At 68.6% G+C, this 54,626-nt stretch carries 56 protein-coding genes and 1 riboswitch (1 of these 57 cut by a window edge); of the genes, 32 read left to right on the top strand and 24 right to left on the bottom strand.

The features are described from left to right. Positions 1 to 110 precede the first annotated feature (110 nt). The 4 genes from ACX80U_RS07545 (at position 111) to ACX80U_RS07530 (ending at position 2,016) form a co-directional block, all read left to right on the top strand. Positions 111 to 671 carry a DUF1801 domain-containing protein gene (locus ACX80U_RS07545; protein WP_459267974.1) on the top strand — a complete coding sequence of 187 codons (561 nt, stop codon included), beginning with the start codon at positions 111 to 113 and terminating at the stop codon, positions 669 to 671. Positions 672 to 723: 52 nt separating this feature from the next. Further along, positions 724 to 1,194 carry a MarR family winged helix-turn-helix transcriptional regulator gene (locus tag ACX80U_RS07540; RefSeq protein WP_459267973.1) on the top strand — a complete coding sequence of 157 codons (471 nt, stop codon included), beginning with the start codon at positions 724 to 726 and terminating at the stop codon, positions 1,192 to 1,194. Positions 1,195 to 1,237: 43 nt separating this feature from the next. After that, complete coding sequence (locus ACX80U_RS07535) at positions 1,238 to 1,450, top strand: hypothetical protein (protein ID WP_133081376.1); 213 nt, start codon at positions 1,238 to 1,240, stop codon at positions 1,448 to 1,450. A 212-nt stretch (positions 1,451 to 1,662) separates the two neighbouring features. Beyond that, positions 1,663 to 2,016 (top strand): hypothetical protein, encoded by a 354-nt coding sequence (locus tag ACX80U_RS07530; RefSeq protein ID WP_459267972.1) that lies wholly within the window; start codon positions 1,663 to 1,665, stop codon positions 2,014 to 2,016. Between the two features lie 58 nt (positions 2,017 to 2,074). Here the strand turns inward: ACX80U_RS07530 and ACX80U_RS07525 are convergent, their stop codons facing one another. From ACX80U_RS07525 to ACX80U_RS07515, 3 genes are all read right to left on the bottom strand, one after another. Next, complete coding sequence (locus ACX80U_RS07525; protein WP_133081378.1) at positions 2,075 to 2,707, bottom strand: uracil-DNA glycosylase family protein; 633 nt, start codon at positions 2,705 to 2,707, stop codon at positions 2,075 to 2,077. 107 nt (positions 2,708 to 2,814) lie between these two features. Next, positions 2,815 to 3,921: a Gfo/Idh/MocA family protein gene (locus ACX80U_RS07520; RefSeq protein WP_459267971.1), complete on the bottom strand. Its 1,107-nt coding sequence runs from the start codon at positions 3,919 to 3,921 to the stop codon at positions 2,815 to 2,817. Continuing rightward, on the bottom strand, positions 3,918 to 4,652 hold the full coding sequence (locus tag ACX80U_RS07515) for a sugar phosphate isomerase/epimerase family protein (protein ID WP_459267970.1): 735 nt from the start codon (positions 4,650 to 4,652) through the stop codon (positions 3,918 to 3,920). Before ACX80U_RS07515 ends, ACX80U_RS07520 begins: the two co-directional genes overlap by 4 nt. Before the next feature lie 111 nt (positions 4,653 to 4,763). On the opposite strand from ACX80U_RS07515, the gene ACX80U_RS07510 reads away from it, so the two are divergent. Together ACX80U_RS07510 and ACX80U_RS07505 are read left to right on the top strand one after the other, a co-directional pair. Continuing rightward, complete coding sequence (locus ACX80U_RS07510; protein ID WP_459267969.1) at positions 4,764 to 5,798, top strand: LacI family DNA-binding transcriptional regulator; 1,035 nt, start codon at positions 4,764 to 4,766, stop codon at positions 5,796 to 5,798. A 23-nt stretch (positions 5,799 to 5,821) separates the two neighbouring features. Further along, entirely contained in the window at positions 5,822 to 6,310 is a 489-nt protein-coding gene (locus tag ACX80U_RS07505; protein WP_459267968.1) for an aminoacyl-tRNA deacylase, read from the top strand. A 12-nt stretch (positions 6,311 to 6,322) separates the two neighbouring features. Here ACX80U_RS07505 and ACX80U_RS07500 read toward each other — a convergent pair whose 3' ends face one another. Together ACX80U_RS07500 and ACX80U_RS07495 are read right to left on the bottom strand one after the other, a co-directional pair. Beyond that, positions 6,323 to 6,781 carry a GNAT family N-acetyltransferase gene (locus ACX80U_RS07500; RefSeq protein ID WP_459267967.1) on the bottom strand — a complete coding sequence of 153 codons (459 nt, stop codon included), beginning with the start codon at positions 6,779 to 6,781 and terminating at the stop codon, positions 6,323 to 6,325. A 111-nt stretch (positions 6,782 to 6,892) separates the two neighbouring features. Continuing rightward, a complete protein-coding gene (locus tag ACX80U_RS07495; RefSeq protein ID WP_208740246.1) occupies positions 6,893 to 7,564 on the bottom strand; it encodes a peroxiredoxin-like family protein in 672 nt (223 codons plus the stop codon). A gap of 327 nt (positions 7,565 to 7,891) precedes the next feature. Next, positions 7,892 to 7,966, top strand: a riboswitch (cyclic di-GMP riboswitch). Positions 7,967 to 7,983: 17 nt separating this feature from the next. Between ACX80U_RS07495 and ACX80U_RS07490 the strand changes: the two genes are divergently transcribed. Next, the gene (locus tag ACX80U_RS07490) at positions 7,984 to 9,255 is read left to right on the top strand and encodes a glycoside hydrolase family 26 protein (protein ID WP_459267966.1); all 1,272 of its coding nucleotides are present in this window, start codon (positions 7,984 to 7,986) and stop codon (positions 9,253 to 9,255) included. Here the strand turns inward: ACX80U_RS07490 and ACX80U_RS07485 are convergent. Beyond that, entirely contained in the window at positions 9,214 to 10,053 is an 840-nt protein-coding gene (locus ACX80U_RS07485) for a DNA-formamidopyrimidine glycosylase family protein (RefSeq protein ID WP_459267965.1), read from the bottom strand. The two genes, ACX80U_RS07490 and ACX80U_RS07485, sit on opposite strands and share 42 nt — an antisense overlap. Before the next feature lie 121 nt (positions 10,054 to 10,174). On the opposite strand from ACX80U_RS07485, the gene ACX80U_RS07480 reads away from it, so the two are divergent. From ACX80U_RS07480 to ACX80U_RS07470, 3 genes are all read left to right on the top strand, one after another. Beyond that, positions 10,175 to 10,300: a hypothetical protein gene (locus ACX80U_RS07480; RefSeq protein ID WP_459267964.1), complete on the top strand. Its 126-nt coding sequence runs from the start codon at positions 10,175 to 10,177 to the stop codon at positions 10,298 to 10,300. 132 nt (positions 10,301 to 10,432) lie between these two features. After that, entirely contained in the window at positions 10,433 to 10,684 is a 252-nt protein-coding gene (locus ACX80U_RS07475) for a hypothetical protein (RefSeq protein ID WP_208740206.1), read from the top strand. 146 nt (positions 10,685 to 10,830) lie between these two features. Further along, positions 10,831 to 12,042 carry an alcohol dehydrogenase catalytic domain-containing protein gene (locus ACX80U_RS07470; protein WP_459267963.1) on the top strand — a complete coding sequence of 404 codons (1,212 nt, stop codon included), beginning with the start codon at positions 10,831 to 10,833 and terminating at the stop codon, positions 12,040 to 12,042. On the opposite strand, the gene ACX80U_RS07465 is transcribed toward ACX80U_RS07470, so the two are convergent. Next, entirely contained in the window at positions 12,017 to 13,285 is a 1,269-nt protein-coding gene (locus tag ACX80U_RS07465) for a multidrug effflux MFS transporter (RefSeq protein ID WP_459267962.1), read from the bottom strand. The genes ACX80U_RS07470 and ACX80U_RS07465 overlap by 26 nt on opposite strands. A 184-nt stretch (positions 13,286 to 13,469) precedes the next feature. On the opposite strand from ACX80U_RS07465, the gene ACX80U_RS07460 reads away from it, so the two are divergent. Beyond that, positions 13,470 to 13,898 (top strand): YtxH domain-containing protein, encoded by a 429-nt coding sequence (locus tag ACX80U_RS07460; protein WP_133081390.1) that lies wholly within the window; start codon positions 13,470 to 13,472, stop codon positions 13,896 to 13,898. A gap of 78 nt (positions 13,899 to 13,976) precedes the next feature. Here ACX80U_RS07460 and ACX80U_RS07455 read toward each other — a convergent pair whose 3' ends face one another. Continuing rightward, positions 13,977 to 14,945 carry an NAD(P)/FAD-dependent oxidoreductase gene (locus ACX80U_RS07455; RefSeq protein ID WP_459267961.1) on the bottom strand — a complete coding sequence of 323 codons (969 nt, stop codon included), beginning with the start codon at positions 14,943 to 14,945 and terminating at the stop codon, positions 13,977 to 13,979. Between the two features lie 55 nt (positions 14,946 to 15,000). Next, positions 15,001 to 17,172: a 4-alpha-glucanotransferase gene (gene malQ, locus ACX80U_RS07450; RefSeq protein WP_459267960.1), complete on the bottom strand. Its 2,172-nt coding sequence runs from the start codon at positions 17,170 to 17,172 to the stop codon at positions 15,001 to 15,003. Positions 17,173 to 17,354: 182 nt separating this feature from the next. Between malQ and ACX80U_RS07445 the strand changes: the two genes are divergently transcribed. Continuing rightward, a complete protein-coding gene (locus ACX80U_RS07445; RefSeq protein WP_459267959.1) occupies positions 17,355 to 17,669 on the top strand; it encodes a hypothetical protein in 315 nt (104 codons plus the stop codon). 4 nt (positions 17,670 to 17,673) lie between these two features. Here ACX80U_RS07445 and ACX80U_RS07440 read toward each other — a convergent pair whose 3' ends face one another. After that, positions 17,674 to 18,147, bottom strand: a complete 474-nt coding sequence (locus ACX80U_RS07440) for a MarR family winged helix-turn-helix transcriptional regulator (RefSeq protein WP_133081394.1) — start codon at positions 18,145 to 18,147, stop codon at positions 17,674 to 17,676. Between the two features lie 103 nt (positions 18,148 to 18,250). Further along, positions 18,251 to 19,273: an MBL fold metallo-hydrolase gene (locus tag ACX80U_RS07435; protein WP_459267958.1), complete on the bottom strand. Its 1,023-nt coding sequence runs from the start codon at positions 19,271 to 19,273 to the stop codon at positions 18,251 to 18,253. Between the two features lie 110 nt (positions 19,274 to 19,383). On the opposite strand from ACX80U_RS07435, the gene ACX80U_RS07430 reads away from it, so the two are divergent. Continuing rightward, on the top strand, positions 19,384 to 20,472 hold the full coding sequence (locus ACX80U_RS07430; RefSeq protein ID WP_459267957.1) for a hypothetical protein: 1,089 nt from the start codon (positions 19,384 to 19,386) through the stop codon (positions 20,470 to 20,472). A 21-nt stretch (positions 20,473 to 20,493) separates the two neighbouring features. On the opposite strand, the gene ACX80U_RS07425 is transcribed toward ACX80U_RS07430, so the two are convergent. Together ACX80U_RS07425 and ACX80U_RS07420 are read right to left on the bottom strand one after the other, a co-directional pair. After that, on the bottom strand, positions 20,494 to 20,598 hold the full coding sequence (locus tag ACX80U_RS07425) for an MFS transporter small subunit (protein ID WP_420808225.1): 105 nt from the start codon (positions 20,596 to 20,598) through the stop codon (positions 20,494 to 20,496). A 1-nt stretch (position 20,599) separates the two neighbouring features. After that, complete coding sequence (locus ACX80U_RS07420; RefSeq protein WP_133081396.1) at positions 20,600 to 21,988, bottom strand: OFA family MFS transporter; 1,389 nt, start codon at positions 21,986 to 21,988, stop codon at positions 20,600 to 20,602. A gap of 180 nt (positions 21,989 to 22,168) precedes the next feature. Here ACX80U_RS07420 and ACX80U_RS07415 point away from each other — a divergent pair, with 180 nt between their 5' ends. Continuing rightward, positions 22,169 to 23,491 (top strand): APC family permease, encoded by a 1,323-nt coding sequence (locus tag ACX80U_RS07415; RefSeq protein WP_459267956.1) that lies wholly within the window; start codon positions 22,169 to 22,171, stop codon positions 23,489 to 23,491. 23 nt (positions 23,492 to 23,514) lie between these two features. On the opposite strand, the gene ACX80U_RS07410 is transcribed toward ACX80U_RS07415, so the two are convergent. From ACX80U_RS07410 to ACX80U_RS07400, 3 genes are all read right to left on the bottom strand, one after another. Then, positions 23,515 to 24,630, bottom strand: a complete 1,116-nt coding sequence (locus tag ACX80U_RS07410) for a Gfo/Idh/MocA family protein (protein ID WP_459267955.1) — start codon at positions 24,628 to 24,630, stop codon at positions 23,515 to 23,517. Positions 24,631 to 24,680: 50 nt separating this feature from the next. Beyond that, positions 24,681 to 25,943 carry an alpha-hydroxy acid oxidase gene (locus tag ACX80U_RS07405; protein WP_459267954.1) on the bottom strand — a complete coding sequence of 421 codons (1,263 nt, stop codon included), beginning with the start codon at positions 25,941 to 25,943 and terminating at the stop codon, positions 24,681 to 24,683. A 230-nt stretch (positions 25,944 to 26,173) separates the two neighbouring features. Continuing rightward, positions 26,174 to 28,474 carry a beta-galactosidase gene (locus ACX80U_RS07400; RefSeq protein WP_459267953.1) on the bottom strand — a complete coding sequence of 767 codons (2,301 nt, stop codon included), beginning with the start codon at positions 28,472 to 28,474 and terminating at the stop codon, positions 26,174 to 26,176. 394 nt (positions 28,475 to 28,868) lie between these two features. Between ACX80U_RS07400 and ACX80U_RS07395 the strand changes: the two genes are divergently transcribed. From ACX80U_RS07395 to ACX80U_RS07385, 3 genes are all read left to right on the top strand, one after another. Further along, positions 28,869 to 30,200: an ABC transporter substrate-binding protein gene (locus tag ACX80U_RS07395; protein ID WP_459267952.1), complete on the top strand. Its 1,332-nt coding sequence runs from the start codon at positions 28,869 to 28,871 to the stop codon at positions 30,198 to 30,200. A 202-nt stretch (positions 30,201 to 30,402) separates the two neighbouring features. Next, on the top strand, positions 30,403 to 31,260 hold the full coding sequence (locus ACX80U_RS07390; RefSeq protein ID WP_133081599.1) for a carbohydrate ABC transporter permease: 858 nt from the start codon (positions 30,403 to 30,405) through the stop codon (positions 31,258 to 31,260). Continuing rightward, on the top strand, positions 31,254 to 32,120 hold the full coding sequence (locus tag ACX80U_RS07385) for an ABC transporter permease subunit (protein WP_133081402.1): 867 nt from the start codon (positions 31,254 to 31,256) through the stop codon (positions 32,118 to 32,120). The genes ACX80U_RS07390 and ACX80U_RS07385 overlap by 7 nt, the downstream gene beginning before the upstream one ends. 20 nt (positions 32,121 to 32,140) lie before the next feature. Here ACX80U_RS07385 and ACX80U_RS07380 read toward each other — a convergent pair whose 3' ends face one another. Continuing rightward, a complete protein-coding gene (locus ACX80U_RS07380; RefSeq protein WP_459267951.1) occupies positions 32,141 to 32,917 on the bottom strand; it encodes a helix-turn-helix domain-containing protein in 777 nt (258 codons plus the stop codon). 178 nt (positions 32,918 to 33,095) lie between these two features. On the opposite strand from ACX80U_RS07380, the gene ACX80U_RS07375 reads away from it, so the two are divergent. Continuing rightward, positions 33,096 to 36,392, top strand: a complete 3,297-nt coding sequence (locus ACX80U_RS07375; protein WP_459267950.1) for a DUF5107 domain-containing protein — start codon at positions 33,096 to 33,098, stop codon at positions 36,390 to 36,392. Next, positions 36,389 to 37,696, top strand: coding sequence for a cellulase-like family protein (locus ACX80U_RS07370; RefSeq protein WP_459267949.1), 1,308 nt, complete (start codon positions 36,389 to 36,391; stop codon positions 37,694 to 37,696). Before ACX80U_RS07375 ends, ACX80U_RS07370 begins: the two co-directional genes overlap by 4 nt. 46 nt (positions 37,697 to 37,742) lie before the next feature. On the opposite strand, the gene ACX80U_RS07365 is transcribed toward ACX80U_RS07370, so the two are convergent. The 3 genes from ACX80U_RS07365 to ACX80U_RS07355 are packed head-to-tail and all read right to left on the bottom strand — an operon-like array spanning position 37,743 to position 39,377. After that, on the bottom strand, positions 37,743 to 38,141 hold the full coding sequence (locus ACX80U_RS07365) for a hypothetical protein (RefSeq protein ID WP_459267948.1): 399 nt from the start codon (positions 38,139 to 38,141) through the stop codon (positions 37,743 to 37,745). Continuing rightward, positions 38,131 to 38,718 carry an Asp23/Gls24 family envelope stress response protein gene (locus ACX80U_RS07360; RefSeq protein ID WP_208739476.1) on the bottom strand — a complete coding sequence of 196 codons (588 nt, stop codon included), beginning with the start codon at positions 38,716 to 38,718 and terminating at the stop codon, positions 38,131 to 38,133. The genes ACX80U_RS07365 and ACX80U_RS07360 overlap by 11 nt, the downstream gene beginning before the upstream one ends. Further along, positions 38,709 to 39,377, bottom strand: a complete 669-nt coding sequence (locus ACX80U_RS07355; protein WP_459267947.1) for an RNA polymerase sigma factor — start codon at positions 39,375 to 39,377, stop codon at positions 38,709 to 38,711. The genes ACX80U_RS07360 and ACX80U_RS07355 overlap by 10 nt, the downstream gene beginning before the upstream one ends. A 315-nt stretch (positions 39,378 to 39,692) precedes the next feature. Here ACX80U_RS07355 and ACX80U_RS07350 point away from each other — a divergent pair, with 315 nt between their 5' ends. The 6 genes from ACX80U_RS07350 to ACX80U_RS07325 all read left to right on the top strand — a co-directional run bounded on the left by ACX80U_RS07350 (position 39,693) and on the right by ACX80U_RS07325 (position 42,344). Beyond that, a complete protein-coding gene (locus tag ACX80U_RS07350) occupies positions 39,693 to 40,232 on the top strand; it encodes an Asp23/Gls24 family envelope stress response protein (protein WP_133081409.1) in 540 nt (179 codons plus the stop codon). A gap of 89 nt (positions 40,233 to 40,321) precedes the next feature. After that, positions 40,322 to 40,504, top strand: coding sequence for a DUF2273 domain-containing protein (locus ACX80U_RS07345; protein ID WP_133081410.1), 183 nt, complete (start codon positions 40,322 to 40,324; stop codon positions 40,502 to 40,504). Between the two features lie 3 nt (positions 40,505 to 40,507). Next, positions 40,508 to 40,951, top strand: coding sequence for an Asp23/Gls24 family envelope stress response protein (locus tag ACX80U_RS07340; protein WP_459267946.1), 444 nt, complete (start codon positions 40,508 to 40,510; stop codon positions 40,949 to 40,951). Beyond that, a complete protein-coding gene (locus ACX80U_RS07335; protein ID WP_459267945.1) occupies positions 40,948 to 41,481 on the top strand; it encodes a DUF6286 domain-containing protein in 534 nt (177 codons plus the stop codon). Before ACX80U_RS07340 ends, ACX80U_RS07335 begins: the two co-directional genes overlap by 4 nt. 8 nt (positions 41,482 to 41,489) lie before the next feature. Next, entirely contained in the window at positions 41,490 to 42,107 is a 618-nt protein-coding gene (gene amaP / locus ACX80U_RS07330) for an alkaline shock response membrane anchor protein AmaP (RefSeq protein ID WP_459267944.1), read from the top strand. Positions 42,108 to 42,170: 63 nt separating this feature from the next. Next, positions 42,171 to 42,344, top strand: coding sequence for a CsbD family protein (locus tag ACX80U_RS07325; protein ID WP_133081414.1), 174 nt, complete (start codon positions 42,171 to 42,173; stop codon positions 42,342 to 42,344). A 612-nt stretch (positions 42,345 to 42,956) separates the two neighbouring features. On the opposite strand, the gene ACX80U_RS07320 is transcribed toward ACX80U_RS07325, so the two are convergent. The 4 genes from ACX80U_RS07320 to ACX80U_RS07305 form a co-directional block, all read right to left on the bottom strand. Continuing rightward, a complete protein-coding gene (locus tag ACX80U_RS07320; RefSeq protein WP_459267943.1) occupies positions 42,957 to 43,265 on the bottom strand; it encodes a putative quinol monooxygenase in 309 nt (102 codons plus the stop codon). Further along, entirely contained in the window at positions 43,262 to 44,068 is an 807-nt protein-coding gene (locus ACX80U_RS07315) for an ATP-binding cassette domain-containing protein (RefSeq protein ID WP_133081416.1), read from the bottom strand. The genes ACX80U_RS07320 and ACX80U_RS07315 overlap by 4 nt, the downstream gene beginning before the upstream one ends. Beyond that, positions 44,065 to 45,108 carry an ABC transporter permease gene (locus ACX80U_RS07310; RefSeq protein ID WP_133081417.1) on the bottom strand — a complete coding sequence of 348 codons (1,044 nt, stop codon included), beginning with the start codon at positions 45,106 to 45,108 and terminating at the stop codon, positions 44,065 to 44,067. Before ACX80U_RS07310 ends, ACX80U_RS07315 begins: the two co-directional genes overlap by 4 nt. A gap of 81 nt (positions 45,109 to 45,189) precedes the next feature. Next, positions 45,190 to 46,302, bottom strand: coding sequence for a substrate-binding domain-containing protein (locus ACX80U_RS07305; RefSeq protein ID WP_459267942.1), 1,113 nt, complete (start codon positions 46,300 to 46,302; stop codon positions 45,190 to 45,192). A 175-nt stretch (positions 46,303 to 46,477) separates the two neighbouring features. Between ACX80U_RS07305 and ACX80U_RS07300 the strand changes: the two genes are divergently transcribed. The 7 genes from ACX80U_RS07300 to ACX80U_RS07270 all read left to right on the top strand — a co-directional run. Further along, a complete protein-coding gene (locus ACX80U_RS07300; RefSeq protein ID WP_459267941.1) occupies positions 46,478 to 47,479 on the top strand; it encodes a LacI family DNA-binding transcriptional regulator in 1,002 nt (333 codons plus the stop codon). A gap of 20 nt (positions 47,480 to 47,499) precedes the next feature. Further along, positions 47,500 to 48,450, top strand: a complete 951-nt coding sequence (locus ACX80U_RS07295; protein WP_459267940.1) for a PfkB family carbohydrate kinase — start codon at positions 47,500 to 47,502, stop codon at positions 48,448 to 48,450. Positions 48,451 to 48,563: 113 nt separating this feature from the next. Beyond that, a complete protein-coding gene (locus ACX80U_RS07290) occupies positions 48,564 to 51,515 on the top strand; it encodes a GH32 C-terminal domain-containing protein (RefSeq protein WP_459267939.1) in 2,952 nt (983 codons plus the stop codon). 142 nt (positions 51,516 to 51,657) lie between these two features. Continuing rightward, positions 51,658 to 52,260: a helix-turn-helix domain-containing protein gene (locus tag ACX80U_RS07285; protein WP_459267938.1), complete on the top strand. Its 603-nt coding sequence runs from the start codon at positions 51,658 to 51,660 to the stop codon at positions 52,258 to 52,260. Next, positions 52,253 to 53,032: a B3/B4 domain-containing protein gene (locus ACX80U_RS07280; RefSeq protein WP_459267937.1), complete on the top strand. Its 780-nt coding sequence runs from the start codon at positions 52,253 to 52,255 to the stop codon at positions 53,030 to 53,032. The genes ACX80U_RS07285 and ACX80U_RS07280 overlap by 8 nt, the downstream gene beginning before the upstream one ends. Continuing rightward, positions 53,029 to 53,928, top strand: a complete 900-nt coding sequence (locus ACX80U_RS07275) for an EamA family transporter (protein WP_459267936.1) — start codon at positions 53,029 to 53,031, stop codon at positions 53,926 to 53,928. Before ACX80U_RS07280 ends, ACX80U_RS07275 begins: the two co-directional genes overlap by 4 nt. Positions 53,929 to 54,023: 95 nt before the next feature. Then, positions 54,024 to 54,626, top strand: the 5' portion of a protein-coding gene (locus tag ACX80U_RS07270; RefSeq protein ID WP_459267935.1) for a dihydrodipicolinate synthase family protein. The gene runs 294 nt beyond the window's last position; only the first 603 of its 897 coding nucleotides appear in the window; the start codon lies at positions 54,024 to 54,026; its stop codon lies beyond the right edge, outside the window.

Genomic DNA, 54,626 nt, shown 5'->3' with positions numbered 1-54,626 from the left:
GTGGTGTGCGGCCAGAGTATCGGCCGCCACCGACACTTCCGGGCGGGAGCCGCGCGCCCCTAGAGTGGCAGGATCGGCGCCGCGGGCGCACCCGAGGGAAGGGAATGGTCATGGCGCAGCTCCTCACGCAACCGACGGAGGAGGATCCCCGGGCCTTCGTCGACGCGATCGCGCACCCGGTCCGGCGGGCCGACGCCGTCGTGCTCCTCGACCTGATGGGCCGTGCGACCCGGGAACCCGCCGTGATGTGGGGACCGACCATGATCGGTTTCGGGAGCTACCACTACAGGTACGCCTCCGGCCACGAGGGGGATGCCCTGGCCGTGGGATTCTCCCCGCGGGCGTCGGCGCAATCCCTGTACGGGCTGCTCGCCGCTCCCGGAGCGGAGGCGCTGCTGCCGCGCCTCGGCAGACACCGGCGTGGTGCGGGCTGCCTGTACGTGACGTCCCTCGCCGGGATCGACCTGGGCGTTCTCGAGGAGCTCGTGCTGCGTGGGCACGCATTCCTGGTGACCGGGGACTCCGCCTCGTCGGACCCGTCCCCGGCGGCATCGATGGGCTCAACCGCCGGCACGGTCGGCCCCGCGACGACGCCCAGGATCCGCACACCCCTGATCACGGGACCGCGGGGATCCCGGCGCCACGCGGTTCCCGCCGTCGAGGAACAGTAGTACACTAATTATCAGTACGCACCTATTCGTCACCGTCCGATCCGGAGGATCCTTGACCACCGACGACGACCTCCTGCTCGAGCGCCAGCTGTGCTTCGCGCTGTCCGTCGCGTCCCGGAGCGTGGTGGGCGCCTATCGGCCGGTCCTCGAGAAGCTCAACCTCACGCATCCGCAGTACCTCGTGATGCTCGCGCTGTGGGAGGAGAGCCCCCGCACCGTCCGCAGCATCGGACAGGCCCTCGCCATGGAGTCCGCCACGCTCTCGCCGATGCTCAAGCGGCTGGAGGCCCTCGGCCTGCTCACCCGGACACGCGTCCCGGGCAACGAGCGGGCGCTGGCGGTGGAGCTCACCACTGCGGGCCGGGACCTCCGCGCCGATGCCCTCGACGTGCCGGCGACCATGATGGAGCGGCTCGGCCTGACGCGCGAGCAGGTGGACAGCCTCAACGACGCCATGCACGGGATCATCCGGGCCACCGGCACCCACCTGCCGGCCTCGGCCGGCGGGCGGAGCACTCCGTGACCTCCCCCGCCCCCGTGGACCGACACCCTCGAAAGGATCTCCGATGACCGAGAAGCAACCGTTGTCCGCCCGCTTCATGACCGCCACGGGCAAGCTGCGGATGTTCTTCGGTCCCGCCCAGCGCGGCACCACCGAGGGACCGATCGTCTACCGCGACGACGAGGCGCAGCGGCTGCGTCAGGAGGAACTGCAGCAGTGGACCGTGGTGCGCAATCCGGACGGCTCCACCTACCTCACCACGCGCCGGGAGGAGTAGGCAGGGCCTCTCCTGCGCGGTGGCGGCAGCAGCGGCGCAGCTCCCGTCGCCGCCGCCGTGCGGGCCTTGATGCTACCGACCGGTAATTTTGTGGAATTCCTGAGCCCGAATCCATAGGGAACCGGTTCGGCGGGTGGCAGACTGTCGTAGTCAATCTTTTTCTGCCCGGGGGATTCAAGGGCGCCGTCTTGACTTAGAAGAGGTCTCGATCCATGAGCGCACAGCGCCCGTCTGCCAGCACGCCTTCCCACGCCTCCGGGCTGCCCAGAACCGCCCTCCGCATGGTGTCCGGCGGCCGCGGGCCCGCCACCGCCGCGGCCGACCACCTCGCCGCACAGACGCACGCAGCGCTGGAGACCCTCGAGGGGACCGTGGCCCGCCTCGCCCTGGCGCACCGCTCGTCGACGCCCGGCAAGGAGGGGCAGGTCATGGACGAGGAAGCTTTCGCATGGGTCCTGCAGTCCCTCGAGGACATCTCGGCGACCCTCCGCGGCCTGACCCTCGGACACACGGAGGACGACGCTCCCGTCGAGGCCGGGCTGCACGCGATGTGCGGATCGGCCTGAGCCACATAAAAAGGCGGGGCCCGATGGGCCCCGCCTTTCTGCGTCGACTCGGAAGATCCTAGATGGACTGGCGGGAACGCAGCCCGGCCCGGCCCATCGCGTCGGCGTAGGCCGACTGGATGTCCTTCAGCCACAGCTCCTGGTTCGCGGGGGTGCCCTTGAACGCCCGCTCGCCCGGCGAGCGTACCTCGTAGATCTTGAAGCCGCGCTTCATGATGGCGCGGTTCTCGAGCTTCATCAGGCGCCGTGCAGCTTTGTGCGCGTCCGCCCCGTGGGCGACGAGCGCCGAGGCCCGCGGAACCTGCTGGAGGAATGTCAGGAGCGGCTTGACCCCGTCGGAGATCTGGTCCATGGTGAGCGCACGCTCCTTGCCCTCGGGCAGGTACCAGGGGTAGGCGTTCCAGGGCATGACCGCCTCGGGCGGCAGCCCGACCGCCTCGTAGATCCCGGCCATGCGGATGGAACTCGGGTCGTCGTTCTCGAAGGAGACGAATCCCGACGGCAACGAGGAGCCCGGGCTCGAGAAGAGACTGACGATCTTGCATCCGTCGACATCGTGGACGGGGTCGATGTAGGGCACGGCCGACCCCGGTTTCGACTCGGCCAGCGTGTCGCACAGGCGGTTCACGTCCTCGATCTGGGGATCGTAGCGTTGTTCCCATTGCTGGGCCCGATACGTGGGATCTGCCATGCGCTGTACCAATTCCGCCTCCTCGCGAACGGCGCCAGAGGTGGCGCTAACGTGTCCGCAGGATTCCAGCCTACGCCAGTGCTCCGCCGACACCCCGGCCCCCGGGATCAGGACAGGGTGGAGGCGTACGGATCCCAGTCCTCGGGCAGCGGCTCGGCCGCGGTCGCCGTGCTCGAGAGCGGGACGAACTCGCCGGTCGCGATGCTCTCCGAGATCGAGACCATGGCGTCGAGCACGTGGTACGCCGTCTCGCCCTGGGCGCGGTGCGGACGGCCCTCGCGGAGGGCACGAGCCATCTCCAGCACGCCGCTGCCGCGGGTCGAGGTCGCACCGACCGCCGGGATGGTCTCCGGCTCCTCGGCTCCGGGTCGGGTCAGCATCAGGTCGCCGGTGAAGAAGTTCGGGTCGGGGAACGCGAGCGTGCCCTCGGTCCCCGTGACCTCCACGAAGCCCGCGCGCTTGAGGGGTGAGTCGAAGCTGAAGATGCTCTGCGAGGACTCCCCGTTCGCGAACTGCGCGATCGCGCTGACGTGCGACGGGACCGTGACGTCGAAGACCTCGCCGGCCTTCGGCCCCGATCCGATGGTCCGGGTGTCCCGGGATCTCGAGCCGAGGCCCGCCACCCTGGTGATGGCACCGAACGTCTGGACGAGTGTGGTCAGGTAGTAGGGCCCCATGTCGAACAGGGGCCCGGCGCCCTCCTGGAAGAGGAATGCCGGGTTCGGGTGCCAGGACTCGGGACCGGGCGACTGCATGAGGGTCAGCGCCGTCAGGGGGACGCCGATGTCGCCGCGCGCCACCATGCGCAGCGCGGTCTGGAGTCCTGCACCGAGGAATGTGTCGGGAGCACAGCCGAGACGGAGGCCGGCGGCGTCCGCCGTCTTCAGCAGGCCGAGACCGCTCTCGCGGTCCAGTGAGAAGGGTTTCTCGCTCCACACGTGCTTGCCGGCCTGCACTGCCGCCGTGGCCACCTCGACATGGGCCGCGGGGATCGTCAGGTTGACGACGATCTCGACGTCGGGATGGCTCAGCGCGTCCTGCACGCCACCGGATGACGGGACCCCGAACTCCGCGGCCCGGGCGGCCGCGACCTCCTCGACCATGTCGGCGACGATGTGCACCGTCACGTCGGGGAAGCCCGTGAGGTTGGTCAGGTACTCCTTGCTGATGACGCCTGCGCCGATGACGGCGACGCCGACCGGGCCGGTACTCATTTCTTCCCCTCGCTCAGGTATGCCAGGCTGTCGGCGACGGCGGTGAAGATGTCGCCGTCGAAGTCGTCGAGTTCCACGACGGCCGCCTCGAGGCCGGGGACGGCGTCGAGTACGTCCCAGACGCGCATGCTGCCCGAGCCGACGGCGACCTGCTCCTTGTCGTCCTTGGTCAGCGGGCCGTCCTTGATGTGGACGAAGCGCACGCGGCTGCCGAGGCGCCGGAGCAGCTCGACGGGATCCTCGCCCCCGACCGCGGCCCAGTAGGTGTCCACCTCGAGGACCACCTCGGGATCGAGGTGGCCGGCGAGGACCTCGAGCCCGGAGACGCCGTCGATACGCTCCTCGAGCTCGAACTCGTGGTTGTGGTAGCCCACGGTGATGCCGTACTCCGCGCCCTTCTTCGCCGCGGCGTTCAGCGCCCGGGCGGTGGCCTCGATGTCGGCGGCCGTGGTCCAGTGGGAACGCTCGACGTGCGGGTCGATCACCGTTCCGATGCCGAGCGTGCGTGCGGCGTCGAAGATCTCGTCCTGGTCGGCACGGAGCAGGGGCGCATGGCCGGACGGCGCGGTGAGTCCGTTGGCCGACAGCGCTTCGGCCAGCTCGTCCGCCGTGGCGACGAAGTTGTACGGCTCGACGGCGGTGTAGCCCAGCTCGGCGACGCGCCGGATGGTGCCCGGCAGGTCCTCCCCCATCGCCGCCCGCAGGGTGTAGAGCTGGAGTGAATACGTCACGGAGATTCTCCTCGCTGAGAACAGGGTGTACTGAACCGGTTCAGATCCTAGGTCGAACCTAGGTGATCACCCGGAGCGGGTCAAGGGGCGGGTGGCGCTATCGTGTAGGCCATGGCCAAGGAAACCATCGCCGGCCTGGCGAAGAGGCTGGGCATTTCGAAGGCATCCGTCTCCTACGCCCTCAACGGCCAGCCGGGTGTCAGCGAGCTGACCCGGCGCCGCGTCCTGGACCTCGCGGAGGAGCTCGAGTGGTACCCGAGTTCCTCCGCCCGCGCCCTGTCACGCTCGCGGGCCGGCGCGGTCGGGATGGTGCTCTCGGCGGATCCCCTGCTCATCGGGACCGAGCCCTACTACATGGGCCTGCTCACCGGGATCGAAGCGGCACTCGCGCAGGCGGACATGGCCCTGATGCTGCGGATGGTGGGCAAGGACCCGGCGCAGGAACAGCTCATCTACGAGCGGTGGGCCGGTGAGCGGAAGGTCGATGGCGTCGTGGTCTTCGACCACCTGCACGACGACCCGCGCCCCGCCCTGCTGACCCGGCTCGGGCTGCCCTTCGTGCTGCACGGCGCGCCCGGGACCGGCGCACCGCACAGGTTCGCAGGCACGACGACGGACCACTCCGTCGACGCCGCGACCATCGTCGACCACCTCCACGAGGGCGGCCATCGCAGGATCGCCCATGTCACCGGGCCGCACACCTTCCTGCACGAGGAGGAGCGGATCCGGGGGGTGCGGGAACGTGCGGCCGGGTACGGGATGCAGGTGGTGCTGCACGAGGCCACCTACGCGCTCGACGCCGGGCGCGACGCCCTCGTAGCGCTGCTCAGCGCCCCCGCGGAGCCGGTGACCGCGGTCGTGTTCGGCAACGACCTCATGTCGATGGGCGGCCTGCTGGCCCTCGGCGAGCTCGGGCTGCGCTGCCCGGAGGACGTCGCGATCGTGAGCTGGGACGACTCCCTGCACTGCCGGCTGGCCTCGCCCGCGGTCACGGCCCTGGCGCGCAACCCGGGGCAGCAGGGCCGGATCGCCGCCGAACTGCTGCTCGCGTTGCTCGACTCCGGGGAGGCCCGGACCCGCTCGATGCCGGGGAGCGACCTCGTGGTGCGGGCCAGCACGACTGTGCTCCCAGCCGGCCGGGCCTGACGGGCGGCACCTACGATGGGGCGATGGACACCGCCGATGCCCGCCCCCTTCCCGCCGAGCTCGATGCAGCAGCCCGAGGACTCGGGGTATCCCTGGTGCCCCGGGACGAGGACGGCACCTTCGACGACGCGGCGGCGGTCCAGGGCCTCACGAGGGAGGACGGAGTGAAGACCCTGGTGGTCAAGGTCAGCGGCGGGACGACCGTCTTCGTCCTGATCCCGGGGACGAGACGCCTCGACTGGTCCAGGCTCCGCGCGCTGCTGGCCGTGAACAAGGCCTCGCTCGTGCCGCCCGCGAGCGCCCTCGAACTCACCGGCTACGAGTCCGGGACCATCACGCCACTGGGCAGCAGGAGCGCCCTTCCCGTCTATGCCGACGAGCGGATCCGGGGACGGCGGATCGGCATGGGCTCGGGATCCCGGGACTTCCTGCTGTTCACGGACGCGGATGCACTCCTGGCATCCCTCTCGGCAACCCTCGGTGACATCACCACGGAGATCCCGGGAACCTGACGGCGGGCCTTCTCAGTCGAGGAGCCTGGCGTAGCAGACCGAGTGTGCCTCGCCCGCGTACAGGCCGAAGGCGGGAATACGGTGGTACCCCTCACGCTCGTAGAACCGCATGGCGTCGGGCTGCTCCGTGCCCGTCTCGAGCAGCAGCGTCCTGCTGCCCATGGCGAGCGCCTGCTCCTCGATCCGTCGGAGGATCGCCGTCGCGACGCCCTGGCCCCTGCGCTCGGGAAGCACATACATCCGCTTCACCTCGAGACCTCCGTCGCCGAGCGGGCGCAGGCCCCCGCAGCCGACGGCCGTTCCATCCGCTGCCCGGGCGACGACGAAGAAGGGCACGTTGTCCGCGGTAGGGGACTCTCCGGGCTCGTGGTCCTCGCTGCCGTAGCGCACGTGCAGTTCGGCCTGCTGGGCGTTGCGCAGCGCCTCGGCGTCGGGGGCGTCGAAGGGCACGCGTTCGATCGTCAGCTCCATGCAGGGCCTGTCCTCTCGGTGTTGTGGGCGCGGCGGCACCGTCGACCGGGACGGGTGTGTTCCGGCACGGCACGCCGTGATCCTACCGGCGCCTGCCTCGGGGGGTGCGGGTTACAGGGCGATCAGGGCTTCGATGATGTCGTACGTCTCCGTGCGCGTCGTGTAGTCCACCCGGACGTCGATGAGGCGGATGGTGCCCGTGGCGTCGGCGACGACCACCGTGGGGAACGGGATGGCTGCGGTGCGGTCCATGTTGGTGCCTGCGACGTCGATGCCCAGGGCTGCGCGTGCCGCCTCGGATTCCGCGCTGGGCACCGTCACGATCCCGAGGCGCGAGGCGAGGGCGTTGCCCTCGTCCGAGTACAGCTCGAAGCGCAGTCCCGCGGCGCGTGCGGCCGCGACGGCGGTCTCGGGGGCCTGGGGGCTGATCGCGATGAGCCGAGTCCCGAACGCCTCGACGACGGGGCGGAGCTCGCGCTGGTACGTCTTCAGCGCGATGCTGCAGTACGGGCACCACGAACCGCGGTAGAACACCAAAATAGCCGCCGCGGCCCCGAGCACCTCGCCCAGACGCACCTGGCGGCCGTGCTCGTCGTGCAGGACGGCATCGGGGAGCAGGTCGCCCGCGTGCGCCGTCCCCGGGGGGATCCCGGCGCGGCGGAGATCCTCCTGCTCACGGGCGAAGACCGCTGCGAGGGCAGGGCCGACCTGCGCCTCGAACGTCGGCCTGTACTCGTCGATCTGGAATGCGATGGTGTTCGTGAACGCCGGTCTCTGCTTCATCTGTCCCCCTCAACAACACCGCGGGTGCCTCGATCCCGCAGCAGGACCCATTGTGGTGCACGTCACCGCGAATTCCCAGAGCGCCGGTCCGTCCGCGTCATAGTCCGCACCGCCCGCCACCGCGGCGCACCGAGGACTGAGACCGGTTCCGCCCGTCCCACGAGGCCGGTTCCAGCGGTGCCGGCGGGCGATCCGGGCATGCTGCGGAAGACCTGCAGGAATCCTCTGGCATCCTTCAGGCGCCCCGCCACCGTCCGACGACGACCTCCGGGACAATGGTGGAGGAGCCCCGCCGCGGCAGGGACCTCCGGCGCCCGGGCGACCGCCCGGCGACAACGGCAAACCCGGCGCGAGCCGGGGACGCAAAGCCACGGGACCCCTGCGGTCAGCCGGGCTACCGAACCAGCTAGGTGCCGACCATGACTCCACCCGCGACTCCACCCGAGACTCCCCCCGCCGCTCCCCCTCCCGCTGCCGCTTCGGCACGGACCACCGCCCACCGGCTCCCCCTCTTCTTCGCCGTGATCTCGGTCCTGCTCCTCGGGCTGACCCCTCCCCCCGCGCAGGCCGCTGCGACGATCACGCTGGGTAGCGTCTCCGGTGCACCCGGTGCGTCCGTGTCCGTCTCGGGTGCGGGGTTCCCGAAACGGACCAAGGGTACCGTCGTCGCCGGAACCGCCAGGGTGGCCGTGACCACGACCGCCGGCGGCGCCTTCCAGGCGTCGATCGTCATGCCCGCCGCTGCGGGCACCGTGACCGTCACCGCGACGGCCGGGAACGCGGTCGCGACCGCCCGCTTCACCGTCGTCGAGCCCACCCCCGTGCCGAGCGGCACAGCCAAGGCGATCCGGTTCGGCGTGGGCACAAATGGCGGGCCGGCTGCCGGCGCGGAACTGGACGAGGTGACGGCCCTCGCCGGCGAGGCGCCCTCGATCGTCCTGTCCTATAAGGACTTCAACCAGCCCGCGCCCATCGCCGAACTCGACGCCGTCCGAGCGAGGGGCGCCGAGACCCTCCTGACCTGGGAGCCCTGGACCTGGGGCGGCGGCACCGCGCAGCCCGCCTACTCGCTGGACCGCATCGCAGCCGGCGACTTCGACGCCTACCTGCGCGAATGGGGTACGGCCCTGGGCCGGTGGGGCCAGCCGGTGTACCTCCGCTTCGCCCACGAGATGAACGGGAACTGGTACCCCTGGGCGGAAGGCGTCAACGGCAACGGGACGGGAGACTACGTCGCGGCCTACCAGCACGTGCACGACGTCGTCGCGTCGACCGGTGCGACCAACATCAGCTGGGTCTGGAACCCGAACGTGCCCTACTGGGGCTCCGTCCCCCTCGACGGTCTCTATCCGGGCAGCGGGTACGTCGACGCCGTGGCACTCGACGGCTACAACTGGGGCACCTCCCCGTCGGGGGGCAGCTGGCAGGAACCGGAGGCGGTCTTCGGCGAGGGGATCGCGCAGCTCCGCCGGCTCGCTCCGGGAAAACCCGTCCTGATCGCCGAGACCGCGTCCTCGGAGGTCGGCGGATCGAAGCCCCAGTGGATCACGAACCTGTTCGGCTACCTCTCCGCCCAGCCGGACGTCGTCGCCCTCGTCTGGTTCCACATCGCGAAGGAGTCCGACTGGCGCATCAACAGCACGGCAGCGTCAGCCGACGCCTTCGCGGCGGCGCTCGCCACCCGGCGCTGACTGCCGCAACGGCTGGCAGCGCGGGCACCACCAGGTCCGGCGGCGGCCCGGATCACCGGGGACCTCGGCACGGACGCACACGGTGGTGCCGCAGCGCAGGCACGGCTTCCCGGCCCGGCCGGCCACCCAGTGCTGCTCGCCCTTGCGCGTCGTGCCCGTGGTGACCTGATGGGCACCGGGCTGGACGGCGGAGAACCGCAGGCATCGTGCGCCGAGCGCCACGAGCGCGGGGATGTCGGTGTCGGCCACGGGGGTGTCCGGGTGGATGCCGCGCAAGAAGCACAGCTCGTTGGCCCAGAGGTTGCCGAAGCCGGCGACGTTGCGCTGGTCGAGCAGGGCCGCGGCGACCCGTTCGGCGGGATCTCGGCACAGCCTGGCGGCCGCCTCCTCCGCGGACCAGTCGTCGCGCAGCGGATCGGGTCCGAGGTGCCCGACGACATCGGCCTCCGCCCGCGTGGGCAGCAGGTCGACGACGGGAAGGTTCAGTCCGTAGGCGGTGGGGCCGTCCTCGACCTCGAGGATCACCCGTGCGTCGGGCAGCAGTGCGCGCGGCAGCTTCCTGCCCGCGGCGGTGACCGTCCACGAGCCCTGCATGAGCAGATGCGTGTGGAGGGTGAGTCCGCCGTCCAGCCGCGTCAGCAGGTGCTTGCCATGCGTCACGTGCTCCACCACCCGCAGTCCGTCCAGTGCACTCGTGGCATGGGCGGGGACACGCAGATCGCCACGGCGGAGGAGTCGCCCGTCGAGGGACCGCCTCAGCCGTGCCGCCAGGCGGAACACGCTGTCACCCTCGGGCATCGCACCTCCTGCTCGCTCCGGCATCCATCAGGGCAGGCTAGCCCCCGCCACCGACACCCGGCCCGGGAAGACCGGGCGCACGACCCGCCCGTGTCGACCGCCTGCGCCCACCGGTCGCTCCGTGGCTCTGCCCTCCCGGACTCCTCGCCCGGGAGGCAGGGCCCGCGCTTTCCGGCTCCTGATGGGCGGCGTGCTCGTGGCCGATCGCGACCTCACGGACCGGCAGGCGAAGAACACGTCGACGTAGCGCCGGGCGGCTTCCGTTCCGGGCGGTCGAACCGGTACTCTTTTGCCTTGCCCTGCCGGGTTCGCCCGGCATGCGTGGTCTAGAAGCGGGCCCGATCGCAGTGTCCCGTCCCACCACCGAACAGGCACCCCCTTGAGAACCAGACTCACGCCCTCCGACGACTTCCCGGAAGACCTCACAGCACTCGAGCTGCCCGAGGTCGAGGTCCTCAACAGCAAGATCCACCGCGAGCTCGACCACGAATACGCCACCGACGGCGAAGCGGCCATGGAGACCGAGATCCGGCACGAGGAACTCACCGAGGAGCTCGATCGCAGGGACCAGCAGCCCGGCTCCTCCCCGGTCCGGCCCGACGTCGTCGAACCCGTCCTCCGCTCCTCCTGACCGCCGGCGCCTACACCCGCCCACGAATCGTGGCAACCGGCCGCCGGGTGCCATGTGGCGTTGTAGCCCCGGAGGGGAACTCCTAGCGTTGGGATTGCTTGCCGACCAGCACCCTACCCGCGGCCCCGCCGCATCAGGAGCGTCCCATGAAAGCACTCGTCTGGCACGGTGAAGGTGACATCCGCCTCGACACCGTCGATGATCCCTCGATCCTCGATCCCAATGACGCCATCATGCGGATCACCCGGAGCGCCATCTGCGGTACCGACCTGCACTTCATCCGCGGCACCATGTCGGGCATGAAGGAAGGGACGATCCTCGGCCATGAAGCCGTGGGAGAGGTCACCGCCGTCGGCGCAGCGGTCCGCCGGTTCGCCCCCGGCGACCGGGTGGTCGTCTCCTCGACGATGTCCTGCGGCGTGTGCTGGCAGTGCCGGGCCGGCCACACCGCCCAGTGCGACACCGCCAATCCGAACGGCCCGCAGGCCGGCACCTGCTTCTTCGGCGGGCCGCAGACCACGGGGCCCGTGAACGGGCTGCAGGCCGAGTACGCCCGCATCCCGTGGGCCTCGAACACGCTCACCGCGCTGCCGGACACCGTCAGCGACGAGCAGGCCATCCTGCTCTCGGACATCTTCCCCACCGCGTGGTTCGGTACCGAGCTGGCAGGAGTGCGACGCGGCGACACCGTCGCCGTGTACGGTGCGGGCGTCGTCGGGCAGTTCGCCATCGCCTCCGCCTTCCGCCAGGGCGCCTCACGCGTGTTCGCGATCGACGGCGTCGAGACCCGCCTCGTCCAGGCGCTCGGCCAGAACGCCGAGGTCGTCGACTTCAACCGCGAGGATCCGGTGCAGGCCCTGATGGATGCCACGCTGGGCATCGGCGTCGATGCCGTCATCGACGCCGTGGGCGTGGACGCCCAGCGCCCGTCCTCCGGCCCGGCGGCGGCGGACGGCGAGCAGCAGGCGGAGCAGTTCGCGCGGGAGGTCGCGGAGGTCGCCCCCACCACGAATGCGCAGGGCGGGAACTGGGTGCCGGGGAACGCACCCTCCCAGGTGTCCCGGTGGAGCGTGGAGACCGTCCGGAAGTACGGCCGCATCGGGATCATCGGGGTCTACAGCCCGCAGATGATGACCTATCCCATCGGCCAGGCGATGAACAAGAACCTCACGATACGCATGGGCAACTGCGATCACCGCTCGGTCACGCCGCCGCTGCTCGACCTCGTCGCGTCGGGGGTCTTCGATCCGACGAGGTTCATCACCCAGCACGAGCCGCTCACCGACGTCGTCGACGCCTACCTGACCTTCGACCGGCGCGAGGAGGGCTGGCTCAAGACGGTACTGACGACGGCATAGGCGTCCGCCGCACACCGAGCAGGAGGAGGAGGGCGGCGACGACCGCGCACGCCAGCATGACCACGGCGGTGGGCACGGGCGAGGACAGCCCGAACGCTCCGGTGAGGGGGGCGATCACGGCGGCACCTGCCATGTTGGACGCTCCCAGCAGGGACGCGGCGGTGCCGGCGCGGAGGCCGTGGTGCTCGAGCGCCGTGGCCTGCAGGGCCGGATTGACCAGGCCGAACGACGCCGTGAAGCCCATGACCGGCGCCATCAGTCCCCACAGGCCGAGGTGCGGGGCGAACCCGACGCTCAGGAGCAGGACGGCGGCGGCCACCACCAGGGCCACCGCACCGATGCGTACGGCGAGGCCCGGCGAGGCCCGTCGCGCCACCAGGCCTCCCACCTGCGCCCCGACGACCATGAGGGCGCCCTGGGCGCCGAACAGCAGGGCGTAGGTGGACGGGTTGAGCCCGAAGACCTCCTGCAGCAGGAAGGCGCTGCCGGCCATGAAGGACATCATCGCGGCGAAGAGCAGCCCGCCGGCCACGGCGACGGAACGGAACCGGGCGTCCGAGGCGAGGGTGCGGTAGTCGTCCCGGAGGCGGACGCCCTTCCGGAGCAGCCGGCGGTCCCGCGTGTGCGTCTCGTTCCGAAGCAGGATCCTGCCCGCGACACAGAGCAGGACGACGCCGTAGCCGAGGAGTGTCCAGAACAGTCCCCGCCAGCCGACCACCTGGAGGAGCTGGGCGCCGAGGGCGGGGGACGCCACCACGAACACGCCGGAGACGATGGACAGGCGGGCGAGGAAGACCAGCAGGCGCCTGCCCGTGTACAGGTCACGGACGATGGCCAGGGCGATGACCGCACAGGCCGCCGACCCCATGCCCTGGAGGGCCCTGCTCGCGATGAGCCAGGCCATCGTGGGAGCAAGGGCGCACGCAGCCGTCGCGATGCAGTAGACCACGATCATCACCGCCAGGGGGCGCGCCCGTCCGACGGCGTCCGACACCGGTCCGGAGGCCAGCTGACCGATGCCCATGCCGATGAAGGCCGCCGTCAGGGTCAGCTGGACGGCGGACTCGTCGGCGCCGAACTCCCGGCGGATCGCGGGGAACGCGGGCAGGTATAGGTCCATGGTGAGCGGCCAGATCACCTGCAGCATCGCGAGAGCCGCGACGAGGAGGAGGACCCTCGGGTGCGGAGCGTCCCGGCGGACGTCCTTCCCCGAGCGTGCGAGGAGGTGCGGGGTGGGGCCCATGAGAATTGCCTGTTCCTTGGATAGCGCTTTCCCTGCTATCCTCGTCCATCCCGGGCCGCGAGGCCAGGACCTGCCATGCAATCGCCGTAGGGCCGGCCAGGGCGTCCGACGGAAAACTTCCCTCGCTCCCCCTCGCGTGGTGGTCTAGATTCGGAAGCACGCAGTCCACCGAAGGGAGAACGGCATGAAGAACAAGATTGTTTTCGGAGCAGGCATGGCGGCCGGTTACGTCCTCGGCACCCGCGCCGGCCGTGGGAGCTACGAGCAGATCAAGACGAAGGCCCAGCAGCTGTGGAACAACCCGAAGGTGCAGGACACCGTCGCGTCGACCACCGGAACCATCAAGAGCAAGGCGCCCGCGGTGCAGGACTCCCTGAAGGGTGCGCTGAAGAAGGGCGGCTCGGGATCCGACGACGGCGCCAAGAAGCCGTCCGAGCCGGGCGTGGCCGTCGGCGCGAGCGGGGATCTCCCCCTCGATGTCCCACCGGTCGTCACCGCCATGGACACGGGCAGCACCGGCCCCACCGGTCCGAGCGGCGGCGATCCTGCGCACGTCGAGGACACGCCGTTCCTGTCACAGGACGACGCCACCCGCCCCGACCTCGGCAAGTAGGGGCGACAGCACGCCCGAAGGCCCCGGCACTGCCGGGGCCTTCGGGCGTACGGGGGCGGGGGGACCCTGCCCCGGGCTTCAGACGCCCTCGCTCACCGCTTCCGCCTCCAGGCAGACCTCGCAGTCCTCCTCCACCAGGATCGCGTTGACTGCGACGGCGATCCGATAGGCATCCCCTGCCGCCGGCACCAGCTGGGCGGCGGGATCGGTCGCGTTGCCGACGGCCCAGACCCGTTCCACCGAGGTCCGTCCGATGTCGTCGGTGCCGACGCAGCCGTCGTCGCGCATCTCGCAGCCCAGGCCCGCGAGGAGCGGGGTACCCGCGTCCGCGCCCGGTTCGCAGAACACCGCCACGCAGGGCACCACGGCGCCGTCCTGGAGCCGGACGCCCAGGAGCGGGCGTGGCGCGCCGTCGTCGGCCCGGCCCGGCAGGAATGCCTCCACCCGGCCCTCCGCGATCCGCACTCCGCGTCTCCGCAGGCGGTGTCGGTCGTCCTCGGACAGGGCGCCGAGGGTGTGGGGGAAGAAGGTCACGTCGTCGGACCACTGCCGCAGGAGGATCGCCTGGTGGATGGAGGTCGGGGCGGAACCGAGCACTCCGAGGGCCTGGTCGCGGACCTCCCAGCCGTGGCAGTAGGGGCACTGGAGCAGTCCCCGCCCCCATGCCTCCCGGGCGCCGGGGATGTCCGGCAGAATGTCGCGGAGCCCGGAGGCGATGACGAGCTGGCGCCCTTCGACGGTCCGGCCGCCGGCAGTGCCGATCGACCACCCCCGCGCCGTGTCCACGGCATGCTCGGCGCGATCGTCGAGGAAGTCCACGCCGTAGGGTTCCAGGTCCTCCCGCGCCAGCGCCACGAGATGTTCCGGCGGCGTCCCGTCCCGCGTGGGGAAGCCGTAGGCGGCGTCGGCCGGAGCATTGCGCGGCGTACCGGCGTCGATCACCACGACGCTCCGCCGGGCCCGCCCGAGGACGAGCGCGGTCCCCAGCCCCGCGATGCCCCCGCCGACGATGACGACGTCGTACGTCCGGGTGTCGTTCCTGTTCATCCCTCCATCCGACCACGCGCCGGGGCCGTGCCGCCTCCCGACATTGTGCTTGCGGTCAGCCGATCGGCCCCGTGCCGCCCGCATCGTCCGCCGGAAGGCCCAGCGAGGCGACCAGCGACGCGAAGCGCTCATTGCCGGCGAGATCCTCGATGAGGACGGCGTTCCCCGCGGCGTCCGCGAGGGGGATCCGCCAGTTCGGGTATTCGTCGTTGGTGCCGGGCTGGTTCTGGGTACGCCGCTCGCCGACCGCGTCGGCGAGCGCGACCCCGAGCAGCACCGACGGCGTCTGCGCGATGAAGCCGTGCAGCGCCTCGACGGTCTGCTGGACGCCCGGGGACTCCTGAGGGAGCAGGTTCCGCTGCCGCAGGAGCGCGAGGAACTTCTCCTGGCTGGCGCGATCCTCCGCCTGCTCCTCCTCCACGGGGCGGCTGAGCAGGCCGAGCTTCTCACGGAGCACCACGTGCTCGCCTGCCAGGTAGCCCGCACTGGGCGGCAGGTCGTGCACGGTGACCGTGGTCAGGCAGCCCCGGCGGTAGGCCTCGGGAGGCAGCGGCCCGTCCTCGTCCTGCTCGAACCAGAGGATCGAGGTGCCGAGGATCCCGCGCTCGCCGAGGTACTCCTGCACGCCGGGCTCGAAGACGCCGAGGTCCTCGCCGACCACGATCGCGCCTGCCCGTTCCGCCTCGAGCGCGAGGATGCCGATCAGCGCCCGGTGGTCGTAGTAGACGTAGGCACCGGCACCCGGTGCCTCACCCTGGGGTATCCACCAGAGCCGGAACAACCCGAGGATGTGGTCCACGCGGATGCCGCCGGCGTGGCGCAGGATGTTGCGGAGCATGTCCCGGAATGCGGCGTAGCCGGATTCCGCGAGCCGCTCGGGGTGCCATGGCGGCTGGCTCCAGTCCTGGCCGTGCTGGTTGAACATGTCCGGCGGTGCCCCGACACTGATGCCCGTCGCCAGCACGTCCTGGAGGGCCCAGGCGTCGGCACCGCTGGGATGGACGCCGACCGCGAGATCGTGCACCACGCCGATCGACATCCCGGCGCCCGTCGCGTCGAGTTGCGCCTCCTGCAACTGCTCGTCCACGAGCCACTGCAGCCACTCGTGGAACTCGATGCGCGCTGCATGCCGTTCGGCGAACTCCCGGGCACCGGGCGATCCGGGGCGTCCGACGTCGTCCCACTCCTGCGCGCCCGGCGGGACCGTCTCGGCGAGGGCCGACCACAGCGCGAAATCGGCGAGCCCCTGGCCCTGGTGGGAGCGGTAGGCGTCGAAGTCGTGCTGGCGCTGTTCCGGGAGCGGCACCGCGAACACGAGTTCGAGTGCCTCGAGTTTCGCGGCGTAGGACGAATCCCGGTCGAGCAGGTCGGTGGAGGTGTTGGCGTCCGCGAGGCCGGCGGCCAGCTCTCCGATCCGTGCCCGTGCCCCGGCGTCCAGCCGGGCGTACTCGGGGATGTCCTCGATCCGCAGGTAGAGGGGGTGGAAATAGCGCCGCGTGGTCGGCAGGTAGGGCGAGGGCTCCACGGGCGGGACGGGTTCGGCGGCGTGCAGGGGGTTCACCAGCACGAAGTCGCCACCGTGCGCGGCGGCGGCCTGGGCCAATCGGCCGAGGTCCGCGAGGTCGCCGATGCCCCACGATTCCGAGGACCGCACCGAGTAGAGCTGCGCCATGAGCCCCCAGCTGCGGTGGTCCATGAGTGCCGCCGTCGTACTCAGGCGGTCGGGCGTCACCACGAAGGTGCAGGTCGTCTCCTGCCCGTCGACCGTCGCATGGAGGGTGTGCCAGCCGAGCGGCAGCGCGTGCGGCAGCACGCCCTCCCGCCGCTCGATGTCCTTCCCGTCGATCGTGCGGACCTCGGTCGCGTCCGTCACCGTGCCGGTGTAGTGGACCCCGTCCTCGTCGACGGCCCAGAACTCCACGTCGGCCCCGGCGGGCACGTGCAGCAGCACCGGGTCGACGTCGCTCCGGCGCACCACGACGACGGCGGGCAGCACCCTCTGCCAGGGCCCGGCGACGACGTCGTCCAGCGCGCGGGCGATCGCGGTCTCGGAGGAGGCGTCGACTCCGAGCGCCGCGAGGACCGTGACGAGGGTCTCCGGGGCCACGCGGGCGGGTTCACCATCCCATCCCTTGAAGGTGGTCCCCACACGGTGCGCTTCGGCGAGCTGTTCGAGCGGTGTGGGAGCCGCCGGGGCTGTTGCTTCGTTCTCGGTTGTGTCGGCCATGCCTCCAATCTAGGCATGGAGTACCGACCGCCGCACCCGGTCCGGCCTCCCGCCGTCGATTTGACGCTCCCTCGAGGGCCTCGTCCCGGCGGACGGGTACCAGTCCGCGATGGGATGGACAAGCTCCTACGGCGGCACGGCGACCGCTGGCGATGCGCCCCGGAGCGGTGGTTGGCTGGAGCATGGCCTATTTCCTCGAGTACGTGGTCCCGGCGGAGAGCGGAGGAGCGGAGGTTCCCCTCGACGACACCAATGACGGGTTCACCGTCCCCCTCGGCGAAACCGCGGAACGAGTGGTCCACCTGGACGCCCTTCCCGCCCGCAGCCGCATCGTGGCCGACGGGCTCGAGGACGCGCACGCCGAGGCGGAGCAACTCCTCCGGCACAGCAAGGCCGACGCCGGCGAACTCTACGAGGACGCCGACGACTCCCTCGAGGCCGGCTCCGGCCGGCGGGTGGGAGCGTTCCGCGAGGGCTCGGGATGGAGCGAGGGCTGATCCGCTACCAGGTGTCCTTCGTGTAGGTGCTGTTGAGCCGGGCGATCAGGACCCCGAGTTTCTCCACGTCCTCCGGCGCCCAGCTGCGCATCAGCGCGGTGAACGCTGTGCGACGCCCGGTCTGCGCCGCGGCGAGCTGCTGTTCGCCCAGCGCCGTCAGGAGGACGCGTTGCGAGCGGGCATCGTAGGGATCGAGCTGGCGGCTGACGAGTCCCAGCCGTTCGAGCCCGGCGAGCTGCCTGCTCACGGAGGGCTTCCCCACACCGATGCTGGCGGCGATGTCTGTCGCCCGCAGCGATCCTTCCCGCTGCAGGAGCGTGAGGATCCCGTACGCGGCCGGCTCCATCTCCGGATGCACGTTCTTCGCGAGGGCGTGCGACGTCGTCCGTTCCCGCCGCCACAGCACGCTCGTCTGCTCTTCCAGCACCTCGATGGCCTGATCGAACTCTCCGCCGTCGCGCCCCTCCGCTGTTTCCATGGGGGAAGCGTATAGATGCCCGGGGCACAGTGGGCCCTCTTCACCGGAATTCGCCCGAATTCGTCGGAATTCGTCGGAATTCATGGGGAGAAGTCCGAAGATGTCAGGCCGCAGGCACACCGTGTACGCGCACGAAGTCCCGGTGCATCTGTGTCTGGGTGAGCGCGGACAGCAGCTGGAAGCCGTGCAGCCCGTCCCACCCGGCCGTCCACGTCAGTCGTGCGGCGATCGCCCAGACGGCCGGTTCCCCGGAAGCACCGTCCGACGCCGCGAGCACCTCGGCCACCTCACGTGCCCGCCGTAGCTGGTGCTCCGCACACTCGTCCGCCCGACCTCCCAGCCCTGCGAACCGGTAGCCGTGTCCCGGGAGCGCCTCGTACTCCCCGTAGCGGCGCACGCGCTCCACGGACTCGAGGAAGTCGGCGAGCGGGTTCGACGGCGTTCCGCCGCCCAGGCCGAGACCGGAGAACACCGTCGGCAGCACGTGGTCGCCCGTGAGGAGGAGCCCGCGGTCGTCGTCGCGCAGGCAGATGTGCCCGGGAGTGTGTCCCGGCGTCGCCATCACCTCCATCCGGAACCCCGGGACGTCCAGGACGTCGCCGTCGGACAGCACGGAGTCCACGGCGAGCACCAGCCCGGCAGGAGAGCGGTCCACGAACTGGGCCAGTTCGCTTCTCCGGTCGGCGGGAACGCCCCATTCCTCCAGCCGTCCGGCGGCCTCGTCGAGGTCGAGCAGCCGGTCGCGGTGCCGTTCGAGGGCCTGGCGCTCCCTGCCGTGCATCGCGAGTTCCGCGCCCGATGCGTCCCTCAGCCGGGCTGCCATCCCCACGTGGTCCGGGTGCAGGTGCGTGCCGGTGATGCCCGTGACGGCGTCGGCGCCGCCTCGTCCCGGAGCGATCTCCGCGAGCGCAGAGATCAGCCGCGCCCAGTTGTCGTCGGAGTCCCAGCCGGGATCGACGACGTGGATGCCCCCGTCCGCGTCCCGCAGCAGATAGGTGAAGGAGTACGCGAGATGTCCGCCGGGCATGGGCTGGGCGAGCGCCCACACGTCGTCGCGCACCTGCTCCAGCGGGGGGAGTTCGCCGCGCTCCAGGGCGTCGGTCTGCTGCCTGCTCGTGCTGTCCATGGGTCCTTCCGGAGTGTCTGGTCCCATTCAAGCAGTGCGCGGGGGTGCCCGCGACGGCCTGCCGCCGGTGTTCGCACGCCGCCCGGCCCGCACCGTGCGAGGATGGCCGGATGACGGTGCCGGCCGATGTCCTGCTCGAGGGTCCACGCGGCCGCCGGCTCTGCCTCGAGCTCGCGCTGCTGCTGGCGCCGGACCTCCGGAGCCCGGTCATGCGCCTGGCCGGCGCCCTCGACCCGGCGTCGGGCACCTCGCGTGTCACCCTCGTCCTCGCCGCATCGGACGACGACGGGCTGGCCATGCACCCTGGACGACCGGACGCGGCGACGCCGGCCGGGGTGGCGGCCCGGATCGCCTCGATCAACCCGGGAGACATCAGCGACAGCAGGATCCTCGACGCGTTCGGGCAGTCGGTCGGCGCTGCCCGCGGCTGGCAGGAACCCGACGGGGAGGACGTCCTCGCCGCGCTCCCGGTCATCCGCGAGTCGCTCCTCCCCGTCGCGGGGCGGGTCCTGGCGTCCACTACCGGACCGTGGCTGGCATCGGCCCGGCGAACCGTGCAGTGGCACCTCGACTGGCACGTCCCCGAGGACCCCGTGCACCTGCCAGGGAGTCCGCGGGAGGCCCTGGCAGCCTGGGCCCGCAGCGCGCGTGCCGAGGAGGAACGGGCCCGGCACGATCGTCCGAGCGACCCCCGTGCCCCCTACTCCGGCACCTGGTGGTCGCTCCCCGAGGGGCTCCTGCAGACGGTCGGGAACATCCCGGCCGCACTGGACCTCGTGGAGGACGCCGCGGGCGAGGAGTTCGCCACGGCCGTCCCGGTCCGCGGTGGTGGCCGCACCTTCGAGGTGGCCGTCGAGGAGGACTGGGCGGCCCTGTGCCGCGAGTACCCCCTCGACGTCACCGCGTCCCGCCGCCACGACTGGTACCGGACCACCGGCCGTGCCGGCGGCTGGGTGATCCCGGACTGGGAGCGCGTCGCGGCAGACTGGGACGCCGTGCATCTCTCCGCCCTCGGCTACCTCCGGTGCGCCACCCGGGCGCTGCGGGTCGAGGCGGACACGGCATCGGTGATCGCCGGCTGGAACCCGGACACCACGGTGTGGCTGACCGACGTCGCACGCGAGTCGGTGGAGCCGCGGCAGGCATGGCAACGGCACCAGGACACCATGGCCTGGGCACCGGCACGGCAGACCGGGTGACGGCGTGACCGACGGCGCCGGTCAGCCGCCGAAGAGGGCCGCGACCCGGGTGAGGGTCTGGAAGACGCCGTAGGCGAGAGGCACTCCCACGAGTGCCCAGACGACGGCGATACGTGCTCCGGCCATGTCAGGCCTCCTTCGCGAATTCTCGGGATGCGTCCGCCGTCGGTTCGTGGAAGCGCGGGTCCACGGGCCGGACGAGCAGGTTGGCGATGAAGCCCACGACCAGCAGCCCCACCATGGTGAGGAGAGCCGGCTGGTAGGCCCCGGCGTTCAGCTCCCCGGGCGTTCCCTGCGAGTCGAGGAAGGCGTTGACGATCAGCGGCCCGGCGATACCGGCGGCCGACCACGCGGTCAGCAGGCGGCCATGGATCGCACCGACCTGATAGGTGCCGAAGAGGTCACGCAGGTAGGCCGGTACGGTGGCGAATCCGCCGCCGTAGAAGGAGATGATCACGAAGGCCAGGGCGACGAACAGCAGGGTGGTGGAGGACCCCGCGAGGGCGAGCACCAGGTAGAGCAGGGCTCCCACGCCGAGGTAGACCATGTAGATGCGCTTGCGGCCGATGAGATCCGACGTCGTGGACCAGGCGAACCGTCCACCCATGTTGCCGATCGAGAGCAGGCCCACGAAGCCACCGGCGACGGCGACGGACACCGCCGTCGTGCCGTCCGCGCCGCGGAAGAAGTCCTGGATCATCGGGGCCGCCTGCTCGAGGATGCCGATACCGGCCGTGACGTTGCAGAACAGGACGATCCAGACGAGCCAGAACTGGCGGGTCCTGATCGCATTGGCGGCCGAGACGTTGTCGGTGGTGACGAGGGGCTTGGACTTCAGCTGCGAGGGGTCGAACCCCGCGGGCTTCCAGCCCTCCGCCGGCACCTTGATGGTGAAGGCGCCGAACATCATGTAGACGAGGTAGACGACGGCGAGGGTCAGGAACAGCTTGCCCACGGCGTCGCCGCTGGCCACCCAGCCCTCGGCCCCCGAGTTCGGGTCGTACATGCGCAGCAGTTGGGTGGAGAGCGGGCTGGCGATCAGGGCGCCGCCGCCGAAGCCCATGATGGCCATGCCCGTGGCCAGGCCCGGGCGGTCGGGGAACCACTTGATCAGGGTGGATACCGGGGAGATGTAGCCGATCCCCAGGCCGATGCCGCCGATGACCCCGTAGCCCAGGTAGACGAGCCACAGCTGGTTCGTGAAGATGCCGAGCGCCCCGACCAGAAAGCCGGAGGTCCAGAACAGCGCCGAGGTGAACATGGCCTTGCGGGGGCCGTTGCGGTCCACCCAGGTGCCGAGCACCGCGGCGGACAGGCCCAGCATCACGATGGCGATCGAGAAGATGATGCCGACCTGCGTCAGGGTCGCGTCGAAGTGCGCCGTGAGTGCCGTCTTGTACACGCTGGTCGCATAGGCCTGGCCGATGCACAGGTGGACGGCGAGCGCCGCGGGTGGGATGAGCCACCGGTTGAATCCCGGTGGTGCGATGGTGTGGTCGCGGTCGAGCCAGCTCATCGAGAGCCTTTCTGTCAGCGTGGGCGGCCGCCCCCCGGCCAAGATCCTGTCCAAGGCAAGTATGGTGTGCATCACATGGATGTGGGGTATTTCTCGATCGGCGGTACTCCCCGCGCGACGAATGGCGGCCCGCGTGGTATTTCACAAGCAGGCTTAGCATTTTCGCCTAAACTGGCGCCTATGCCCACCACGGAACAGGCCCCCGACACCCGATTGAAGCGCGGCATCTCGGGTCCGCTGCTGTACCTCTTCATCCTCGGCGATGTCCTCGGCGCAGGCGTGTACGCGCTGGTCGGCGTGATCTCGGCGGAGGTCGGGGGCGCCATCTGGGTGCCCCTCATGGTGGCCCTGGCCCTGGCCCTCCTGACGGCGGGATCGTACGCAGAGCTCGTCACCAAGTACCCGAAGGCCGGTGGCGCGGCGGTGTTCGCCGAACGGGCCTTCGGGAAACCGTTCATCTCCTTCCTCGTGGGGTTCTGCATGCTCGCGGCCGGCGTGACGAGTGCCGCAGGCCTCGCCCAGGCGTTCGCGGGCGGCTACCTCACCACCTTCATCGATGTGCCCGCCGTTCCCGCGGCCCTGGTGTTCCTCGTCCTGCTCGCCCTGCTCAACATGCGCGGCATCAAGGAATCGGTGCGCAGCAACGTGGTCATGACCGTGGTCGAGGTCTCCGGGCTCGTCCTGGTCATCGTCGTCGTCGGCATCTTCCTCGCCGGCGGCAACGGCGACATCTCCCGCGTCACCGAGTTCCCACCCGGCGTGAGTGCGGGCACCGCCGTCCTCTCCGCGGCGCTCATCGCGTACTACTCCTTCGTCGGCTTCGAGGTCTCCGCGAACGTCGCCGAAGAGGTCCGGGACGTCAGCCGGGTGTACCCGAAGGCCATCTTCGGCGCCCTGCTCACGGCCGGCGTCGTCTACCTCCTGATCGGGCTCGCCTCCTCCGCGGCGCTCGCCCCGGAGGACCTGGCCGGCTCCAGTTCACCCCTGCTCGACGTCGTCGCGGCCACCGGAGCGGGCATCCCGAACTGGCTCTTCAGCCTCGTTGCCCTCATCGCCGTCGCCAACGGCGCGCTGCTCACCATGATCATGTCGAGCCGGCTCACCTACGGCATGGCGGAACAGGGACTGCTGCCGTCCGTCTTCGGCCGCGTCCTGCCCAACCGCCGCACGCCCTGGGTCGCGATCGTCGCGACCACGCTCGTCGCCATGGCACTGACCCTCACGGGCGGGCTCGAGTCGCTCTCGCAGACCGTGGTCCTGCTGCTGCTCTTCGTCTTCCTGAGCACCAACATCGCCGTGATAGTCCTGCGGAAGGACACGGTGGACCACGGGCACTTCCGCATCCCGGTGGTCTTCCCGTACCTCGCGATCGCGTCGTGCATCCTCCTGCTCACGCAGCAGACCGGGGAGATCTGGCTGCGCGGCGGCATCCTGCTCGCACTGGGCCTGGCGCTGTACGGGATCCAGCGGCTCGTACGGGGCCGGGCGGCGACCAAGGCCTGAGGCGCCGGTGGGTGCGGGGGCGCCTACCGCTCCGACCGGGACCAGACCTGGCGCCGGGAGCGGACCGTCTCGCCCGAGGCCGCCGCTTCCTTCATGAGCAGCGACAGATAGTGGTCCTGGCTCGCTTCGGCGAGACTGTACAGGTCGGGGCCGCCCTCGACGCATCCACTCATCCGCACGAGGCACTCGGCGATCGCGATCTCGTCGTCGCTCAGCCGGGCGGGCAGGAAGCGGTTCTCGAACACCCACTCGGTGCCGGCCATGATGCCGCGCAGGAAGAGCCCTTCGAGGTTGCCGCCCTCCCCTGCCGCGACACGGCGGAACGTCGTCGAGACCGGCGTACGCACGTCCCCGAGGTAGTGCACATCGGCGTTGTTGATCTCCCCCCGGTCACCCCTGACCAGCAGCCGGTTGGCCCGGATCCACGAGAAGTACTGCTGCTCGGCGAAGTCGTAGAGCCCCAGCCGGTCCCCGACGTCGAAACGGGCGGACAGCTGCTCCGCGATGACGGTGACCTCCTCGCGAGGATCCCCGTACCGGTCTGGCCCCTTCACGAGCGGCGACCGGAAGATCGACGCCGTGATCGAGACATCGTCGAACCCGATGCCGAGTGCGCGGCGCATGATGCTCACACCGTGGTAGTCGTGGCACTGGGCGACCAGCACCTGGCTGATCTGCCCCAGGCGCCCCGACGCGGCGACGCCCAGTTGTGCACGCAGGAGTGGGGACAGATGGTACTGCTCCGCCACCTGGATGACGGCCCCACGCTCGACCAGCGGATACAGGCTGGTCAGTGCCGCGAGGTCGGGGCCGGGCGGGGTCTCCGTGAGGACCGGGACCTTCAGTTCGGCGAGGTGGCGGATCGCCTCCGGCGCCACCTCCCGGGGGACGGATACGACGACGAACGAGGGCGTTGTCTTCGCCACGAGGTCGTCGATGGAGGCGAAGGCCCGCACCTGCCACGTCTCCTCGATACGGCGTCCGGTCGCCTCGTCCCTGGTGACGAGACCCGTCACCTCGAAGCGGTCGGGGAGTTCCCGCGCGACCCGAAGGAAGAACTCGCTCCTCCAGCCGCTTCCGACGATGCCGAACCGGATCTTGTCCCCTGACCTGTCCGCGGTATCGGTCCGTGAATCCATCGGGGGCTCCCTGCCTGACGTGGTTCGGGTGTGGTTGATGCCGGTGGTCCTCAGACCAGCCTGGCGGCCTCGCTGGTCGTCCTGGTGACCGGGACCAGGCGGGTGAGCTGAGTGACGTGCCTGGGTTCGAGTTCGCCGATGTGTGAGACCCCGAGCAGGCGCATGGTGCGCTCGATCTCGTCGCGGAGGATCGCGATGGTCCTGTCGACGCCCTCGCGTCCGCCGGCCATCAGCCCGTAGAGGTAGGCGCGGCCGATGAGGGTGAACTTCGCCCCCAGGGCCATGGACGCCACGATGTCGGCCCCGTTCATGATGCCCGTGTCGACCATGATCGTGGCATCGGATCCGACTTCCCGGACGACCTGCGGCAGCAGGTGGAACGGGATGGGCGCGCGGTCGAGCTGTCGGCCGCCGTGGTTGGACAGGATGATACCGTCGACGCCCATCTCCACGAGGCGCACGGAGTCCTCGACGTTCTGGACGCCCTTGATGAGGATCTTGCCGGGCCACAGGTCCCGGATGACGGCGAGGTCGTCGTAGCTGATGGTCGGGTCCATCGCCGCGTTCAGCAGGTCCCCCACCGTGCCGCCGGTGTCGCTCAGGGACGCGAACTCCAGCTTCGGGGTGGTGAGGAAGTCGACCCACCACCAGGGCCGCGGGACGGCATTGAGGATCGTCCCGATCGACAGCTGCGGCGGGATGGAGAAGCCGTTGCGCTTGTCGCGCAACCGGGCACCGGCAACCGGGGTGTCGACGGTGAACATGAGCGTGTCGAAACCGACCTCGGCGGCACGTTTGACGAGGTCGTAGGAGATCTCCCGCTGCCGCATCACGTACAGCTGGAACCAGTTGCGCCCGTTCGGGTTGGCCGCCTTCACGCCCTCGATCGAGGTCGTCCCGAGCGTGGAGAGGGTGAAGGGGATACCTGCGGCAGCGGCCGCACCTGCGCCGGCGGTCTCCCCTTCGGTCTGCATGAGCCGGGTGAATCCGGTCGGCGCGATGCCGAAGGGGAGCGCGCTGGGACCGCCGAGGATCTCCACCGACGTGTCCACGTGCTCGGCGGGGCGCAGGATCGAGGGGTGGAACTCGATGTCCTCGAACGCCTGGCGGGCACGACTCAGGGACAGCTCGCCCTCGGCCCCGCCGTCGGTGTAGTCGAAGGCGGCCTTCGGGGTGCGGCGCTTGGCGATGGTCCGCAGGTCCCCGATGGTCAGCGCGCCATCGAGCCGCCGCTTCTTGCCGTTGAGCTCGATCTTCTTGAACTGCATCAGCTCGAGCATCTCCGCCGGAACGGGAAGTTGACGCTTCGTCATTGGAGGGTCCTTTCACCTGCAGGAACACCGAGGGCGGGCGGTCTCGTGCCCTGCAGTCGCGGTGGTCGTAGCTTGAAACGATTCAAAGTATCGGGCCCACCCTACCAAGAAGGAGCAGAAGCTTCTACAGGTCCCCGGAACCCCGACAGCAGGCGTGCACGGCGCTCCGGCCCCCATGCACCGGCGCCGCAGGAGGGCGAACCCGTCCTCGACGGGCACCGACGACAGCCCTAGTGAGCAGCAGACCCGTCGGCAGGACCGGTCCGGGCCCGTCCTTCGGTGGCGCACGGCGATGGGACGTCCGGCGCTGGGCCGGATGACTCCACCCACTGCTGCCACTCCACCAGCTCCACGGACGGGCTGTCGTCCCGCTGGTTCCGCCGGGACAGGACGGTGCGCGCTTCCGCCGGTAGATGGACGCGGTGGTCCGGACTCAGAGGCAGCACCGTCAGGACCAGGGCGTCCTCGGCACCGACGTCCAGGCCGTCGAGGTCGACGACCCAGGGCGAGCCGTCCCAGAAACGGTCCGCCACCACGGTGCTGCCGACCATCAACTGGGCGACATCACCCGTCCAGCTGATCTCCAGTTCACGTCGTCGTCGCTCCATGCCTCGCGGCCCGTCGGCACCCTCTATCCGGTAGGAGGCCGCCAACCGGGAGATGTCGTCCTGGGTCGGGGCGCTCGCTCGTCCGGCCGATTCGCCATAGCCTGTCGGCACCGCCTGCGCCGCTCGTCGGAGGATGACCGGGAGGCGCCGACGGCCGGCGGCGGCGTCCCGCAAGGCCTCGATCGGCACAGGCACGACGGCGCGCGTCGACGTGTCGTACCGGCGGACCTCCGGCTCGGGCGCCGCCGTCCGCCCGCCGAGCCCACCGTCCGCCTCGAGCCAGACCGGATCGTCCGACAGCACCAATTGCCGCTCCGCGCCGTCGCCGAGCACCCAGGCCCGGTCTGCCTCCGACGCCGGGAGCACGACGACGTCGATGTGTGCTGTAGGCGTGGAGCATCGGTACCTGCAGACCCGGGTGACCAGCCCTGGCCCGCTCGAGGCGTCGTCGTCGTCGTCCTCGTACCGGGTCACGGCAACGTCGTCGGCCCATCTCCATGCCAGCGGGATGCCGTGCTCGGCCGTGAGGACGAGCACCGTGATGGCGCCGTCCTGCAGCGTGGTCAGCGGCGAAGCGGTCGCCCATTCGAGCTCGACACCGTCGATCATCAGCCCGAGGGGCCAGTGTGCGAGGGTTCCGGCCGGTATGTCCACGGGATCGGTCGGAAACTGCCTGGGCCCGTCGTCCATGGCCACCGCGAACCGGACCTGCTCATACGTCCGCAGCGGAACGTGGGGCTGATGCCACGTGATGAAGAGGAAGGCACTTCGCCCGTCGCTGCGTACGGCCCACCGGAGAGTCCTCGCGTCATCGACACCGGCTGGTTCCACGGCCGGGAGCTTCGATTCCATGGAGCCGAGGGACGGGCCGAAGGCGGCCAGGAAAGCGTGCTGGCGACGTAGCAGGTTGTGGCTCGGCCCCAGCCGCCCCGAGGATCCGATCGGGGCGTGGAAGTCGTAGTCGTACCGGGGCAGGTCGTTCGGATACCCGGTGTCATGGGACTCCTGCAACCCCGTCCGGTAGGAGTGGTCCCGATCGGACGGGTTCACTCCTCCGGCATACATGTAATAGCCCTGCCAGGCGGAGCCGCTGCCGATCTTGTTGTGCGCGACGGCGGCGATGTCGAACCCGCTCGGACGTGGCCGCCGGTGGTAGGCGGTAGCCATGCCTCCACCGAGCTCACACGTTGCGGGCGGGTAGGGATTCTGCACCGGGGACTGTGCACGGGGGTCGGAACGGATGTCGGCGCCGATACCGGGATCGTCCCACTCATGCGAGAAGAAGAAGTGCGCGCGGAAGCTCTCGTCCCATGGCTGGTCGGCGTCGACCCAGAATCCGTCGCCGTAGCCGCCGAACAGCGGAATGACCTCGTCGAGTGGCAGGTCGGCTCCGCCCCACGCTGTTGCCGTCCAGAAGGGGGCGGTGATGCCGCAGTCGGTGGCCAGGCGCTTGAGGGTACCGATGTGACGGGGCTGATCATAGAGTTCGTTCTCGAGCTGGACGGCGAGGACGGGACCGTCGGGCCGGCAGAAGGGTGCGATCTCCTGACCGAGTCGACAGAGCCACGGTTCGATCAACGCGAGGTAGCCGGGATCGTCCGTGCGGTGCCGAACGGGTGCCTGCTGCACCCAGTCGGGGAAACCGCCGTTGCGGACCTCGCCGTGACACCAGGGCCCGATCCGCACGACGACAGCCAACCCGAGTTCCGCGCACAGGTCGATGAAGGCCGCGATGTCGAGCCTGCCGTCGAACGACACGACACCGCGCTGGGGCTCGTGGTGGATCCAGAACACATAGGTCGACACGACCGTGATGCCACCGGCCTTCAGGAGGTTCAGGCGGTCCCGCCACTGATCCCGGGGGACGCGGCTGTAATGGATCTCGCCGGACACCGGGACGACCGGGACGCCATCACGTGTCACGGACCATGGCGTCAGCCGATATCGGGATGGCTCACCGTCCACAGGAGGGTGGGGCTTCCCGAGCTCCCGCGTGGATCGTCCATCGATCACCAGTGGGGGACGTTGCACATCGGAGGTCATCGGTACCGGCTTCCCGCCGGCCTTCCGGCCGGCTTTCCTGGTCACACCTTCGGAAGCGGGTCCCCGAGGGGAATTTCCGAGGAGGATCCGCCACGTGTATGGCATCAATGCCATCTAAGCAAAGCAGCGGCGCTACCCGAAATACGTGGAGACGGATACATGATCCTCCATATTGACGGCGTATATCGCTATGTCGCCCGGTGAGTTCCGCGCCTAGATTTGGCGCACCGGACCCGGAAGGGTCCACCCGTCCCGCAGTGCAAAGGAGCATGTCATGTTCGGCAACCACTTCTCGGGCCGACGGTCGGCGTTGGCCGCTTCGGTGATCATCGTCCTGGCCGGTGGGCTCACCGCGTGCAGCGGTTCCGGCGGGGACACCGCACCGGCGGCGCAGGAGGGACCGGTGGACATCACCTTCCAGTCCTGGGTCCCCAACATCGACCAGGCCGTCGACGCGTACAACGCCTCACAGGACGACGTGAATGTCACGCTGGAGACCATCACGGCCGGCCCTGATGGCGGATACGCCAAGATGCTCTCGGCCGTGCAGGCAGGCAACCCGGCAGATGTCGCGCAGCTCGGGTACGACGCCATCCCGGACTTCCTCGTCAATGATGCGTTGGAGGACATCACCGAGTACGTCGGCGACCAGGAGGACAAGTTCGTCCCCTGGCAGTGGGAGACAGGTGTCTTCAACGACAGCGTCTATGCCGTCCCCCAGGCCAGTGGGCCCCTCGGCCAGTTCTACCGCAAGGACATCTTCGACTCCCTCGGGATCACGTACCCGAAGACGTGGGACGAGTACTACGAGGCCGCGAAGAAGATCCGGGCCTCCGACCCCAACCGCTACATCACCGCCTTCGCCTTCAATCAGGCACCCTGGCTGATCGGGCTGTCCCAGCAGGGCGGCGGCAAGTGGTTCGCCGCCGAGAACGACGCCTGGACCGTCACCATCAATGACGACGAGACGCTGAAGGTGGCCGAGTTCTGGCAGAAGATGATCGACGAGGACCTCGTGAAGATCGAGGCGGACTTCTCGAGCGAATGGAACGCCGATATCCAGAACGGCAACGTCACCTCCTGGATCTCCGGTTCCTGGGCCGACGCCATCCTCCGTGGCACCGCGCCGGACACCGCGGGCCAATGGGCCGTCGGGGCGATGCCCCAGTGGGAAGACGGCGGGGATGTCTCCGCGACGTGGGCCGGCGGTTCAGCCAGCGCCGTGCTCAAGGGCTCCGACCATCCGAAGGAGGCCGCCGAGTTCGCGGCCTGGCTGAACTCCGACCCGGAGAGCGTCAGCATCCTGACCAGCGTGGGCGCCGGGTGGCCTGCCATCGCCGACACCGGTTCCATCGCCTCCCTGCAGGACGACCCCGAGGTCTTCGCCTTCTACGGCGGCCAGGACATCTGGGACGTCTTCTCCGAGTCGGACAAGAACGTCGACAACACCTGGAAGTGGCCGCCCCTGTCCTCGACGCTCTTCGCCTCACTCAGCGACAACGTCAAGACAGCAGTCGAGAGCGGGACGCCGCTGACCGATGCGTACGACAAGACGCAGGATGACGTGAGCACGGCGCTCAAGGACAAGGGAATCGCGGTCAATTGAGCCAGACCCGAGCGGCGGGGGGGGGGTTGTGCCCCCCCCCCCCCCCCCCCCCCCCCCCCCCCCCCCCCCCCCCCCCCCCCCCCCCCCCCCCAACGCCCCCCCCCCCCCCCCCCCTCCCCCAGCACCCCGGACACCCCGCACCGCGAGTCCTCCGGCATCGACGGGGACGCCCCGCCGGCACTCGAGAATCGCCCTCCTGGTGATGGTGGTGCCCTTCGCGGTCATGTTCGCTGCGTTCTTCATCGCACCCATCGTGTACGCGATCAATGACAGCCTGTTCTCCACGAAAGCATCGGGGCTCGGGTTCGGTGCCCCCGAGAAGGTCTTCGTCCTCTTCGACAACTACGGTGCAGCCCTCGGGAACCCGTCCTTCATTGAGAGCCTCGGCCGGCTCCTGGCGTTCGCGGCCATCGAAGTGCCCCTCATGGTGGTGACGGCCGTGGGACTGGCACTCCTGATCGATTCGGCGGCCGCACGCTTCCCGCGGATCTTCCGGGTCGTCTTCTTCATCCCCTACGGGGTGCCCGGCGTGATCGCGGCCCTGCTCTGGGGCTTCCTCTACATCCCGGCGACGAGCCCCATCCTGCAGGGGTTGTCCTCGATCGGCATCGATCTGAACCCCCTGAGCACGGACAGCATCCTGTTCGCGATCGCGAACATCGCACTGTGGGGCTTCGCCGGCTACAACATGCTGATTCTCATCGCGGCCCTGAACGCCATCCCGTCCGAACTCTTCGAAGCTGCGAAGATCGACGGGGCGTCCGAGTGGTCGATCACCTGGCGCATCAAACTTCCGCTCGTGCGTCCCTCCGTCGTCCTCGTGACCGTCTTCACGATCATCGGCACCCTGCAGCTCTTCGTCGAACCGCTGGTCCTGAGACCACTGACCACGGCGATCAGCTCCGACTACACGCCGAACCTGGCTGCGTACAACCAGTCCTTCTCGCAGGGCAACCCGAATCTGGCCGCAGCGATGGCTGTCATCGTCGCCCTGCTCGGCTTCGCCTTCTCCTTCGGATTCCTCCGACTCGTGAACCGCAAGGGAGACCGCGCATGGTGACCCGGAACCAGCCCATCCGCCAACCCCTGACCAGCACCGTCGTGGTCAACGGCGTCCTCGTCGTCGCCGCCCTGTACTTCCTGCTCCCCATCCTCTGGGTCCTCGTCGCCGCGACCAAGAGCCCAGGAGAGCTGTTCAGCAGCTTCGGCCTGTGGTTCACCGACTCACCGCAGGCCTGGCTGAATCTCACCAACGTCTTCACCCAGGACGGTGGGATCTTCACCTCCTGGATCCTCAACAGCATCCTGTACTCCGCCGTAGGAGCCTTCGCCGCCACGATCCTGTCCGCGGCGTGTGGCTATGCGATCGCCAAATTCCCCTTCAGGGGTCGGGAACTGCTGTTCTCGATCGTCCTGGGAGGGGTCCTCGTGCCCGCGACGGTCATCGCCCTGCCGCTGTACTTCCTCCTGAACGCCGTCGACCTCACCGGCACCTACTGGTCCGTCCTCCTACCGAGCATGGTCAGTCCGTTCGGCGTGTATCTCGCACGGATCCATGCGAACGCCGCTGTGCCGGACGAGATCATCGAGGCGGCGCGCATCGACGGTGCCGGAGACCTGCGCATCTTCGGCGCCATCGCGGCCCGCATGATGACGCCGGCCCTCGTGACCATCTTCCTGTTCCAGTTCGTCACCATCTGGAACAACTACCTGCTCCCCCTGGTCATGCTCAATGAGACGAAGACCTTTCCGCTCACCCTCGGGCTGACCCTGTGGAATTCGCAGACCCAGCGGGACCCGATGTTCTACCAGCTCGTCGTCACCGGATCCGCGCTCTCCGCCGTCCTGCTGGTGGCGCTCATGATCGGATTGCAGCGCTTCTGGAAGGCCGACCTGACTGCGGGAGCCACCAAAGGCTGAGCGCATGCGGGAACGGCCGGTCAGCCCTTCCGCTCGGCCCGGTAGGCACTCGGGCTGAGTCCGTGCAGCCGGCGGAACTGCCGGGAGAAGTAGAACTGGTCATCCATCCCGATCTCCTGCCCCACCTGGGCTACCGAGAGTGTCGTCGTGTCCAGCAGGCGCCGCGCCCGGGCCATCTTCAACGCCACATGGTGGGCGAGGACCCCTCCCCCGGTCGCCTCGCGGAACAGCTTGCTCAGCTGGGACGATGACACACCGACGAGCGCCGCCAGATGCGGTACCCGGATCGTCCCGTCGATGCGTTCCTCGAGGAACCGCATGGCCTGCTCCAGTGGTGCTCCCTGTTCCGGCGACCGGCGGTCGACAGCCAGGGAGGCCAGGAGGCGCCATGCCATGCCCGCCGTCGCCACGAGGCGGGCGGGCGACTGGTCCCGTTCGAGTGCGGTGATGATCTCGTCCAGGACGGCGGTCAGCCGGTCGACCGCGACCAGCCCGATGAGCGGCCGGTCATTGCTGATCCCGGCCTCGCCGATGAGCTCCGGCACATCCGTGCCCCGGACATGGCACCACCAGATCGTCCATGGATCCTCGAGTGCGGCCCCGTAGGCGTGGGGTATGCCCGTGTTCCCGGGGAGCACGACCGCCGTTGCTTTCCCGACCCGCGCCCGGTCCCCACCGACCTCGATCCAGCCGCTGCCCGCCACGCACAGCATGATGATCGTCTCCGGCGCACCCTTGTCCCTCCGGCGCCCATGCCCCTCGGCTCGCGGGAAGAAACCCGCATCGGTGACCACCATCCGGCGTGTCACCGGGCGGCCGAGTGCTTCCCTGACGAGCGGCCGGGGAACCACCACCAGGCGTTGGTCATCGAATCCCGTCGCTCGCTCACCCACAGGTTCATGGGTGTCGGATCGTCCATGCATGCCTCATTATGTGCCATGGCGGACGGAGTCGTCCGTTCCTAGTGTTGGTTCTGTGAGCCATGCCGATGACGCCCAGAGTTCCATCACGCTTCCTCCGGCCCCCGCGGGCCAGCAGGCGCTGCTCGATGAGGGCGGCGTCGCCTGCTGGAGCGAAGCGGTGTCGATCGATACGTACGCGCCCGACGAACCGGACGAGTACCCGATGTTCCTGGACCGCCGCGTCTATCAGGGCTCGAGCGGACGGGTCTATCCCATCCCCTTCACGGACCGCATCTCCACCACGAAACGGCCCCGACTGTGGCAGGCCGTGCATCTCGAGAACCAGTGGATCCGGTTGATGATCCTGCCCGAACTCGGCGGGCGGATCCATATCGGCTACGACAAGACCAACGGGTACGACTTCTTCTACCGCAACAACGTCATCAAGCCGGCCCTGGTGGGACTCGCAGGACCGTGGATCTCCGGCGGGGTCGAGTTCAACTGGCCGCAGCACCACCGCCCGGGCACCTACCTACCGGTCGAGACCTCCGTCGAACGCTCCGAGGACGGTTCCGTGACGGTCTGGCAGGGTGATCTGGACCCGCTGCAGCGGATGCGGGGAACGCACGGCATCCGGATCCGCCCGGACAGCTCCGTCATCGAAGTGGCCGTACGCCTGTACAACCGGACGGACGAGCCGCAGACGTTCCTCTGGTGGGCGAATGTCGCAGCCCGGGTCCATGAGGACTACCAGGCGTTCTTCCCTCCGGATGTCCACTACGTGGCCGACCACGCCCGGAGAGCCGTCACGGCCTTTCCCCGGGCGGACAGACCGTACTACGGCGTCGACTACCCGGCCTGCGTCAGCGCGTCACGTCCGGACGCCGACCGCATCGACTACTACGGCAACATCCCTGTTCCCACCTCCTACATGATCACCGACACCGAGGACTCCTTCTTCGGCGGGTACGACCATCGGGCGGATGCGGGCTTCGTCCATTGGGCGGACCGGTCGATCGCGCCCGGCAAGAAGCAGTGGACCTGGGGCAACGGTCCGGTCGGTCATGCCTGGGACCGCCTCCTGACCGACTCGGACGGGCCCTATGTCGAACTCATGGCCGGCGTCTTCACCGACAACCAGCCGGACTTCAGCTACCTCGCGCCCGGTGAGACGCGCACCTTCAGCCAGTTCTGGTACCCCATCCGGGCCATCGGCCCTGCACATCAGGCCACCCGGGAGCTCGCCGTCTCACTCCACTGCGACGAGGATGCCTCGATCGTCGAGGTCGGAGTAGCAAGCGCCAGGGTGCTCGACGACGTCCGCGTCGTCCTGTCCCGGGACGGCACGATCCTGTGGGAGACCAGTACCGCCGTCGCGCCGGCCACGCCCTTCACGGCGACCGTGCCGTTGCAGCTCCCCGCCACTTCCGACCGCCTCACGCTGCAGGTCCTGCACGACGGCGCAGAGCTGGTCGCCCGGACCCTGCACTCGGGTGGCATCGACGCCGTCGAGCCGTGGGTGGCGACGGAGCCCCCAGCACCGGCCGCCGTGGCGTCAGCCGACGAACTGTACGTCACGGGGACGCACCTCCAGCAGTACCGGCACCCGACGCGGTCCCCCGAACGCTACTTCCGGGAAGCGCTCGACCGGGACCCGCACGACTCCCGGTCCTGCCTGGCTCTTGGTAGCCTGCACCAGCGGCGTGGTGAATACGGGGAAGCCCGGGAGCTGTACCAGCGTGCGCTTGCACGGCTGACGTCGCGGAACCTCAATCCGCCGACCGGTGAAGCCCACTACCGCCTGGCACTCCTTGCCGAACGGACCGGACACCTCGACGAGGCGGCGACCTACTTCGGGAAGGCTGCCTGGGACAAGGCGTGGGCGCATCCGTCACACCTCGGTGCGGCCCGTGTCGCACTGCGCACCGGGCGGCCGCGCGAGGCGCTCGACCACGCACGCGCCGCCCGGCAGCACGATCTGTTGAGCCCCGCCGCACAGCACGCGATGATCGTGGCGCTGCGTCGAACGGGAGACGCTGCCCATGCCGAGCAGGTGCTCGAGCGATGCCTCACCGGAGATCCGCTCGACCCGGTCGCGCTGGCCCTCGCGAACAGGCTGGAACCGATCGATCCGAGGACAACCCTGACCGTCGCCCTGGACCTGTGGCGTCTCGGCGACGCCGGGACGGCACTCGGACTCACCGCACATCCGCCCGCAGCATCCCTGAGTACCTTCGGCAACCAGGAACCACTGCGGCACTACCTGAGGGCCCTGTGGTTCGATGCCCTGGGCGACACAGCCGGCGCATCGGCCGAGCGGGCGGAAGCCCGCGGGTCGACGACGAAGTACGCCTTTCCCTCAGGCCTGGACGAGTACGACGCACTGATCGCTGCCAGGACATCGGATCCGACGGACCACGTCGCCCACGCCCTCCTGGGGGCCTGGCTGCTCGACGCCGGCCGGACGGCCGAAGCACGCGAAGCACTGCAGCAGGCAACGGAGCTCGGGTCGATCGATCCTGTCGCATGGCGGAACGCGGCGGTCGCGACGGTCAACAGCGGCGGACCCGCCACGGACGGCGCACGCTACTTCGAGCGGGCACTCGAGCTCCGGCCCGGCGATCCCCGTCTCGTCTTCGAACGCGCTCTCCTGGCCGCACTGGCCGAGGAGCCTCCCGAGGACCGCCTCCACCGCATCGAGCGCTGGGGCACGGCAGTACTCGTCCGCGACGACCTGACCCTGCACTACGTCCACCTGCTCGTCGATACGGGAAGAACCGACGACGCCCTCGCCATCATGCAGCGACGCACCTTCCAGCCCTTCGAGGGTGGGGAGGGCAAGGCCCTCGCGGCGTACGACCGGGCATCCCTCGCCGTCGCCCGTCGTCTTCTCGACTCCGACCCTTCGTCCGCGGTGGAGCTGCTCGCAGCAGGGATCGGCGCCCCGGCCAACCTCTCGGAGGGACGGCACCCCGCGGGCAGCCTGGCCGAGCGCTACGTCCTGCTCGGCGAGGCACTCGAGCTGCTGGGCGACAGCGACGGGGCGCTGAAGGCCTTCGCCCGCGGGTGCGCCGGCCCCGACGCACTGGCGGTCGGGCGCGCTGTGGGTCAGGAGGACTATTGGCGCGGCGTCGCCTGCCTCAAGCTCGGCGATGACGCGAACGCCACGGTTGTCTGGGCGAGCCTCGAATCGCGGGCGGACGAGCTCGAACGGGCCGGCTCGACGGTGGACTACTTCGCCACCTCGCTCCCCGAACTGCTGCTCTTCACCCAGCACCCCGGAACCGAGCAGGCGCTGCTGGCACGCCGGCTCAGGAGTCTCGCCGATCAGGGCCGGGCCCTCCACCTGAAGGAAGTGAGCACTCTGTGAAGAACCGATACCTGGGCTCGGGCACCGTCGATTCCACCGCCTCCGGGCTGACCGGCCCGGTCCCGGAGCACCTCCCCCGCCGGCTCACCATCAGTCTGTGGGACTTCTCCTGGTACACCAGGGCGGAACCGGGCGGACCCTACGCAGACCTCGATGCCGCGTGCGCCGAGGCGGCCGCGCTGGGCTACAACACCATCCGGATCTGCGCAGCACCGTTGCTCCTCTTCGGGAACCTCGGCCTCGACCACCTGGCCGGGGCGCTCGATATCGAGGGCCTCGGCGCACGGCCGGACGGAGGCTTCTTCGGGCAACGCACCCGGTGGTACGACGCCCCCGGCGGCTACACCATCAACCTGCACGAGCGCCTGATGGAACTGTTCGACGCCGCCGCCAGGCACGGGCTCGTCGTCATCCTCGCCAGCTGGGAGTACCAGCAATCCCCGTCGTTCGCGCGATCCCAGGAGTGGTTCCGCGCCATCGACGAGGTAGCACTCGGCGACCGCTACGCACTCCTCGCAGCGGCCTGGGACAGGCTCATCACGGCCCTCACCACTGCGGGTCATCGACAGCGGATCGCTCTGGTCGAGCTGCACAACGAGGTCGATTTCTCCATCCTGCCCGCGCTGCAGGACGGCGGCGGCGACGCGGTCCTGCAGCTCCGTGGGCTCCACCCCGACCTGCTCGTCACCGCGAGCTACGGGAAGCCCCCGCACCTCACGATGCACGAGCTCCCCAGCGGCCTGGGTGCGGCACAGTTCCACATCTACAGCTACGGGGTGCTCGACGCCCTGCAGAAACGGATCGACATCCGGTCCGAGAACACCGCCGACTTCCCCAACCCCGAACTCAGAAGCCTGCTGCGTCCGGATGCCCCGACCCCGGCCGACTACGGTCGGGCAGCGGAGTGGAAATACGCCGCGACCGTGGTGACCGATCAGATGGTGTACGGGTACGACTGGATCGACGCCGATGCCTGGGACGCCTGGCTGTACAACGAATACGGCACCTACCGCGAGGTGATGCGCCGCGAGATCGAATCACGGGTGATCGCCGTCGCAGGGTGGGCCCGATGGCAGCAGGTACCAGCGGTCATCGGTGAGGGCTGGATCGGCTACACACCCCTCCTCGGCACCTTCGAGGAAGGAGTCATCGGTCGGGAACTGGCGGTCCACGGCATCACGACCGCCCTCGATCACGGCGTATGGGGCATGGTGCTCGGGTCCAACGCGGCACCGCACCACCCCTTCTGGTCCGACAAGGGATGGCAGCAGCAGACGAACGCCCGAATCCTCGATCATCCATAGAGGGCAGCGGCACCCGTCCTGCTGTCCCTCGGGAGGCGCCGGGCGGTTACGGCGTGCGAGCTCCTTCGATGGCCAGGATCGTGACGTCGATGCTGCCGATGGTGAGGCCTGCGTCCTGCACCAGGCGGCCGGCGAGGTCCTGCGCTTCCTGAGCCAACTCGAGGGCCGACCTCCTGATGTCCGTCGCGAGATCGATCTGCAGCGTCAGGACGAGGTCGGTCATCGAGAGCACCAGTCCGTCACGGGCCACGACCGGAGGTCGGGCAGCGGGTCGGAGGCTCCTGTGCATCTGGTCGATGGCTGCCGGGGTCCAGCGATCGATGACGCTACGCACCGTGGGTTCGAGGCGCACGACGCCGGGGTGCGCGGCGAGTGCGTCGCTCAAGGAGTCGGCGAGTGCCTCGAGGTCCACGGCCGACGCCCGGAGGGACTGATCAGAAGTCATAGAGGTCCTCCACGATGATGTCGATCTGTTGCATGGTGATGGACGTCTGGGCCTGCACGACGGCGTTGATGCGCTCGCGGAGCAGGTCCATGGTGGCGGGGATCCTGACCCCCGAGGCGATCGCCACGGTGAGTGTGATGCGCACGTTCCCGGCATCGACCGCCGCGGGCGCCGACTGGGGAGTGCCTGGTGTGCTGGAGATCGTGCAACGGCGGGCGCGAACACCGGGCAGGGTCGAGGCCGCGAAGCGGATGAGTCCGCTGAGAGCCTGTTCGCTGATATCGATGACGCCCAGCGCAGTGGTGGCCAACGGCGCCCGTCGGCTGCGCCGGACCTCGGCCCGGGCAACCATCATGATCGCCTCCTTGACCCTCAGCCCTGGTTGCAGGGCCGGATCGTCCCGGTCACGCTCACGCAGGGACCCGGCGACTGCCTCCAGCTGATGGAGTGCGAGGCGTGCGCTCTGGCAGTCGGGACACGTCTGCTCGTGCACCGTCGGCGGCTGGTCGATGGATGCCCACACGTCGTCGATGATCCGCCCGCACCCCAGGCGTGGCTGATCCTCATTCAACGCCATGGTTGCATCCCTTCTGCGAGGAACCGTCTGGCCCGCGCAATACGTCCACGGACAGTACTTTCGGGTATCTGCACGATTGCCGCTATCTCAGCGTAGGAGAACTCGTGGACATCCCGCAGCAACCAGCAGGCTCGCAGCCCTTCCGGGACGGTTTGCAGCAGGTCCGCCAAAGCGCGCATCTGCGCTTCGGCCTCGTGGTGAAGTGCCGGGTCCTGGGCGGTGCGCGACCCGACGGCCGTCCCCACCGGCCCCCCGGGCCCACTCTTCCAGCCCTGCTCCGGGATCGGCCCTCCTGCCGCACCTTGCTCGGCGTCGAAGGCGGTCGAGTCACTGGGCCGCCGCTGGCGGCTGCGCAGCAGGTCGAAGCACTTGTTCGTCGCGGAGCGGTACAGCCAGGGGATGAAGGCCTGTGGCGAGGAGAGCCCGGGCAGGCTGCGCCACGCGGCGATGAAGGTCTCCTGCACCACATCCTCGGCTTCCGCGTGATCGTTCAGCATCCTGAAGGCCAGCCGGAACACTCCCCCCTGGTGGGCGGAGACGAGCCATTCGAAGGCTTCGAGGTCACCGTCCTGAGCCCGGGAGACGATCGTCGATTCATCGAGGTCGTCCAGGGCCTCGACGGACGGACCTGCCTCGTCGGAGTCATGGGTGGAGTCCATCGGCATGCCTCCTTCCGCTGGGACCGTGTGCAGTCGTCACGCCATTCGTGGGGTCGTCGCCGAGTGGCGCCGCCATCGACATCGACAGCATAGGCGACCGGGCACGCCTTCCTCCCATCGACGCAGGAGCACTCCACGTACCGCAGCGCAGGACGACCTGCGGGCCCCTTCCCCCGGCACCGCTGGAGCTACCGGGCCGTGTCCAGGCGGTACAGGTCGGAAAAAGAAAGTCGTGTCGACGGCGTGACGAATCGGCGAGGGCGTCGTCTTTACCTGTGTACGGCACCATCCCCCACATGTAGGAGTCCGACCGATATGGCAGATGACCAGAACGCAGCAGCACGCCGGGTAGCAGTAGTCCCCGCCACCCACGAGGACCAGGATCACCACGCGGGCCCGGCACGCGGAACCCGTGACTCCGGGTCTGCAAGCCCCCTGCAGACCGACCAGGGCAACACGTCGATCGCCGATACCGTGGTGCAGAAGATCGCCGGCATCTCGGCCCGTGAGGTCCCGGGCGTCCATGCGATGGGGAACGCCGCCCGCCGCGCCTTCGACCAGATCGCCGAGCGGATCCCTGGATCGCAGACCAATGCCTCGGGCGGAGTCAGCATCGAGAAGGGCGAGAAGCAGACCGCGATCGACGTCACGGTCGTCGTCGAGTACGGCGCATCGATCGTCGACGTCAGCAACAACATCCGCAGGAACATCATCAGTGCCGTCGAGCGCGCTACGGGACTGGAAGTCATCGAGGTCAACGTGACCGTGTCCGATGTGCACCTGCCCACGGACGACGACGCGGATGACTCCTCGAACGGTGCGAAGACGTCCTCCACGGGCAAGGAACTCGAGTAGACGCCTTCGTCCCACCGCCGGTCCCGAGCCTTCCCCGTCAGCTTCGGACCGGCGCCCGCCCTGATCCCGCCATCTTTTAGGACACAGTCATGTCACGCAGCACCATCGGTCTCTTCGTGGGACTCCTTCTCGGCTTCGCGTCGATCTTCGGGGGATTCCTGGAATTCCTCGCCGTCATCCTCTTCGCGGCGGCCGGCCTGGTCGTCGGACGTTTCCTGGACGGCACACTGACGCTCCAGGACCTCTCGGGCTCCCGCAGCCGGGGCAACTGACCCATGGCCATCATCACACCCGAGAGGGTGGGGTCTCGCCCCGACCCAGGGGCTGCCACGAGCCGTGAACCCCACCGGCCCTCGCCGGCCGCACCCACCCGGGGGACGCTCACCCTCACCGAGAAGGTCGTGGAGAAACTCGCCGCGCAGAGCGCATCAGAGCTCCCCTTCGTCACCGGGTCCGGCGGCGGGGTACTGGGAGTAGGGCAGCGCGTCGGCAGCCGGCATCGCCCGCACGCGTCCGTCGATCTCAGTGGCCCCACCGTCTCCGTGGTCCTCGACGTCGCACTCGAGTTCCCGGCGAACATCGCCGCACGCTCGACGGAGATCCGCCGGCACGTCACCGACGCCCTTGCCCGGATGACCGGCCTGCACGTGCGTCGCGTCGATATCACCGTCAAAGCCCTCGTCACAGGCACCGACCGAGCACGCAGGAGGCTGGAATGAGCAGCACCACGATCCGCAGGCGCCCGACGCGAAGCGCGCCCTCGATGATCTGCGCGGCCCTGCTCCTGGGCGCTTCGGTGGCAGCCGTGTGGGCAGGAACCACAGCCGTCTCCGGGGACACCCGCATCGTCGACACAGCCATGGCGGCAGCAGAAGCGCCCTGGTCCGGGCAGGCAACGTTGATCGTCGCGATCCTCACCGCGGTGGCCGGGCTGCTCCTGATCGTCATCGCCCTGACACCGGGCCCGTACGACGCCCATGTCATCCAGCACGGTGGTACGGCTCAGGCCGCGGTCAGGAACAAGGCGCTCGAGACCCTCCTGGCCGACACCGCGACGTCGATCGACGGCGTCGATGCCGCCACGGCCACCGTCACCAACCGGAAAGCGGACATCCGTGTCGCGACCTACGTATCGGAGCGTCGCGATCTGAGGACAACCGTCACCCGCACCCTGCAACGCCGGATCGACGCTCTGGAGCTCACTCACGCACCCCGCGCATCGGTGAGTGTCCGCGCTCACAAGGACTAGGACCCATCATGCGACACACCCCAGGGCGCCTCAATCGCGTCTGGCTCACCATCATCGGCATCATCCTCCTCGTCGGAGGGGGCCTGGCCACCTCCATCGGGCTCGGCCTGCTCGAAGGGGTCGCCGTCGGCGGGCTACGAGCACCGGCGAGCGACCAGCCAGTGCTCGTGCTGACCGCTCGAACCCAGCTACTCCCGATCGCGCTCATCGGGGCCGGAGTCGTTGTCGGGATCTTCGCCGTCCTCTGGCTCCTGGCACAGATTCCGCGCAAGCATGGCGCATCCACCCTGAAGATCGAGGACCCGGACAGCAGGGGGCTGACCGTCCTGAAACCCACCCTCCTCGAAGGGGCCATCAGTGACCGCGTCGCCGAGCTCCACGACGTGACCGGAGCACGGACAGTCGTCCGTGGGTCGTCGCGGACACCGGACATCACGGTTCGCGTCACGGCTTCCTCCCACGCGGACATCCCGAGCGTTCTCGCTGACGTCGAACAGCGCGTCACGAGCGACGTACGTGATGCGCTCGGTCAACAGCCGGCGGCCCTGGCCATCGAAGTGGACATCAGGACCGACCCGAAAAAGGACACCTCGGTCACCTTCCGTGCCGACGCGCTCAGCGCCTGACAAGCCCCGGTCGGCACCCGCCGGCCGGTCACCGAGAAGTACGACCACACGAAGGAGAACGTCATGGGACTGGACGACAAGATCAGGAATGCAGCCGAGAAGGCCGCCGGCAAGGCCAAGGAGGGCTTCGGTAAGGCCACCGACAATGAGCGGCTCCAGGCCGAGGGCCAGTCCGACCAGGCCAAGGCCGACCTGAAGAGCGCCGGCGAGGACGTCAAGGACGCCTTCAGGAAATAGGTTGTGGCCGCAAGGAGCTGCCCGCGGAAGACGGGCAGCTCCTTCGCGCTCCGCCATCCGCCTCGTACGGGACGGGCTTGAAGCAACGCCCTCGAAGTCCGCGCCGTGGGCTTTTCGATGAAGCAGCGTCACCGCCGCGAGTCCGCGGCGCGTCCCGGCAGTGATGTCCCGAGTCACACCGCTGATTCCTGGCGTCATGAGCGAAGACGGCCCTTATCCGTATCCCCGGCTGATCGGGTTTCGTAGTGCCCGGGGTTCTTCTCTTCCGGCAGGCGGGATCACACGCCCGGCTCTCGTTGATCAGGCCGGCCCGATCGCCAGATGGGTGATGGCATCGTCCTCGACGGTGAATGCGAAGGCGAACAGCACGAGGCGGTCTCCCACGCATGAGATCGGGGTGATGACGACATCGCCTGCCCGGAACCCGGGGCGATCGGCTCACGCCACGCCTGCACCGTGCCCTACCGAGCGATCGGACCGCAGATCCATCGTCGGAGGAATTGTTGCGCACTCCGACGACGGTGAGCCCTGTATCTACTGCAGGCCTTCCTCAGGCAGGACAGAAGCCCCGAGGTCCGGTTCCACGGACCTCGGGGCTTCCTGTGTCGGTTGTTACAGGGGTGTGAGGAAGGTCAGGGCGGACCCGGTCCCCACGATCAGGTGGGCGAGTGCTGCGTTGAACACCGTGCCGTAGTCGGCGCTGATGTGTGCGTCGAATGCTTGCTGGTCGCGGTAGATCTCGTAGACGAAGAAGTCGTTGGGTGACTCCTTCCGGCGGTGGGGATCGAAGGTGATGTTCCCCGGTTCGTTCCGGACCTTGGCGGTGAGATCGAGCAGGAGTGCCTGGACTTCGTCTGCTTTGCCGTCCTGCGCGGTGAACTCGGCGTAGAGGGCGATGGTCGGTTGCGTCCGTGAGGTCATGCGGTCTGTGCTCCGGTCATGATGGCGACCGCTTCGGTCATGGTGTGGCTCTGCGGCGTGATGGTCGTGGCGCACTTCCCGAGGCGCTGGATGTGGATACGGTCCGCGACCTCGAAGACGTGCGGCATGTTGTGGCTGATCAGGATGACCGGGATGCCCCGGGTTCGAAGGTTCTTCACCAGTTCGAGGACCTGCTTCGATTCCCGGACGCCGAGCGCCGCGGTCGGTTCGTCGAGCACGACGACCTTCGATCCGAAAGCTGCAGCGCGGGCCACCGCAACGGCCTGGCGCTGACCGCCCGACAGGTTCTCCACGGGCACAGTGACGTCCTGCAGGGTACTGATGCCGAGTTCGGCGAGTTCGGCTCGCGCTTTCTGCCGCATGCCCTTGGTGTCGACGACCCGGAAGACGGAACCGAGGATGCCCTTGCGGCGCTCTTCCCGTCCGAGGAACAGGTTCGCGGCTACATCGAGTGCGGGCGACACGGCGAGGTTCTGGTAGACCGTCTCGATACCGGCCTGGCGGGCGTCCTGCGGGCGCTTGAAGCTGACCGGTCGGCCTTCGAGGAGGAGTTCGCCCTGGTCCGGGACCTCCGCGCCGGTCAGGCATTTGATGAGGGTCGACTTTCCGGCCCCGTTGTCCCCGATGATGGCCAGCACCTCACCCGGGTAGAGCGCCAGGGAGACGCCGTCGAGGCCGACGACCTTGCCGAAGGTCTTCACGAGGTTGCGGGCCTCGAGGATGGGCTGCCGGCTGGAGTCGCCGCTCGGTGATGGGAGGGTCGCGCTTACGGCGTCGGTCATTTGCGTACCTTTCGGATCCACTGGTCCACGGAGACAGCGATGATGATGAGGACGCCGACGGCGAAGGTCTGCCAGAGGACGTCGAGGCCGGCGAGGGAGAGTCCATTGCGGAACACGCCGACGATCAGGGCCCCGAGAAGGGTTCCCCAGACGGTGCCGCGTCCGCCGAAGAGGCTCGTCCCGCCGATGACGACGGCGGTGATGGAGTCGAGGTTCAGGTCGGCGCCGGCATTGGGCGATGCTGCGTTGCTGCGGCCGATCTGGATCCAGGCACCCACGGCGAGGATGGCACCGGCCGCGAGGTAGACGCTGACGAGGACCCGGTTGACGCGGATACCGGCGAGCCGTGCCGCTTCCTTGTCGTCACCGACCGCGTAGACGTGGCGGCCCCACGCTGTCTTCCCGAGGATGAGGGCGACGGCGATGTAGAGCAGGAGCATGAGGACGACGCCGTTGGTGATGTTCACGCCCGCGAGGCTGAAGGTTGTTCCGGTGGCGGTGAGCACGCCGGGCATCTCGGATCCACGGACGGTGGCTCCGGCCGAGTACAGCAGGGTGAGGGCGATGAAGATGTTCAGGGTGCCAAGGGTCACGATGAAGGGTGGAAGCCGGAACTTGGTGACGAGGAAGGCGTTGAAGGCGCCTGCGGCGAGACCGACGACCAGTCCGAGCAGCAGCCCGATGAATCCGGGGACCCCGTTCTGCGAGGTGGTCTGCGCTATGACCATGGAGGTCAGGACCATGACCGCGCCGACGGAGAGATCGATGCCGGCGGTCAGGATGATGAGGGTCTGCGCGATGGCGAGGGTGCCGACGACGGCGACCTGCTGGGTGATCAGGGACAGGTTGGCCGGGGCGAGGAAGCGTTCGTTGAGCAGGCCGAAGACGATGACGGCGATGACCAGCACGATGGCAGGGCTGAGCGCCGGGTAGCGGTGCAGGGTGTTGCGGACGCGTGTGAGCGGTGTGGTGCGGTCGAGGAACTCGCTGGCGAGGTCGTGACTGCCCGACGAGGGCGCCGTTCTTACTGACTGGTTCATGGAAGAACTCCGTTGGTCGTTGCTGATAGCCGGTCCGCGGGGAGCGTGTCCACCCGCGAACCGGCTATGTCGAGGGGTGCTTTATCCCCAGCAGATGTCGCTGGCTGCAGCGGCGTCGATGGATTCGAGGCCGTCCTGCGCCTCGTTGGTGACCAGGGCGACGCCCGTGTCGAAGAATTCCTTGCCGTCGGTCGGCTTGGGTGCTTCGCCGGTTTCGACCAGTTCGGCGATTGCCTGTACACCGAGTTCGGCCATCTTGACGGGGTACTGCTGGCTGGTGGCGTCGATGATGCCCTCGTCGACCTGGCCGACTCCTGCGCACCCGCCGTCGACGGAGACGACGATGACGTCTTCCTTGCCGGCTGCCTTGAAGGCTTCGTATGCGCCGTAGGCGGCTGGTTCGTTGATGGTGTAGACGACGTTGATGTCGGGGTTGGCGCTCAGCAGTGTCTCTGCTGCCGTGCGGCCGCCGTCCTCGGCTCCCTGGGAGGCTTCGTTACCGACGATCTCGTACTCACCACCGCTGTAGGAACCGGTCTTCTCCTCGTCCCCGTTCTTCTCGGCGTCGGCAGTGTCGATACCCATCCCATCCAGGAAGCCCTGGTCACGGTTGTAGTCGACGGAGACGATCTTGTCGTCGAACAGATCGATCATGGCGATGGTGGCTTTTTCGCCCGCCAGCTTCGCTGCAGTCCACTTGCCGATCTCCTGGCCTGCGACGAAGTTGTCGGTCGCGAAGGTGATGTCTGCGGCCTCGGGTTCTGAGGGCGGGGTGTCCAGGGCGATCACGAACAGGCCGGCGTCCCGGGCCTTGGCCAACGCGTCCTCGACTGCCGGGCCGTTGGGCGTGATGAGGATCCCGGCGTCGCCCTTGGAGATCGCGTTCTCGATGGCCTGGATCTGGGTGTCCTCGTCACCGTCCTCCTCACCGGCGGCGACGGTGAGCTCCACGCCCTCGGCGTCAGCCGCGGCCTCAGCGCCTTCCTGCATGGCGACGAAGAACGGGTTGGTCGTGGTCTTGACGATCAGCGAGACGCCGATCGGCCCGTCAGCCGATCCCGACGCTGCACCGTCGCCGGACGAAGAGGACGACTCTCCCCCACCGCATGCGGTGAGGGCCAGAAGCGAAAGTGTCACGATCGAGCCCGCTGTCGTCATACGCCGGCGGAACGAGGGGGATGGATGGGACGTCATGCGATTCATCCTTGAATCTCCTTTAGTGGCGGGAGGTCTCCTCCCTGACAACGATGTCATGTCAGGTATAGACTATGATCTGGCTCACAGTCAACCTTTCAGGAACGATGGAGATTAGAACGTGACATCGATGTCAGGCACAGGTTCCCACCAGTCTCCGCGATCACGGCCCACCATGCGCCACGTTGCCGCGCTGGCCGGCGTGGGGATCAAGACGGTTTCCCGCGTCATCAACCAGGAACCGAACGTCTCGGCCGCGACGATCGCGAAGGTGATGGATGCTGCGCGGTCACTGGACTACCACCCCGACGAACAGGCCGGGAACCTGCGGCGGGCAGACGGACGCACGCGCACCCTGGGCCTGCTGGTGAGCAGCGTCGACAACCCCTTTGCCGGAGCCATGCATCGCGCCATCGAGGATCTGGCGCTGGAGCGTGGCATCGCCGTTTTCGCCTCCAGCCTGGACGATGACCCTGAGCGTGAACAGGCGTCGGTGGCCGCCTTCCTCCGGCGGCGGGTGGATGGCCTCATCCTCACCACCATTTCACGCGACCAGTCATACCTGGCCTCCGAGATGCGGCACGGGACCCCCATCGTCTTCGTCGACCGCGAACCGGCGGGCATCACCGGGGACTGCGTCGTGAGTGACAACCGTGAAGGTGCGATGACGGCTACCAATCACTTGCTCGACCATGGCCATCGACGCATCGCCTACCTGGGAGACCGCAGTGACATCTACACGGCGGCGCAGCGGCGCAGCGGTTTCTTCGATGCTCTCGGGCGGGCAGGGGTGCCGACCGGTGACATCCCGGTCATCGAGAATCTGCATGATGAACATTCGGCAGCGCAGGCAATGCTCGCTCTGCTGGACTCCCCCACGCCACCCACGGCGGTCTTCAGCAGCCAGAACCTGGTGACCATCGGTGCAATTCGGGCACTGAGGTCCCGCCAGGCACACCGACGCACAGCCCTTGTGGGCTTCGACGACTTTCAACTCTCGGACCTGCTCGATCCAGGAGTCACCGTCGTGGCCCAGAACCCGGAGGACATCGGCCGTACCGCTGCTCAGCGCCTCATCGGCCGGCTCGACGGAGAAGTGGCACCGCCGCGCACCTGCATCATCCCGACCACCCTCATCGTCCGTGGCAGTGGTGAAATCTCCCCCGCTCAGCGCTGAGCACGACAGAAAGAACCACAATGACAGCCCAGACCACCCGCAGCGTCGTCGTGATCGGCGACGCCCTCATCGACGAACTGCGCGAACCATCCGGATCCCAATCCTTTCCCGGCGGGGCAGCACTGAACGTAGCTGTCGGACTGACCCTGCTCGGCGTCCCCGCGACCCTCGTCGCCATGGTCGGTGACGACGCCGACGGCCGACGCATCAAGGACTTCCTCGACCATCACGACGTGGAGCTTCTGGCAACACCCGCACCCCATGGCACCGCGCGCGCCGTATCCGACCGCACGAACGGCGAACCCCGGTACGTCTTCAACCAGGCCGCCCGGCATCGAACCCTCGTGTATCAGGGCGTTCACAGGGCAGCAGTGGAACGGGCGACGCTCGTCGCCGTCAGCTGCTTCCCCTTCGACAACCAGAGCGAGGTCGACGCCCTCACCGCACTGATCGAGCAACCGGAGCGCCGCCTCGTGGTCGATCCCAATCCCCGATCAGGGATGCTGGCCGACAGGGATCTGTTCCTGGCCAACTTCACAGCTGTAGCGACACGGAGCCTTCTCAGCAAAGTCGGCGACGACGACGCCAGGCTTCTCGCCGACGAGGACCTCCATACTTTCAGCCGGCGCCTCCTCGATGCCGGAGCGCCGACCGTCCTCGCCACCGCGGGGCCCGAGGGAGCGTCGATCCTGCACGCCCTGCATCCTGAGGTCCACCAACCCGTGGCAGATCTCCCTGGACGCATCGTCGACACCATGGGCGCCGGTGACGCAACCCTGTCCTCGGTCCTTTCGACTCTCGCCCGACACGGGATGCCCGAGACATCCGCAGCAATGGACACCGCGCTGGCTGAAGCAATGCTCATCGCAGCCGCCACCTGCCGCACACACGGTGCCCTGCTGCAACGCCCGGAGGCATACGAAAGCCGCGGTGCTCCGGTGCCTGCGACCCCTGCAACTGCGGGCAGCTGAAGCGGAAGACAAACGCTCTTGAATTGTCCGCCGGACAGTGCGTAGCATCACGATCACAAATTGACAACGTTGTCAGTCCAGCTGACACGCGCAATGAAGGGCGTACCTAGACCATGAAGTCCGGAACCCGCAGCCACACCCTTACTGCTGGAGTGATTGCCGCTCTGGCGGCCTCGCTCCTTGCCGCCAGCGCCCCAGCCCTGGCCGAAGAAGCACCTGTCGATCCCGCAACCCAGCAGTACCGTCCGTTCATCCACTTCAGTCCCGAGAAGAACTGGATGAACGATCCCAACGGGATGGTGTACTACAAGGGCGAATACCACCTGTTCTTCCAGCACAATCCCTTCGGTACGACCTGGGGAAACATGAGCTGGGGACACGCCACCTCCACGGATCTCCTGCAGTGGGAAGAGCAGCCCCTGGCCATCCCCCAGACCGTCAACACCGAGGGCGTCGCGATCGAAGACATCTTCTCGGGCTCGATCGTGGTCGATGAGACCAATTCATCCGGGTTCGGCACGGCAGAGGATCCGCCACTCGTTGCCGTCTACACCAGTGCCTACACGGGTGCGCACCCGACCCTGGCTGGTCGCCAGGCCCAGTCCCTCGCCTACAGCACTGATGAGGGCCAGACCTGGACGAAGTACGAGGGAAATCCGGTCCTGGATCGGAACTCCGCGAACTTCCGGGATCCCAAGGTGTTCCGCTACGACGGTCCCGCCGGGTCGTACTGGGTGATGACGACGGTCGAGGCCGCCGACCACAAGGTCGTCCTCTACAAGAGCGACAACCTCAAGGACTGGACCCACCTCAGCGATTTCGGACCCGCGAACTCCACAGCAGGTATCTGGGAATGCCCCGACCTCTTCCCCATTGCGGTGGATGGCGACCCCAACACCATCAAATGGGTGATGGTCGTCAACCTCAACCCAGGAGCTGTCGCAGGAGGAAGCGGCGGACAGTACTTCGTGGGCGACTTCGACGGCACCACCTTCACCTCCGACACCACCGAACCGGTGGACTCCATCCCCGACGGGACGACCTTCGCCGGCTTCGACGACGGAACGTACAACGGCTGGACCGCCGACAACGAACCCGGCAACTGGAAGAACGGCCCCTGGTCCGACACCCCGGCCCCGGGGGCACTCCCAGGACAGCTGACCGTCTCCGGATACAGCAGGGCAGGGCTGATCAACGGATTCAACGACGGCGACTGGCCCGTCGGGACCATCGAGTCCCCCACCTTCACCGTCGGCAGCCAGGACCACATCAACTTCCTCGTCGGCGGCGGCAACCACCCCCACGTACCCGGCGGCCAGCTCGAGAACGATCCAGCACCTGGCACCCTTCTCTTCAACGGCTTCGAATACGCCCAAGGCACCCTGACCGACCAGGGGTGGTCCATCGACGGCGACTTCGAAGCAGCCCGCAACCCATCCACGGCCGGCGGCGAGAACTCCATCGGCACCGGCCGCATCAACACCTTCGAAGCCGGCCCCAACGGCGACAACAACGTCGGGACACTCACGTCGCCCGAGTTCACCATCGACACCTCGAACCTGAGCTTCCTCGTCGGCGGCGGACGACGCACCGACGGAACCCTGCAGGCCGAACTGGTCATCGATGGGCAAGTCGTCCACACCGCCACCGGAAAGAACTCCGGATCACTCAACTGGGAGAACTGGGATGTCAGCGCCTACCTGGGCAAGCAGGCCACCCTGAGGATCGTGGACAACGCCTCCGGAGGATGGGGCCACCTCACCTTCGACCACGTCGTACTCGGCGACGAACCCGCCCAGATCCGCAGTGACGAGACCTCCGTCAACCTCGTCGTGGACGGAGAAGTCGTCCGCACGGCGACCGGCAACAACAGCGAAACCCTCGACTGGACGAGCTGGAACGTCAGCGAGTTCGAGGGACGGGAAGCCAGCATCAAGGTCGTCGACAACAACCGCGGAGGCTGGGGCCACATCCTCGCGGACGAGTTCATGTTTTCCGACGAACCGGCCACGAGCCGCCTTGAGAACTACGACTGGCTCGACTGGGGCAAGGACTACTACGCAGCCGTCTCCTTCAGCAACGTCCCCGACAACAAGAGGATCATGCTCGGCTGGATGAGCAACTGGGACTACGCCAACGACATCCCCACCAGCACCTGGCGGAGCTCCATGGCACTCCCCCGCGAAGTGAGCCTGACCGAAACCGCAGACGGCCCCCGCCTCGTGCAGAAAGTCGTCGACCAGATCGACATCCTCCGCGAAGACGACGCCGCCTACACCACGGGCCCCCGAAAGATCGCGGAGGGCACGGAGACACTTCCCGTGACAGGCGACGTCGTCCAGGTCGACGCCGTCTTCAGCCCGGGCGACGCCGAGTCCTTCGGACTCAGCGTCCTCGGGGACGGCACCGAAGCCACGAAGATCGGCTTCAACGCCGAGACCAGCAGGCTCTTCGTCGACCGGACCAACTCCGGAAATGAGGGGTTCCACCCCGCGTTCTCATCCATCGAGGACGCCCCCGTCCCGCTGAAAGACGGGCGGGTCGCCATGCGGATCTACGTCGACCGCGCATCCGTCGAAGTCTTCGCCGACGACGGACTGACAACCGTCACCGACCAGGTCTTCCCGAACGCCGGCGCCAACCAGATCGGCCTGTTCTCCCAAGGAGGATCTGCGACGCTCGAGAGCCTGACAGTGACCCCCCTGACCCCGGCCATGTGGCACGGACCAGTACCGCCCAAGTCCGAGGACAAGGCCACCACTGCACCAGGGAAAGCCAAACTGTCCATCGATCACGGTAAGGACAAAGGACCGCACGACGGCAACTACACCGTGAACATGAACCTCGAGGCTGGGGAGAACGGCAGGAGATTCACCCTGTACGAGAACGGTGAGCAGATCCACACCCGGAAGCTCGCCTGGAACACCCCGCAATCACAAAGCGCGGCAGTGGACATCACCAACAGAGCCCCGGGCAAGTACGTGTACACCGGGGTGCTCGAGAACAGCAAGGGAGCAACCGAGACGACCAAGCAGACCGTCGTCGTGCAGAAGCCGAAGAAGTAGCCACGAGTCGAGAGCCGGTGGTCCTCACTGCAGGACTACCGGCTCTCCCTGTGACAGTGCCTGTCCGATGGTCGAATCTTGGTGACAGTCGCTCAATGCTTCCCCCTAAAAGAGTGCACTTGAAGTGCAGTATGATGCACTCATGACGATCGATGCTGCAATGCTTGCGAAGGTGATCGGCGAGCGCGTGAAGGATGAGCGCCTGAACCGACGGCTGACCCTTGATCAACTGGCGGAAGCGACGGGCGTGAGCCGCCGAATGATCGTCAACATCGAACAGGGTGCGAGCAATGCGAGTGTGGGGACACTGCTGAAGATCAGCGATGCCCTGGGTGTGGGGCTGCCGGAGTTGGTGGCACCTCCCAACAGCGCTCCTGTGCTGGTCACCCGGAGCGGCGAAGGGGCTGCTTTGTGGACGGGTGACCTCGGTGGCTCCGGGGTCCTGGTTGCGGGCACCCGCTCACCGGATGTCCTCGAGCTGTGGGACTGGACGCTCGAAGCGCAGGAACAGCACACCAGCGAGGCCCACGCGGCAGGAACGATGGAAGTCCTGCAGGTGCAGCAGGGATCGCTCACGGTCACCGTGGCCGGCGAGCCCGTCGCCCTGGGCGAGGGTGACGCATTGACCTTCGCCGGCGATGTGGACCACAGCTATGTGAACCACGGCGGGACCCCGACACGCTTCACGCTGGCCGTCTTCGAGCCCGGTGTCGGGTTGACCCAGAAGGACGGCACCCATGACTGAGCGACGGCAGCTTCAGGAATTCCTCGACGCGGCCCGCGTCGATACGGCGGTGTCCGCGCTGCGCCCCGACTATCGGGCACTGCTGATCGCCGTCGACGGGCTGGTTCCCGGCCCCGGTGACGCCGGGAGCGAGGCGTTGCTGCGCCGTGCAGAAGCGGTTGCAGGCACCTGGCTGGCGGAGCGACAGGTCACGGACCTCCCTCAGGTCGCATCATGGCGGGAGGCGTACCAGGGCTTCGGCGCGAAGCCGAACCGCACCCGAAACAGCCTCGAGGCGCTCCTGCGGCGCACGCCTTCGGGCCTGCCGCGCGTGAACCGCCTGACGGACATCTACAACGCGGTCTCGGTGCTGCACCGGATCCCCCTCGGCGGCGAGGACCTCACCCGGTACCAGGGTTCCGCCGCCCTCATCCGCGCGACCGGGAACGAGATCTTCGACACCGCCAGCAACGGAGAGACGGTCATCGAGCATCCCGAGCCCGGAGAGGTGGTGTGGAGTGATGACGCCGGCGTGACGTGCCGCCGCTGGAACTGGCGACAGGGACGGCGAACCCAGCTCACGGACTCCACGACATCGGCCCTGTTCATCCTGGATGCGCTGGCACCTCTGACCGATGAGGCCCTGATCGCTGCTGCGGATGACTTGTGCGGCCACCTGAAGCGGCTTGGACCCCAGATCTCGATCGCCCGCCGCCTGATCACCGCCGACACGTCCGGTGCACCCGGTACTACCAGCGCACACGGCCTGCCCAGCGAGAACGGTCGATCATGATCGGCTCACGGGCAGGAGTGTCCGTCCCTCCGTGGGGGCTGGCGGTCACCGCGATGGTGTCGGTGCAGCTCGGGTCCGCGCTGTCCGTGGATCTCATCGGACAGATCGGCGCGGCAGGTACGGCCTGGCTCCGGCTGAGCATGGGCGCGGTGATCTTCCTGATCATCGCGCGACCACCCCTGTCCAGGGTGCGCCGCCCCGACGTGCCCGTGCTCTTCGGGCTCGGGGTGACGACCGGGCTGGTGACCGTCGGGTTCCTGTCCGCACTCGAATACATTCCGCTGGGCACCGCAGTCGCGATCGAGTTCCTCGGTCCACTCACCGTCGCCGCCCTGCGGACCCACTCGGCCCGCGCTCTGGTCTGGCCAGGACTCGCCCTGTGCGGCGTCGCCCTCCTCACCGAGCCCTGGCACGGCGAGGTGAACCTGATCGGTGTCCTGTACGCGGCACTGGCCGCGATCGGATGGGGTATCTACATCATCCTCACCCAGCGGATCGGCGACCGGTTCACGGGCATATCCGCCCTGTCCCTGACCATCCCCGTCGCCGCCCTGACAGCTGCGGTCATCGGGGTCCCACAGGCAGTCGGTCACCTGGACTTCGGCGTCCTCGCAGCAGCTGCGGGCCTGGCCGTCCTGCTGCCGGTACTGCCCTTCGCGCTGGAGATGCTGGCCCTCCGACGCATGACAGCCACCGCCTTCGGAACGCTCATGTCGCTGGAACCCGCGATGGGACTCCTCCTCGGCCTGATCGTCCTTCACCAGCAACCCTCCCCCATCCAGCTCGCCGGGATCCTCCTGGTGGTCCTTGCCGGTGCCGCAGCCCAACGCGGCGGCCGCCGAACCCCGGACGCCGAACCAGCACGCAGCACGCCCGAGCTCGGCCCCACGCGCTAGGCACCTCCGGCACAGGACCTGCCCTGCGTCCGGTACATCATCACGCTTTCCCTCACTTCCCCACCCCCCACCCCCCACCCCCTGGGAGTCCACCCATGTTCACCGGGCTCAGCGCCTTCCCCCTCACACCCATTCACCACGACGCCGTGCACGAAGAATCCTTCATCCGCCTGGTCGAACGCCTTGCGGCAGCTCGGGTCGACTCGATCACGGCACTGGGATCAACCGGCTCGTACGCGTACCTCGATACCGATGAACGGCGCCGTGTCGCCCAACTCGCCGTCGCGCACGCTGCTGGCACCCCGGTCTTCGTCGGTATCGGAGCCCTGCGGACCTCCCATGTCCTGGCCAACGCAACCAACGCGGAGAACGCCGGCGCAGCCGGCCTGCTGCTGGCGCCGATGACCTACCAGCCGCTCACCCCCGATGACGTGTTCGAGCTCTTCCGGGCCGTCACCACACACTCGTCACTGCCCGTGATCGTGTACGACAACCCGGGAACCACTCATTTCACGTTCACCCCGGAGCTCTACGGGAGGATCGCTGCACTGCCTGGCATCGCATCGATCAAGATCCCCGCGGTACCCGCGGACCCCGAGCATGCACGGGAACGGGTCAGGAGCATCAGAGCCGTCATCCCCGATCACGTGAGCATCGGCGTGTCCGGAGACGCCGGCGCAGCTGCCGGCCTGGCCGCC

The organism is Arthrobacter sp. TmT3-37, from assembly GCF_054510835.1.
This window is presented reverse-complemented; position numbering and strand designations above follow the sequence as displayed.

What these genes read in the sequence shown, in the direction of transcription:
- ACX80U_RS07545 (WP_459267974.1), top strand. Translation starts at nt 111, where the DNA reads ATGGCGCAGCTCCTCACGCAACCGACGGAGGAGGATCCCCGGGCCTTC.
- ACX80U_RS07535 (WP_133081376.1), top strand. Translation starts at nt 1,238, where the DNA reads ATGACCGAGAAGCAACCGTTGTCCGCCCGCTTCATGACCGCCACGGGC.
- ACX80U_RS07530 (WP_459267972.1), top strand. Translation starts at nt 1,663, where the DNA reads ATGAGCGCACAGCGCCCGTCTGCCAGCACGCCTTCCCACGCCTCCGGG.
- ACX80U_RS07525 (WP_133081378.1), bottom strand. Translation starts at nt 2,707, where the DNA reads ATGGCAGATCCCACGTATCGGGCCCAGCAATGGGAACAACGCTACGAT.
- ACX80U_RS07520 (WP_459267971.1), bottom strand. Translation starts at nt 3,921, where the DNA reads ATGAGTACCGGCCCGGTCGGCGTCGCCGTCATCGGCGCAGGCGTCATC.
- ACX80U_RS07510 (WP_459267969.1), top strand. Translation starts at nt 4,764, where the DNA reads ATGGCCAAGGAAACCATCGCCGGCCTGGCGAAGAGGCTGGGCATTTCG.
- ACX80U_RS07505 (WP_459267968.1), top strand. Translation starts at nt 5,822, where the DNA reads ATGGACACCGCCGATGCCCGCCCCCTTCCCGCCGAGCTCGATGCAGCA.
- ACX80U_RS07500 (WP_459267967.1), bottom strand. Translation starts at nt 6,781, where the DNA reads ATGGAGCTGACGATCGAACGCGTGCCCTTCGACGCCCCCGACGCCGAG.
- ACX80U_RS07495 (WP_208740246.1), bottom strand. Translation starts at nt 7,564, where the DNA reads ATGAAGCAGAGACCGGCGTTCACGAACACCATCGCATTCCAGATCGAC.
- ACX80U_RS07490 (WP_459267966.1), top strand. Translation starts at nt 7,984, where the DNA reads ATGACTCCACCCGCGACTCCACCCGAGACTCCCCCCGCCGCTCCCCCT.
- ACX80U_RS07485 (WP_459267965.1), bottom strand. Translation starts at nt 10,053, where the DNA reads ATGCCCGAGGGTGACAGCGTGTTCCGCCTGGCGGCACGGCTGAGGCGG.
- ACX80U_RS07470 (WP_459267963.1), top strand. Translation starts at nt 10,831, where the DNA reads ATGAAAGCACTCGTCTGGCACGGTGAAGGTGACATCCGCCTCGACACC.
- ACX80U_RS07465 (WP_459267962.1), bottom strand. Translation starts at nt 13,285, where the DNA reads ATGGGCCCCACCCCGCACCTCCTCGCACGCTCGGGGAAGGACGTCCGC.
- ACX80U_RS07460 (WP_133081390.1), top strand. Translation starts at nt 13,470, where the DNA reads ATGAAGAACAAGATTGTTTTCGGAGCAGGCATGGCGGCCGGTTACGTC.
- ACX80U_RS07455 (WP_459267961.1), bottom strand. Translation starts at nt 14,945, where the DNA reads ATGAACAGGAACGACACCCGGACGTACGACGTCGTCATCGTCGGCGGG.
- malQ (WP_459267960.1), bottom strand. Translation starts at nt 17,172, where the DNA reads ATGGCCGACACAACCGAGAACGAAGCAACAGCCCCGGCGGCTCCCACA.
- ACX80U_RS07445 (WP_459267959.1), top strand. Translation starts at nt 17,355, where the DNA reads ATGGCCTATTTCCTCGAGTACGTGGTCCCGGCGGAGAGCGGAGGAGCG.
- ACX80U_RS07440 (WP_133081394.1), bottom strand. Translation starts at nt 18,147, where the DNA reads ATGGAAACAGCGGAGGGGCGCGACGGCGGAGAGTTCGATCAGGCCATC.
- ACX80U_RS07435 (WP_459267958.1), bottom strand. Translation starts at nt 19,273, where the DNA reads ATGGACAGCACGAGCAGGCAGCAGACCGACGCCCTGGAGCGCGGCGAA.
- ACX80U_RS07430 (WP_459267957.1), top strand. Translation starts at nt 19,384, where the DNA reads ATGACGGTGCCGGCCGATGTCCTGCTCGAGGGTCCACGCGGCCGCCGG.
- ACX80U_RS07425 (WP_420808225.1), bottom strand. Translation starts at nt 20,598, where the DNA reads ATGGCCGGAGCACGTATCGCCGTCGTCTGGGCACTCGTGGGAGTGCCT.
- ACX80U_RS07420 (WP_133081396.1), bottom strand. Translation starts at nt 21,988, where the DNA reads ATGAGCTGGCTCGACCGCGACCACACCATCGCACCACCGGGATTCAAC.
- ACX80U_RS07415 (WP_459267956.1), top strand. Translation starts at nt 22,169, where the DNA reads ATGCCCACCACGGAACAGGCCCCCGACACCCGATTGAAGCGCGGCATC.
- ACX80U_RS07410 (WP_459267955.1), bottom strand. Translation starts at nt 24,630, where the DNA reads ATGGATTCACGGACCGATACCGCGGACAGGTCAGGGGACAAGATCCGG.
- ACX80U_RS07405 (WP_459267954.1), bottom strand. Translation starts at nt 25,943, where the DNA reads ATGACGAAGCGTCAACTTCCCGTTCCGGCGGAGATGCTCGAGCTGATG.
- ACX80U_RS07395 (WP_459267952.1), top strand. Translation starts at nt 28,869, where the DNA reads ATGTTCGGCAACCACTTCTCGGGCCGACGGTCGGCGTTGGCCGCTTCG.
- ACX80U_RS07390 (WP_133081599.1), top strand. Translation starts at nt 30,403, where the DNA reads ATGGTGGTGCCCTTCGCGGTCATGTTCGCTGCGTTCTTCATCGCACCC.
- ACX80U_RS07385 (WP_133081402.1), top strand. Translation starts at nt 31,254, where the DNA reads ATGGTGACCCGGAACCAGCCCATCCGCCAACCCCTGACCAGCACCGTC.
- ACX80U_RS07380 (WP_459267951.1), bottom strand. Translation starts at nt 32,917, where the DNA reads ATGGTGGTCACCGATGCGGGTTTCTTCCCGCGAGCCGAGGGGCATGGG.
- ACX80U_RS07365 (WP_459267948.1), bottom strand. Translation starts at nt 38,141, where the DNA reads ATGACTTCTGATCAGTCCCTCCGGGCGTCGGCCGTGGACCTCGAGGCA.
- ACX80U_RS07360 (WP_208739476.1), bottom strand. Translation starts at nt 38,718, where the DNA reads ATGGCGTTGAATGAGGATCAGCCACGCCTGGGGTGCGGGCGGATCATC.
- ACX80U_RS07355 (WP_459267947.1), bottom strand. Translation starts at nt 39,377, where the DNA reads ATGGACTCCACCCATGACTCCGACGAGGCAGGTCCGTCCGTCGAGGCC.
- ACX80U_RS07350 (WP_133081409.1), top strand. Translation starts at nt 39,693, where the DNA reads ATGGCAGATGACCAGAACGCAGCAGCACGCCGGGTAGCAGTAGTCCCC.
- ACX80U_RS07345 (WP_133081410.1), top strand. Translation starts at nt 40,322, where the DNA reads ATGTCACGCAGCACCATCGGTCTCTTCGTGGGACTCCTTCTCGGCTTC.
- ACX80U_RS07340 (WP_459267946.1), top strand. Translation starts at nt 40,508, where the DNA reads ATGGCCATCATCACACCCGAGAGGGTGGGGTCTCGCCCCGACCCAGGG.
- ACX80U_RS07335 (WP_459267945.1), top strand. Translation starts at nt 40,948, where the DNA reads ATGAGCAGCACCACGATCCGCAGGCGCCCGACGCGAAGCGCGCCCTCG.
- amaP (WP_459267944.1), top strand. Translation starts at nt 41,490, where the DNA reads ATGCGACACACCCCAGGGCGCCTCAATCGCGTCTGGCTCACCATCATC.
- ACX80U_RS07325 (WP_133081414.1), top strand. Translation starts at nt 42,171, where the DNA reads ATGGGACTGGACGACAAGATCAGGAATGCAGCCGAGAAGGCCGCCGGC.
- ACX80U_RS07320 (WP_459267943.1), bottom strand. Translation starts at nt 43,265, where the DNA reads ATGACCTCACGGACGCAACCGACCATCGCCCTCTACGCCGAGTTCACC.
- ACX80U_RS07315 (WP_133081416.1), bottom strand. Translation starts at nt 44,068, where the DNA reads ATGACCGACGCCGTAAGCGCGACCCTCCCATCACCGAGCGGCGACTCC.
- ACX80U_RS07310 (WP_133081417.1), bottom strand. Translation starts at nt 45,108, where the DNA reads ATGAACCAGTCAGTAAGAACGGCGCCCTCGTCGGGCAGTCACGACCTC.
- ACX80U_RS07305 (WP_459267942.1), bottom strand. Translation starts at nt 46,302, where the DNA reads ATGACGTCCCATCCATCCCCCTCGTTCCGCCGGCGTATGACGACAGCG.
- ACX80U_RS07300 (WP_459267941.1), top strand. Translation starts at nt 46,478, where the DNA reads ATGCGCCACGTTGCCGCGCTGGCCGGCGTGGGGATCAAGACGGTTTCC.
- ACX80U_RS07295 (WP_459267940.1), top strand. Translation starts at nt 47,500, where the DNA reads ATGACAGCCCAGACCACCCGCAGCGTCGTCGTGATCGGCGACGCCCTC.
- ACX80U_RS07290 (WP_459267939.1), top strand. Translation starts at nt 48,564, where the DNA reads ATGAAGTCCGGAACCCGCAGCCACACCCTTACTGCTGGAGTGATTGCC.
- ACX80U_RS07285 (WP_459267938.1), top strand. Translation starts at nt 51,658, where the DNA reads ATGACGATCGATGCTGCAATGCTTGCGAAGGTGATCGGCGAGCGCGTG.
- ACX80U_RS07280 (WP_459267937.1), top strand. Translation starts at nt 52,253, where the DNA reads ATGACTGAGCGACGGCAGCTTCAGGAATTCCTCGACGCGGCCCGCGTC.
- ACX80U_RS07275 (WP_459267936.1), top strand. Translation starts at nt 53,029, where the DNA reads ATGATCGGCTCACGGGCAGGAGTGTCCGTCCCTCCGTGGGGGCTGGCG.